Origin of the sequence: Chondromyces crocatus (assembly GCF_001189295.1) — a bacterium.
GTDB lineage: Bacteria > Myxococcota_A > Polyangia > Polyangiales > Polyangiaceae > Chondromyces > Chondromyces crocatus.
Map to the genome: position 1 here is coordinate 6,334,015 of NZ_CP012159.1, position 57,671 is coordinate 6,391,685.

The 57,671-nt window shown below is 69.0% G+C and carries 39 protein-coding genes and 1 pseudogene (2 of these 40 only partly in view); 17 read left to right on the forward strand and 23 right to left on the reverse strand.

The genetic code is table 11. The features are described 5' to 3' along the window. The 5 genes and pseudogenes from CMC5_RS23220 to CMC5_RS23240 form a co-directional block, all read left to right on the forward strand. Positions 1–349, forward strand: partial view of an AAA family ATPase gene (locus tag CMC5_RS23220; RefSeq protein WP_050432472.1) — the 3' portion only. 623 nt of this gene lie to the left of the window's left edge; only the last 349 of its 972 coding nucleotides appear in the window; its start codon lies off the left edge, out of view; it ends in the stop codon at positions 347–349. A 1,215-nt stretch (positions 350–1,564) separates the two neighbouring features. Further along, complete coding sequence (locus CMC5_RS23225) at positions 1,565–4,948, forward strand: serine/threonine-protein kinase (protein ID WP_169796630.1); 3,384 nt, start codon at positions 1,565–1,567, stop codon at positions 4,946–4,948. Beyond that, on the forward strand, positions 4,935–6,389 hold the full coding sequence (locus CMC5_RS23230; RefSeq protein ID WP_050432474.1) for a phospholipase D-like domain-containing protein: 1,455 nt from the start codon (positions 4,935–4,937) through the stop codon (positions 6,387–6,389). The genes CMC5_RS23225 and CMC5_RS23230 overlap by 14 nt, the downstream gene beginning before the upstream one ends. 216 nt (positions 6,390–6,605) lie before the next feature. Further along, positions 6,606–6,911, forward strand: a pseudogene (locus CMC5_RS23235) (dipeptidase); the annotation flags it as partial. A 345-nt stretch (positions 6,912–7,256) separates the two neighbouring features. Next, positions 7,257–7,841 (forward strand): hypothetical protein, encoded by a 585-nt coding sequence (locus CMC5_RS23240; RefSeq protein ID WP_050432476.1) that lies wholly within the window; start codon positions 7,257–7,259, stop codon positions 7,839–7,841. A 65-nt stretch (positions 7,842–7,906) separates the two neighbouring features. Here the strand turns inward: CMC5_RS23240 and CMC5_RS23245 are convergent, their stop codons facing one another. Then, positions 7,907–9,166 carry a PucR family transcriptional regulator gene (locus CMC5_RS23245; protein ID WP_218920041.1) on the reverse strand — a complete coding sequence of 420 codons (1,260 nt, stop codon included), beginning with the start codon at positions 9,164–9,166 and terminating at the stop codon, positions 7,907–7,909. A gap of 139 nt (positions 9,167–9,305) precedes the next feature. On the opposite strand from CMC5_RS23245, the gene CMC5_RS23250 reads away from it, so the two are divergent. The 3 genes from CMC5_RS23250 to CMC5_RS23260 all read left to right on the forward strand — a co-directional run bounded on the left by CMC5_RS23250 (position 9,306) and on the right by CMC5_RS23260 (position 12,756). Further along, entirely contained in the window at positions 9,306–10,904 is a 1,599-nt protein-coding gene (locus CMC5_RS23250; protein WP_050436078.1) for a flavin-containing monooxygenase, read from the forward strand. 155 nt (positions 10,905–11,059) lie between these two features. Beyond that, positions 11,060–12,091, forward strand: coding sequence for a pyridoxamine 5'-phosphate oxidase family protein (locus tag CMC5_RS23255; protein WP_050436079.1), 1,032 nt, complete (start codon positions 11,060–11,062; stop codon positions 12,089–12,091). A gap of 308 nt (positions 12,092–12,399) precedes the next feature. Beyond that, on the forward strand, positions 12,400–12,756 hold the full coding sequence (locus CMC5_RS23260; protein WP_156338815.1) for a hypothetical protein: 357 nt from the start codon (positions 12,400–12,402) through the stop codon (positions 12,754–12,756). 21 nt (positions 12,757–12,777) lie between these two features. Here CMC5_RS23260 and CMC5_RS23265 read toward each other — a convergent pair whose 3' ends face one another. The 7 genes from CMC5_RS23265 to CMC5_RS23295 form a co-directional block, all read right to left on the reverse strand. Next, complete coding sequence (locus CMC5_RS23265) at positions 12,778–14,394, reverse strand: acyl-CoA synthetase (protein WP_050432478.1); 1,617 nt, start codon at positions 14,392–14,394, stop codon at positions 12,778–12,780. Between the two features lie 102 nt (positions 14,395–14,496). Beyond that, positions 14,497–15,207 carry a hypothetical protein gene (locus CMC5_RS23270; protein ID WP_050432479.1) on the reverse strand — a complete coding sequence of 237 codons (711 nt, stop codon included), beginning with the start codon at positions 15,205–15,207 and terminating at the stop codon, positions 14,497–14,499. Next, complete coding sequence (locus CMC5_RS23275) at positions 15,204–16,388, reverse strand: methanobactin export MATE transporter MbnM (RefSeq protein WP_169796829.1); 1,185 nt, start codon at positions 16,386–16,388, stop codon at positions 15,204–15,206. Before CMC5_RS23275 ends, CMC5_RS23270 begins: the two co-directional genes overlap by 4 nt. Positions 16,389–16,454: 66 nt before the next feature. Beyond that, positions 16,455–17,444 (reverse strand): MbnP family copper-binding protein, encoded by a 990-nt coding sequence (locus tag CMC5_RS23280; RefSeq protein WP_082362719.1) that lies wholly within the window; start codon positions 17,442–17,444, stop codon positions 16,455–16,457. 87 nt (positions 17,445–17,531) lie between these two features. Next, positions 17,532–19,121 carry a hypothetical protein gene (locus tag CMC5_RS23285; protein WP_156338816.1) on the reverse strand — a complete coding sequence of 530 codons (1,590 nt, stop codon included), beginning with the start codon at positions 19,119–19,121 and terminating at the stop codon, positions 17,532–17,534. Positions 19,122–19,180: 59 nt separating this feature from the next. After that, on the reverse strand, positions 19,181–19,423 hold the full coding sequence (locus CMC5_RS44855) for a tetratricopeptide repeat protein (protein WP_156338817.1): 243 nt from the start codon (positions 19,421–19,423) through the stop codon (positions 19,181–19,183). A 650-nt stretch (positions 19,424–20,073) separates the two neighbouring features. Continuing rightward, on the reverse strand, positions 20,074–20,676 hold the full coding sequence (locus tag CMC5_RS23295; protein ID WP_245677708.1) for an RNA polymerase sigma factor: 603 nt from the start codon (positions 20,674–20,676) through the stop codon (positions 20,074–20,076). Between the two features lie 559 nt (positions 20,677–21,235). Here CMC5_RS23295 and CMC5_RS23300 point away from each other — a divergent pair. Further along, entirely contained in the window at positions 21,236–22,609 is a 1,374-nt protein-coding gene (locus CMC5_RS23300) for a monooxygenase (protein ID WP_050432483.1), read from the forward strand. A gap of 156 nt (positions 22,610–22,765) precedes the next feature. Continuing rightward, positions 22,766–24,079 (forward strand): HEAT repeat domain-containing protein, encoded by a 1,314-nt coding sequence (locus CMC5_RS23305; protein WP_050432484.1) that lies wholly within the window; start codon positions 22,766–22,768, stop codon positions 24,077–24,079. Between the two features lie 134 nt (positions 24,080–24,213). On the opposite strand, the gene CMC5_RS23310 is transcribed toward CMC5_RS23305, so the two are convergent. Beyond that, complete coding sequence (locus CMC5_RS23310; protein ID WP_050432485.1) at positions 24,214–25,461, reverse strand: hypothetical protein; 1,248 nt, start codon at positions 25,459–25,461, stop codon at positions 24,214–24,216. 95 nt (positions 25,462–25,556) lie between these two features. Between CMC5_RS23310 and CMC5_RS23315 the strand changes: the two genes are divergently transcribed. Continuing rightward, complete coding sequence (locus tag CMC5_RS23315) at positions 25,557–26,066, forward strand: hypothetical protein (RefSeq protein WP_156338818.1); 510 nt, start codon at positions 25,557–25,559, stop codon at positions 26,064–26,066. Beyond that, positions 26,063–27,397, forward strand: coding sequence for a KGGVGR-motif variant AAA ATPase (locus tag CMC5_RS23320; RefSeq protein ID WP_050432487.1), 1,335 nt, complete (start codon positions 26,063–26,065; stop codon positions 27,395–27,397). Before CMC5_RS23315 ends, CMC5_RS23320 begins: the two co-directional genes overlap by 4 nt. 142 nt (positions 27,398–27,539) lie before the next feature. Here CMC5_RS23320 and CMC5_RS47010 read toward each other — a convergent pair whose 3' ends face one another. The 3 genes from CMC5_RS47010 to pdxR form a co-directional block, all read right to left on the reverse strand. Beyond that, a complete protein-coding gene (locus CMC5_RS47010; protein WP_218920043.1) occupies positions 27,540–27,881 on the reverse strand; it encodes a hypothetical protein in 342 nt (113 codons plus the stop codon). 366 nt (positions 27,882–28,247) lie between these two features. Continuing rightward, a complete protein-coding gene (locus tag CMC5_RS23330; RefSeq protein ID WP_050436082.1) occupies positions 28,248–28,706 on the reverse strand; it encodes a carboxymuconolactone decarboxylase family protein in 459 nt (152 codons plus the stop codon). Between the two features lie 171 nt (positions 28,707–28,877). Next, positions 28,878–30,566: a MocR-like pyridoxine biosynthesis transcription factor PdxR gene (pdxR, locus tag CMC5_RS23335; protein WP_050432489.1), complete on the reverse strand. Its 1,689-nt coding sequence runs from the start codon at positions 30,564–30,566 to the stop codon at positions 28,878–28,880. Positions 30,567–30,737: 171 nt separating this feature from the next. Here pdxR and CMC5_RS47015 point away from each other — a divergent pair, with 171 nt between their 5' ends. Further along, entirely contained in the window at positions 30,738–31,223 is a 486-nt protein-coding gene (locus CMC5_RS47015) for a cupin domain-containing protein (protein WP_050432490.1), read from the forward strand. 12 nt (positions 31,224–31,235) lie between these two features. Here the strand turns inward: CMC5_RS47015 and CMC5_RS23345 are convergent, their stop codons facing one another. Both CMC5_RS23345 and CMC5_RS23350 read right to left on the reverse strand, forming a co-directional pair. Continuing rightward, positions 31,236–32,006 carry a hypothetical protein gene (locus CMC5_RS23345; RefSeq protein WP_245677709.1) on the reverse strand — a complete coding sequence of 257 codons (771 nt, stop codon included), beginning with the start codon at positions 32,004–32,006 and terminating at the stop codon, positions 31,236–31,238. A gap of 265 nt (positions 32,007–32,271) precedes the next feature. Then, entirely contained in the window at positions 32,272–33,213 is a 942-nt protein-coding gene (locus CMC5_RS23350; RefSeq protein WP_218920045.1) for a cation diffusion facilitator family transporter, read from the reverse strand. 177 nt (positions 33,214–33,390) lie between these two features. Here CMC5_RS23350 and CMC5_RS23355 point away from each other — a divergent pair, with 177 nt between their 5' ends. Then, positions 33,391–34,029: a P-loop nucleotide/nucleoside kinase family protein gene (locus CMC5_RS23355; protein WP_218920047.1), complete on the forward strand. Its 639-nt coding sequence runs from the start codon at positions 33,391–33,393 to the stop codon at positions 34,027–34,029. A 171-nt stretch (positions 34,030–34,200) separates the two neighbouring features. On the opposite strand, the gene CMC5_RS23360 is transcribed toward CMC5_RS23355, so the two are convergent. The 4 genes from CMC5_RS23360 to CMC5_RS23375 form a co-directional block, all read right to left on the reverse strand. Continuing rightward, on the reverse strand, positions 34,201–34,560 hold the full coding sequence (locus tag CMC5_RS23360) for a BPSL0067 family protein (protein WP_050432492.1): 360 nt from the start codon (positions 34,558–34,560) through the stop codon (positions 34,201–34,203). A gap of 479 nt (positions 34,561–35,039) precedes the next feature. Further along, positions 35,040–39,542: a Kelch repeat-containing protein gene (locus tag CMC5_RS23365; RefSeq protein ID WP_050432493.1), complete on the reverse strand. Its 4,503-nt coding sequence runs from the start codon at positions 39,540–39,542 to the stop codon at positions 35,040–35,042. A gap of 81 nt (positions 39,543–39,623) precedes the next feature. After that, positions 39,624–44,246 (reverse strand): Kelch repeat-containing protein, encoded by a 4,623-nt coding sequence (locus CMC5_RS23370; RefSeq protein WP_169796631.1) that lies wholly within the window; start codon positions 44,244–44,246, stop codon positions 39,624–39,626. A gap of 333 nt (positions 44,247–44,579) precedes the next feature. Continuing rightward, on the reverse strand, positions 44,580–45,515 hold the full coding sequence (locus CMC5_RS23375; RefSeq protein WP_050432495.1) for an NAD-dependent epimerase/dehydratase family protein: 936 nt from the start codon (positions 45,513–45,515) through the stop codon (positions 44,580–44,582). A gap of 210 nt (positions 45,516–45,725) precedes the next feature. On the opposite strand from CMC5_RS23375, the gene CMC5_RS23380 reads away from it, so the two are divergent. Continuing rightward, positions 45,726–46,580 carry a hypothetical protein gene (locus CMC5_RS23380; RefSeq protein ID WP_156338819.1) on the forward strand — a complete coding sequence of 285 codons (855 nt, stop codon included), beginning with the start codon at positions 45,726–45,728 and terminating at the stop codon, positions 46,578–46,580. A gap of 1,425 nt (positions 46,581–48,005) precedes the next feature. Beyond that, a complete protein-coding gene (locus CMC5_RS23390; RefSeq protein ID WP_050432498.1) occupies positions 48,006–50,357 on the forward strand; it encodes a heavy metal translocating P-type ATPase in 2,352 nt (783 codons plus the stop codon). Between the two features lie 10 nt (positions 50,358–50,367). Here the strand turns inward: CMC5_RS23390 and CMC5_RS23395 are convergent, their stop codons facing one another. Continuing rightward, positions 50,368–51,129 carry a CmcI family methyltransferase gene (locus CMC5_RS23395; RefSeq protein WP_050432499.1) on the reverse strand — a complete coding sequence of 254 codons (762 nt, stop codon included), beginning with the start codon at positions 51,127–51,129 and terminating at the stop codon, positions 50,368–50,370. A gap of 12 nt (positions 51,130–51,141) precedes the next feature. Then, complete coding sequence (locus CMC5_RS23400; RefSeq protein ID WP_050432500.1) at positions 51,142–52,002, reverse strand: cupin-like domain-containing protein; 861 nt, start codon at positions 52,000–52,002, stop codon at positions 51,142–51,144. Positions 52,003–52,295: 293 nt separating this feature from the next. Between CMC5_RS23400 and CMC5_RS23405 the strand changes: the two genes are divergently transcribed. Further along, entirely contained in the window at positions 52,296–53,774 is a 1,479-nt protein-coding gene (locus CMC5_RS23405; RefSeq protein ID WP_050432501.1) for a bifunctional metallophosphatase/5'-nucleotidase, read from the forward strand. Positions 53,775–53,865: 91 nt separating this feature from the next. Here the strand turns inward: CMC5_RS23405 and CMC5_RS23410 are convergent, their stop codons facing one another. The 3 genes from CMC5_RS23410 to CMC5_RS23420 form a co-directional block, all read right to left on the reverse strand. After that, positions 53,866–54,744 (reverse strand): PEP/pyruvate-binding domain-containing protein, encoded by an 879-nt coding sequence (locus CMC5_RS23410; RefSeq protein ID WP_050432502.1) that lies wholly within the window; start codon positions 54,742–54,744, stop codon positions 53,866–53,868. 20 nt (positions 54,745–54,764) lie between these two features. Continuing rightward, positions 54,765–56,360 carry a tyrosine 2,3-aminomutase gene (gene cmdF, locus CMC5_RS23415; RefSeq protein WP_050432503.1) on the reverse strand — a complete coding sequence of 532 codons (1,596 nt, stop codon included), beginning with the start codon at positions 56,358–56,360 and terminating at the stop codon, positions 54,765–54,767. 151 nt (positions 56,361–56,511) lie between these two features. After that, positions 56,512–57,671 carry the 3' portion of an NAD(P)/FAD-dependent oxidoreductase gene (locus CMC5_RS23420; protein WP_050432504.1) on the reverse strand. It continues 409 nt past the right edge of the window, so the window shows 1,160 of its 1,569 coding nt (coding positions 410–1,569); the start codon falls outside the window, past its right edge; it ends in the stop codon at positions 56,512–56,514.

The following is a 57,671-nucleotide window of genomic DNA, read 5'->3' on the forward strand; positions in this document are numbered from 1 at the left end:
GCGCCTCCGCGCGGAGCACCACGGGGCACCGCCGGTCGGACTCCGGATCCGCATCCGCCACGAGGACGGGCGCATGACCGCCGAGGAGGGCGCGGGTACCCGGACCGCGGCCAACACGCGCGACGACTTGGACGCCCATATCGTCGCCGCCGTCGCGGGCTGTCCGGGGGTCACGGCGCGCGAGCTCCCCGAGACAGTAGGGGCCCGTGGGCAGGAGGTGCGACGCCGGGCCAAGGCGCTCGCGGACGGCGGGCGGCTTCGCGTCGAGGCGGGGCCGCGGGGCGCGCAGCGCTACTACCCGCCTGCGGCCTCTGTCTGTGTCCCGCGTCCCACCGTGTCCGGGGAGTAGGACACAACCACAGCCCCCGCGCGTCCCGTGTATCCCCCTTTTTATGAGGGGAACACGGACACGGACACGAGCCGGGAGCGGGGCCGGGGGCTGTGACGGCACGCCCCACCGGGACACGCTCGGACGCGGGACACGCGGCGGGGGGAGTTCGGGTGGCCCGACGCGGCCGGATACGCCAGCACCGCTCGCGGTGAGCCGCGCCCCGCGACTGGGAGCGCGCCCTCTCCCCGGAGGGCGGTCCGCCTTCCTCCGGTCGCTCTCGGGCGCTCCAGCGAGCCCCGGCGCCCTCCGGTAACGGCCCGGTGGGGGCTCGCCGGTACTCCCCGGGCCTCCGCCCGGCGACTGAGCCCTCGGCGGCCCCAGTCCGGGCTGGTAGCATCCAGCCCCTCTGGAGCGCGGAGACGTGAGCGACGAGCACGAGCCCCCGCCGTCTGCGAACCCCGGGAAGAAGGCCCCAAAGCCGAGGGCCAGGTACAACCGCGCCCTGTACGACCTCCTGGTAGAATCGCACCGCTTAGCACCAGCCAACCACCACCACCGTTGGGGCGAGTGGGGCAGGCTCTGCCACCGCATCGACGCCGCTGGAGGCCCCAGTGGCGAAGCGGCACGCCGCCCTGTGCGCCGTGGTATAGGCCGCGGGGACTCGCGGTCGACCACTGCGGCCGGGAGGGGTGCGATGTCGGGGCCGCCGACCGTCCCGCGACGCCGGGCCTCGACGCGGACGCATGGGCCCGCGTCAGGCCCGTCGGCTTGTGCGTCTGCACGCGCGACGGCTGCACGCCGAACGTAGCGCTCCTCGCGCAGGCAGACCGCGAGGTCCACAGCTCGCCCTCTGGTCGCCGGTCATGGCCGGGTCCTGGGTCTGGCCGCCTACCGCGCAGGTCGGCCTCCGCGAGCCCTTGCGCTTCCCAGGGCGTTGCCCGCGCACCAGCACGCGCCTTCGAACGCCAACGAGGCCGAGGCCCACGCCGGAGAAGGCAAAGGCCGCCCCATAGGCAGGCTCCCGCGGTACGCAAGGCCCTGAGCGTGAGAGAGGACGCTGTGGGCCGTGCACCTCTCAGGTGCCGTCGCTTCTGCCCCGAAAGTCGCATCGACGCCAGGCCGAGAGTGACGACGGGCCGCGTTGGAAAAGCGGAGCCGTCTTGGTACGCTGCTCGAATGACGATCGTCGGAGGTCGCTTCGCTCTGGCAGCGGGGGAGCCACGCGCAGGGGGCATGGCGGAGATCCGCAAAGGCGCCGACGTGCAGGACGGGCTTAAGACCGTCGCAGTGAAGTTCGTGAAGAGCAGCCGCGTCCGCGACGACAGGATCGTGCGAGAGGCTTTCGCCCGCGAGCTCGCCGCCCTCCAAGCGTTGGAGCACCCCAACATCGTCAAGATCATCGACTTCGACCCGCACCACGACCCGCCGTACATGGTCCTTGAGTGGCTCGAAAACGACTTTTCAGGCTGGCTCGCCACCACGCCACCGCGCGACTGGGGCGAGTTCTATGAGCGCATCGGTCGACCCCTGCTCGATGCGCTCCTCTACGCGCTGACCAAAGGCATCGTCCATCGGGACTTCAAGCCGGGGAACATCCTGTTCGACGACCAGGGTGCGCCGAAGATCACGGACTTCGGGATCGCGAAGTTCCTGGCGACGCCTCCGGCTCCAGGCGCGCCAACGCTCGCGCAGTACAAGTCGGAGCCGTACGCGCCGTTCGATGAGGGGAACGCCCAGGCCGCGCGCGACGCCTACTCGTTCGCGGTCCTGGCGCTGCGGTGTCTCAGCGGCACCGACTTCACGGCGCATGAGCACGTCGGCAAGGCGCTCGAGGGGTTCGCGGGACCGGCTGAAGTCCGAGACGTCCTGCGCCGCGCCCTCGCCGCCAACCCGGCCGATCGGTTCCGGGACGTCGTCGAGCTGCAAACCGCGCTCGACGCCGTCCGCACTCGAGAGCGCGCGGCAGAAGGCAGCACGCTTGCCTGCTACGTCTCGGCGCTACCGCAGGCGGTTGCAAAGCTCTGCGAGCGGCTGGATCAGAGCGATGAGCGCCGCGGCAGGGCGTTGCTCGCGCGGGACGTCTGCGAGTCCCTGGTACTGTTCTTCTGGCGTGAACGAGAGACTGGGCGGAAAGTCCCGCACCAGTTCCTAGGTCGCACGGCTCAGTTCAAGCTCCACCTTGGTATCGATAGCCGGTTGGGCGATCACCTCGTCGTCCTGAGCGCTTGGCCGGACGAATCCGTCGAAGGCGAGGCGCACAGCGAGTACGGGTTTCGCCCGCCCTTCCCGTTCGCGTTCGACCGCGTACCAGCGGGCGTCGACGGCGTCGCCATGGTCCGCTGGCTGGTGGACGCGCTCGAGCAGCACGAGATCGACGACGCTGACGCGCGCCGCGACCGCAAGGGGGAGGAACTGCTGAAGGAGTGGTCCAACACGCTCAGGTTTCGTCAGACCGTCGAGGACGGGCGCTACGCGCCCATCCCCTACAGCTCCTACCGAGTCGAGGGAAATCGGATCTACTTCGCCGTGACCTCGCTGCCGGACACCGTCGTCATCGAGCAGCCACGAATAGTTCGCCGAGACCAACGGACGCTCGCGTCCGGCGTCGTCGACGAGTTCACCCCATCAATGGTCGCCCTCTGGGTCGAGCGGGGCGTGTCCGACTCGCTCCCCGATCAGGGGCAAATAGTCTTCGACAACCGGGCGAGCCGCATCGCGCTCGACCGGCAAAAGGGCGCCCTTGACGCGGTTCGCTACGGGCGCTCCGTGCGCCCCGCGCTCCGCGACGTCATCCTCGACCCGTCGCGAGCCCGGCCTCCGAATGTCGGAGGGGACCTAAAGTGGGAGCAGAGCGACTTCGACGACGACAAGAAGACGGCCGTCAAGATGGCCCTGGCGGCGGTCGACGTCCTCGTCGTCCAGGGCCCGCCTGGGACCGGGAAGACGCGCTTCATCACCGAGCTTGTGGTGCAGCTCTTGCGACAGTCGCCCGAGTGCAAAGTGCTGCTCACCTCGCAAACGCATGTCGCGCTCGACAACGCCCTCGAGCGCCTGCACGTGCTCGAGCCGAGCGCGCGGATCCTGCGCGTCGCGCAGCGCGATGATGATCGCGTCTCACCCAAGATCCGCGACCTGACCATCGACCACGTGGCGACGCGATGGCGCGAGGACGTTGCGAAGGCGTCCGAGGCGTTCCTCTCCGCAATCGCCAAGGAGTTGGGCGTCAACCGGCAAGACATCGCGATGGGGATGTCCGCGGGACGCCTACGGGTCGAGTCCGCGGAGTTCGATCGTGTCAAAGCGCGGCTCGCCGAGTGCGAGCGGCGTATTGACGAACTCGAGCGGGGCGTGAAGGTTGCCCAAGCTGGTCACGTGGCCGACGGCTACCACGAGACGACGGAGGCGCTTGAGGAGGTCCGCGACGAGGTACGCAACCTGCTCGAGCAGCGGAAGACAGTCGGCGCGCGCCGGCGGGATGCGGCCCGACGGCTCGCGGCCATTGGGGAGCTAGGCCGCCAGCTCGCGGAGGCGACGACGGTGGATCTCGCGGAGTGGGAGCGGGGGCTCCTCGCGGGGAGCGACGCGGACCGCAAGGTGCACGCCCTGATCCGCCTCGCTGAGGAGTGGCAGCTGCGGTTCTCGTCTTCTCGCGAGTTCTACGCGGCGATGGTGGCGACTTCGTCGGTGGTCGCGGGCACCTGCCTCGGCTTCGCCCGCGTCCCTGGCATTCTTTCCGCCGAGTTCGACGTGTGCATCGTCGACGAGGCGTCGAAGGCCACCGCCACCGAGCTGCTCGTGCCGCTGTCGCGCGCCAAGCGGTGGATCCTCGTCGGAGACACGCAGCAGCTGCCCCCGTTCGTCGAGGACCTTCTGGAGGATCCGAAGCTGCTCGACGAGTACGGGTTGGACCGCGAGTCGTTCCAGACGACGCTGCTGGACCGGTTCGTAGCGTCCCTCCCGCCCGCCTGCGTAGCGTCGCTCACGACGCAGCACCGGATGGTCCGCCCGATCGGCAACCTGATCAGCACCTGCTTCTATGACGGGAAGCTCAAGAGCGTGCGCGAGGATGACGGGCGCACGCTCGCGGCCGCGCTCCCAAGCCCGGTCACGTGGTTCACCACCGCGAAGCTGCCGGGCCGCCACGAGACGGCGTCGAACGGCTCGATCAAGAACCTGGCCGAGGCCCGCTTCATCGGCCAGTGGCTCCGGCGTCTGAACTTCATCGCGAAAGCGGCGAGCAGGCAGCTGCGCGTCGCCGTCATCACAGGCTACGCCGGCCAGTGCATCGAGCTGGAGCGGGCGCTCGCGCACCTTCAGAAGGACGTCACTGCCCTCTCGCTTGAGTGGAACACCGTCGACGCTTTCCAGGGCCGCGAGGCAGACATCTGCGTCTACTCGGTGACGCGGTCGAACGACCGCGGGCAGATCGGCTTCCTCCGCGATGCGCGGCGAATGAACGTTGCGCTCTCCCGGGGGCGCCAGGGCCTCGTAATCGTCGGCGATCACGTATTCTGCCGGTCGGCGCGGAGCCCGAACCCCCTCCGTAACGTGCTCGAGTACATCGACGCCCATCCGGCGGATTGCTCGATCGAGGAGGCTCATTATGAGGGCCGATGAGATAGCCAAGCGGCTCGACGTCCGGGCCGGATACGAGCTCGTGACCTATCGCGAGGTCGGCCTCCCGATCTTCAGCGTCCACGCCATGGCGCTCGTCCAAGAGCGGCAGGAGCGAAGCTGTATCGAGGAGTTCGTGCTGCGCGCGCTGGTCGCGGGCCTGGAGACGGTGGCGCAAATCGAGGGCATCCTCGGCTTGCCCCGTCGAATCGTTGCGACGACGCTGGCCGATCTTGTGCGCCAAGAGGCGATTCGGACGAGCGCCGGCAGCGACCGCCTCTCTGTCACCGACCGCGGGCACGAGCTTCTGAGCGAGCGAGAACTCGTTTCGCCCGTGGAGCAGACCGTGTGGTTCCCGTACGACGGCCTGCTGCGGCGGCCGAAGTGGTTCGGGGACACGCAACTCCTTCGCCCAAGTGACCTCAAGGAGCAAGGGATCGTAGCCATTCGCGCCATCCCTGCGCGCCCGCCAGAGGCCGACGACCTAGGGGCAGCCGAGGTCTCGGAGGTCGTGCGTTTGGCGGCGAGCGCGGCCCGCTCGGAGCGACAGGTCCTGCGCATCCAGACCGTCGAGAAGCGCTACCGCATGTACCTGCCCGCGCTCGCGCTCTTCTACCGCAGCATCGAGGGAGGCGAGATTCAGGTCGGCTTCGCGATCGAGGGCCGCCTCTCACAGGAGCACGAACTCGCGTTCGCGCGCGGCAGCGGCCCGGAGCGGCAGGCCATGTTCGACGGGTTTCGAGACAGGTCCAGCATGCCTCGGCTCGACGGTCCCCTCGCGGGGCGCGCGGCCGAGCTGCTCGAGGCCGCGAGCACGCTGCGCAGGGACGTGGCGCAGATCACGTCGACACGGTCAGCCGTCGACAAGGCCGCCGTCGCCCATGCGTCGGCGGGGACGGACGAGGCCAGAGCGGAGGCAGCGAAGAAAGAGGAGAGGGCGCGGAGCACGCTCTCGGCAGCGGAGGCAGGCCTCAAAAAGGCCCTCATTCGGCCGCTCCCGGTCTATGAACACCCAGGAATCCTCGAGGCCGCGGTCAGGGACACCAAGCAGCGGCTAGTCATCCTCTCGCCCTGGATCAGTCATGCTGTCGTGACCGACGCGTTCCTTCGGGGGCTTCACAAGGCGTGCGAACGCGGGGTGCGCGTCTCGATCGGCTTTGGGCTCGGGGACGTGGACGAAGGCGAGAAGCCGTGGGACGCCGACGCGCGCCGGGCGTTGGAGCAGGCCGCCAAGGACCTTCCGAACCTAGTCGTGCGGCGGCTAGGGAACACCCACGCGAAGGTCCTCATCCAAGACAGCGACCTGATGGTGCTCACCAGCTTCAACTGGCTCTCGTACCGGGGCGACGCGTCGAGGCCATTCCGTGAGGAGTGGGGCACGCTCATACGCGACCCGCATGTCATCGAGGAGTTCTACTCCGAGGTCATCAAGCGCTTCGCGTAGTGCGGGCCGGAGCGTCGGTGGCCTGCGGCCACCCGTGTGCTCTCCGCTGGGGCTCCAAGTGTTCCGCGACGGCGGGGCCCACTCGCCCCCCGCCTGTCTGCGGTGCCCTGGTGTGCGGTAGGCGGAGCCCTCGGCGACCGGAGAGCCGGACGCTGAGACTGCCAATCATGCGGGGGGGCCGAGATCGCCAATCACGACTGCCGCTGTACACAGACCGTCGAGCCGATGATCGTCGGTCAGCCTTTCGTCGCGGCGACCAAGGGGCCTGCCCACGATGCGATGGTCGCCTCGCTGAGCGCAGCCTACGACAAGGACGTCGTCTCCTTGGGCCAAGGCGCTTCGATTCCGCTGTGTAACGTCTTCCAGACGACGTTCCCCAAGGCGGAGATCATGCTGCTCGGCGTGGAGGAGCCCAAGGCGCTGATCCACGCGCCGAACGAGAGCGTGGACCCCAGCGAGATCGAGAACATGTCTCTCTCCCTTGCGCTCTTCCTGCAGAAGTTCGCCGCCGCCCGGTCTTGAGCCGACGGGGCACCACGTTGGGCCCGGCGGTGCCGTATCTCAGCGTCGTCGGGCAGAGAAGTCCGGCATCGACGCACCCTCGAAGCAGGAGCGCCGCTCTTTGGCCTCTGGAAGGCCCTGAAGATGGCGGCCGGTTGGTGGCCGAGTCCCCCCTGCCCGGAGGGAATCGTTGTGTTGTCGTTATCCTCACGAGCGAGCTACGGCAACCATCTCGCGCCATGAGCAAGTCCTTCCTCCACCTCTTCCAGGAGATGGTGTCCGTGCTGCGCAGCCCCCCCAAGGTGGTGGTGTACGACGTGACGGTGCCTGGACCTCACCGCCGCGGAGAGGGCGCTGAGGCGGCCCATGCCAGACGATCTGCGCGCCTTCTACCGAGCACACGACGGCGTGTTCCTGTCCTGGGGACTCGAGGGGCGTGATGTCACGGAGCCGCTCGAACCCTTTGGTTTTCCCGAGTACGGAGCACCGCCAGGAGTGGTCAACCTCTTGCCCATGGCGAAGGCCTTCTCGACGAACTGGGTTCATCGCGATCTGATCAACTGGCCTTCGGAGGCGCATCGGGAGATCTACGGCGTCGAGGCACAGGACGACGAAGAGGACGACGACGGCCCGGAGCGCCTTCGCGCCGCACTGCTGGACCACTACTCCAGATACCAACACACCAGCTTGGTGTTCGGGCCACCAGACCAGCCGGCGTGGACCCTGATCGCTCACGATCACGGCGCCGACATGCTGTCGTCATCGCTTTCGACGTTCACCACGTACCTGGAGGTAACGCTGGCGAGGTGGGGGACGAACCGCATGCCTGTCTACAGACCCGTCCGGACCCGCGGAACCGCAACGCCTGGTGTGCCGATGATTGATGGGCCGATGAAGCACCCATCGCTCGACGAGATCGTGGAGGATCTGGCGAAGAGCGCTGCAAGCTGAGCAGAAGCGGAGAGCGGCTTCCGGTGGAGAGCATGAGGCACTGCCACCCTCATACCGCCAATCCCCTACGCGCCGCTCGATTGCCAGCGGAGCACCTCCAGCGCGACGGCGACGTGGACGCGACTGTGCTCGAGCGGCCGCGGCAGGAGATCTTCTGCCCGGGCGAGCCGACGAAGCAAGGTGTTGCGGTGCGTGTGGAGGCGCGCCGCAGCGCGGGATGCGTTGCACCCTTCGTCGAGGAAGGTCCGCAGGGCATCCTTGATTTCCGGACTGGCCGACTCGAGTGTCCCCAGGGTGTGCTTGATGAACTGGTCTGCGCCCTCTGGGTTGTGGGTGACCAGGGAGACGAGACGGACCTCATCGAAACGGACGATGCGTTGCTCGGAGCCGAGACGTGCGACCATGCGCTGCGTGGTGAGAGCGTCCAGGTGGCCACGTCGGAAGCCCTGAAGGCCCTGCCCTCTCGATCCGATGGCGATCCGGATGCCCTCGAGCTGTCGGAGCACCAGGCTCAGGCGCTCGACGTCTGGCTCGGCCCCTCCCGGCACCCATACCCACAGCGTCGCTGCACTGGCGATGATGATGAGAGGGCGTGGGGCCCCAGAGGCACGGCTGAGGGCGTCGGCCACACTCTCCAGCGCGCTGAGGTCTGGCTCGATGTGATCGCTCCAGACGACGGCAGCTCGGTGAGCCTGGTCGAGTTCGTAGCCGAGCCGCCGTGAAGCGTCCCCCGGGCCGAGCGGAGCGCCGTCCAGGAGGAGCGCGACGACCTCGCGTCGCTCGGCGTGGGTGCCCCGGGTCAACTCGTCGCGTTCCGCTTTCATCTGCGCGGAGATGTCCGCGATCGTCGCGTCGATGAACGACGAGATGGATCGTGCCGACACCTCGAGAAGCTCACGCAGCTCGTCCGGCCGGGAAGTCAGCTCGAAGGCAATCGACATCCACCGCAGCCAGGCCGCGTTCTGCCCTGTCCGGTAAGCGTTCAGCGCCGACTCGCTCACCCCGCGTCGCACGAGGTCGCGTGCAATGCCGAGGGGCTCGGCGCCAAGGTTGGGTGCCACGGGCGCCGCCGGATCACGAAGATTGGACGCCGCCCAGTGAAACAGGTTCGCGCGATTCGTCCTGCGGGTGGCCGCTGCGAGCACCGGGTCGTCAGCGATGGCCTTCATGTTCTCGACCGAGAGCGTCGCCCTGTCGATCTCCTCGATCCACGCCGGCGGTGCATTCAGGACCATCTCGGCCCCGCGCCGCATCAACTCGCGCACACGCTTCGATGGACGCGGCCACGGCCACTCGCCTGGCTGCTCCTGTCGCTGGTGCATCATGCACCAGGGTTAACGAATTTTGGTGCAGCATGCACCTTGCTCTCCACGCTCACTTTATCCATTGTTCGTCTCGTCGCCACGCACACGCGGACCGACCCACCCAGCCCACGAGCCCGGCCGAGCCATGGAGACCCCCACCATGCCCACGACGCGAACCACCTCCCCCCGCGAGCACATCGACGTGTTGATCGTCGGCGCCGGCATCTCGGGTATCGGAGCAGCTTACTACCTCCAGCGGGAGCTCCCTTCGACGTCGTACGCCATTCTGGAGGCACGGGGCTCCATTGGCGGCACCTGGGATCTCTTTCGCTATCCCGGCATCCGCTCCGACTCGGACCTGTACACCTTCGGCTATGCGTTCAAGCCCTGGAGGAGCGACAAAGCCATTGCCAGCGCGGACGCCATCCTCGCCTACCTCCGTGAGACCGCGACCGAGAATGGCATCGAGCGCAAGATTCGATTCCACCACAAAGTGATCACCGCCGCCTGGTCCACCGAGGACGCGCAATGGGTCGTCGACCTCGAGCGCACCGACACCGGGGAGCGTCTGGTCATCACGTGCCGATGGCTGTTCTGCGCCGGTGGCTACTACCGCTACGACGAGGGATTCACGCCTCGGTTCGAAGGCACGGAGCGCTTCCAGGGGCAAATCGTCCATCCGCAGCACTGGCCTGGCGATCTCGACTACGCGGGCAAGCGTGTCGTCGTGATCGGGAGCGGCGCCACGGCCGTCACCCTCGTGCCAGCCATGGCCGACACGGCCGCGCACGTGACGATGCTCCAGCGCACGCCCACGTACATCCTGTCCATCCCCTCCGAAGACGCGATCGCCAACTTCTTGCGGAAAATCCTCCCCCAAGAGCAGGCCCACGAGCTCACACGGCGGAAGAACATCACCATGCAGCGTGCGGTCTGGCGCCTCTGTCAGCGCTACCCGCGCATGGCGCGACGCCTGATCCGGCACAGCAATGCCAAGCAGCTCCCGAAGTCGTATCCCGTCGATGAGCATTTCAACCCACCGTACGACCCCTGGGATCAGCGGCTGTGCATGGTTCCCGATGGGGATCTCTTCAAGGCCATCCGCGAAGGCCGCGCGTCCGTGGTCACCGACCACATCACGACCTTCACCGAGCGGGGCGTCGCGCTGAAGTCGGGTCAGGAGCTCGAAGCCGACATCATCGTCACCGCCACGGGATTGAACCTCCAGGCGTTCGGGGGCATCACCCTGACCGTGGACGGTGCGCCCGTGCACCTTCCCGACAAGGTGGCCTTCAAGGGCATGATGCTCGATGGCGTCCCGAATTTCGCCTTTGCCGTCGGCTACACCAACGCTTCCTGGACGCTCAAAATCGGACTGCTGTGCGAGCATCTCTGCCGGTTGCTCGCGTACATGGATGCCCAGGGGCACACCATCTGTCGCCCCGAGCTGAGTGAGCCGACCATGGAGCGGCTGCCGCTGCTCGACTTTGCCGCTGGTTACGTGAAGCGGACCATCGACCTGTGGCCTCGCCAGGGCGACCGCGCCCCCTGGCGGATGTCCGTCGACTATCAGGCCGATACCAAGCTGCTGCGAGAGGACTCGGTGGAAGATCGGGACCTGCGATTCTCTTCGCATGTCCGCCCTGCCCGCGCGGCGGGACCTGGAGACCGCAGTGAGCGCGGTGGTGGGCCGACCTCCCCTCCCGAGGATGACGCCACCAGGGTCTGCGAGAGCCCTTCCGCTGGCCCTGCGATGTGACCGTCACGCCCCTGGCACCCGCTCCGCCATCCCAGCGGGTGCCGTCCGCGACCTTCCACCCGCGGGCGCTATCGACACCGCAGCCACGGCGACCTCCGCCGCAGTAGTTGATATTGACATTCAAATCTGCCATGCCACCCTGACGGGTGACGGCGATGACGCTCGTACGAACGGTCGAGGAGCTGGAGCAGGTCGTGGGCTCACGCCCTCTCGGCTCCCTGATGAAGTCCGTGGACCAGCTCGACGAGCATTGCCTGCGGATGCTCGCGCTCTCACCCTTCGCGGTCGCTGGCTTCGCCGACGAGGACGGGCGCGCTCGCATGACGACGGTGGGAGGGACGCCAGGGTTCGCGCGGGTCGTCGGCGCCACCGTCCAGATCGACCTCCACGAGTCGGTGGCGCTCGCATCCAGCGTCGGCTGTGGGCTCCTTTTTTTCATCCCTGGCCTCGGCGAGACCCTTCGTGTGAACGGCAAGGGGGTCGTCGAAGGCAACACCCTCGTCGTCACGGTCGAGGAAGCGTTTGCCCACTGCGCCAAGGCCTTCCTGCGCTCCTCGTTCTGGGAACCGCCCGTGAAGGTGCAGCCAGTGTCGATGGTGCCCACGCCGACGGGCCTCCTTGCCGAGAGCGACGTGCTCACCTGGCTCTCCCGCGCCCCCTTCATCGTGCTCACCTCATGGGACGCAGCAGGCCACGCCGATGCGAGTCCCAAGGGCGATCCGCCCGGTTTCCTTCGGCTGGATCAAGGGCGTGTCGCCATTCCGGATCGGCCAGGGAACCGTCGGACCGACACCTTCCACAATGTGGTCGAACAGCGGCGCGTCGCCTTGCTGGCGTTCATCCCCGGCGAAGACAGCGTCCTCGAGGTTTCGGGAGACGCTTCCCTGACGACTGAACCCGCCTTGCTCTCATCCATGGCGGTGGCCGGCAAGACCCCGAAGATTGCTCTCCTGCTCGATCCCAGGGACACACGCCTGACCCCCTCCACCGCGCTCGCGAAGGCGAAGCTCTGGGATGCATCGCGTCATGTCCCCGAAGCCGAGCGACCGAACATGGCGCACGTATTCATCGACCACGTGAAGCAGAACCGTCAACGCGGCGTTGCGGCGACTGCGGTGCGGGCCATCGCGTCGAAGCGGATGATGAGCTGGGCGCTTTCGCACGACTACGAAAAGAACCGGTACTGACTGCGCGCAAGCGCCATTCGGACCTTCCAGAGAACACCCGCGCGACGCTGTACGAGCCCTGGATGGCTGCCCTCGTCCGATGCGCTCCTCGACGACCGGAGTCGCGACATGCTGACGGCATGGTCGACCCGTGGTGCATGGCCTTCTCGATCGACGTCTCGTGAGCTATTTGCACGCACTGCGACCGTTTGTATGTTCGGCGCCCAACCCCGTGGCTGCAGGGCGGCCGTGGGAGGCATGTCGAACCGCATGGGGGACTAGCTGCAATGGAGCTCGATGTGCATCGGTGGGCTGTCGTTGGTGATCTGATGATCAGTGTGACCCTTCCAGGGTCGAGCATCGACGCGCTCTGGCAATCCTTCGCGAACGACCTCCTCGCTCTCGACGTGACCCGGTACCTCGGCGTGGCGTTCAAGGGCGCCGAAGTGACCAGCGTGCGGCGTCGTATCCTCGCGGATGCACTGCTCCACAAGAACATCCGCTTGAGCGCGGTCACCGAGGACAAGGTGACGAACGGCTTCGCCACGGCGATGTCGTGGCTGGGCGTCGACGTCGGTGCGTTCACCTTGTCGGAGCTGGATCGAGCCATCGCGCATCTCGACGTGCCGGATGACCGCATTCAGCGCGTGAAAGCCGAGCTCGAACGACTCAGCCGGGCGTACTGAACGCGTCGAGCGCAGGGGAGTTCATTCGCTCTTCGCGCGCTCCCGGAGCACGAACTTCTGCACCTTGCCCGTCGAGGTCCGGGGCAGCGGTCCCAGAACGACGTGCCTCGGGGCCTTGAAGTGTGCCATCCGCTCCCTGCAGAACGCCTGAAGCTCCTGCGGCGTCGCGTCGTGCCCGTCTTTGAGTTCCACGAAGGCACAGGGGGTCTCGCCCCACTTCTCGTCGGGCTTCGCCACGACCGCCGCGGCGAGGACGGCGGGGTGACGGTGGAGGACGTCCTCCACCTCGAGCGAGGAGATGTTCTCACCGCCGGAGATGATCACGTCCTTCGAGCGATCCTTGATCTTCACATAGCCATCCGGCTCCACCACACCGAGATCGCCCGTGTGGAACCACCCCCCGCGGAGCGCTTCCGATGTGGCGACCTCGTTCTTGAGGTAGCCCTTCATGGTGATGTTGCCTCGGAACATCAGCTCGCCCAGCGTCTCGCCATCGGCAGCGACGGGGATGAGGGTCTCGGGGTCGAGCACGGCCATGTCCTCCTGGAGGAGGTAAGCGCCCCCCTGGCGGCCATTCATTCGCGCGCGCTCTTCCAGCGGCAGCGCCGCCCACGCCGTCTGCTTCGTGCAGGCAGCCGCAGGCCCGTAGGTCTCGGTGAGGCCGTAGACGTGGGTCAACGCGAAGCCCATCCGCTCCATGCCCTCGATGACGGAGGGGGGCGGCGCTGCACCCGCGACCAGACAAGCGATCTTGCCGAGCCCCTGCTTCAGCGCTTCGGGAGCGTTGATGAGCATCGCGTGGACGATGGGGGCACCGCAGTAGTGGGTGACCTGGTGCTCACGCATGAGCGCGAAGATGAGCGCAGGGTCCACCTTGCGCAGGCAGATGTGGGTGCCTGCCATGGCCGTCACCGTCCACACGAAGCACCAGCCATTGCAGTGAAACATGGGCAGCGTCCACAGATAGACGGCATGGCGCGGCATCCCCCACTCCAGCGCATTCCCCACCGCATTCAGTGCGGCGCCGCGGTGGTGATAGACGACCCCCTTCGGGTTGCCGGTCGTGCCCGAGGTATAGTTGAGCGCGATGGCGTCCCACTCGTCGTCCGGCAGGCTCCAGACGAATGCTGGATCCCCCTCGGCGAGGAGCGCTTCGTACTCGAGCGCTCCGATCGGCGTGCCCTCGGGTCCGAGCACGTCGTCCACGTCGACCACGAGAGGCTTCCGGGCCAGGTGATCGAGCGCCTTTGCCGCGGTGGCAGCGAACTCGCGGTCGACGAAGAGCACCTTGGCCTCGGCGTGTTCCAGCATGAAGGCCAGCGCTTCGGCGTCGAGCCGGGTGTTGAGCGTGTTCAGCACCGCCCCGATCATGGCGGGACCGAAATGCAGCTCGACCATGGCCGGCACGTTGGGCAAGAGGGCGGCCACGGTGTCCCCGCGCTGGATGCCGCGCCTTCGGAGCGCCGAGGCGAGCTGGCGCGTGCGGGTGTCGACCTCGCCCCAGGTGAGTCTCCTTTCGCCATGGATGATGGCGATCCGGTGCGGGAACGTGCGGGCCGCCTTGGTGAGGTAGGAGAGCGGTGAAAGGGGCGCGTGGTTGGCCTGGGTCCTGGGGAACGCGTCGTAGGCGGTGGTCATGGGTGGATGGGACCTGGAGCGTGAGTGTCCAGGCCCGAGCCGAGCATAGCCGGCCCCGAGAGCGGTTACCTAGTGCGGGCCGAACTGGGACGGCGGCCTCCCTCAGGGCTCGACGGTGAACGTGCTCGGCTCCCCCGCGAACGGCCCTGCGCCTTCTCCAATCTCGTTGTTCTCGAACACGGCGTTCGTGATCACGGCCGTCAGCGGCTGCTCGGCGATGCGAAGCCTCTCCCACTCCTCTTCGCTCGGCGGAAATGCGAGCGCGGCGGTGAATACCCGCAGCACGGGCTCGCCCTTGGCCGACGACACCACCAGGTAGTACCCCCGCCCGTTCAGCGGCGCTCCGTGAGCGATCGCCGCCCGCTCCGGTCCAAACAGCACCCCCAGCGCACCCCAGCCCATCCGAGCAGCTTCCGTCGGGGCGCTCCCTTTTGCCCGTCCGTACGTCTCGTTCGAGCCGGCACGCCCCTCTGGACGACCTGGACCCCGCAGCGACCCGAGCGCATCCCGCACGTGCCACCGGAACACGAGCCCTGCCTCCACCGTGAGCGTCGCACCATCCGCCGGCACATCCAGCACGACGGCCTGTGCCGCCACGTCCTCGGGCTCCTTGGCGAGCAGCGCCTCCAGCGCCTCGTCGGTCGCGCCGCCCCGGTAAACGACGCCTTCCAGTGGGTCGACCTCCCCGGGAGGCACCTCCGGCGTGTGCGAATCCTCGGATGAATCGGAGGCACACGCGCCTGCGTACAGGGCGCCGGACACCGCCACGACCGAGAGCCCCACGCTCACCACCCGTCGCTTCCAGCGCTTCATGGCGTCTCCACCCAGGGATCCGACAGGCGCGGATCGGTCAGCAGCGCATCGTCCGTCAACGACTCGAGGAACGCCTTCACGTCCTGCCGCTCTTGCGGCGTCAGCGTGAACCCGACCAGCAGCTCGCTCTTGTAGGGGTTCTCGTTCCCCACCCCTGCATGGGGCCCGCTGGCGATGGTCCGCCCACCCGACCCGTAGTGGTCGAGCGCCTCGTCCAGCGTCGTCACGCTCCCGTCGTGCATGTAGGGGGCCGTCACGGCGATGTTGCGCAAGGTCGGCGCCCTGAACCGGCCCATGTCCATCGCGAGACCCGTGATCTCGCGCAGACCGGTGTTCCCCTCCGGGTAAGCGCCGGTGCCCCCGATGTTGTAGAGGCCCGTGTTGTGGAACATCAGCTCGGTGAACGTGCTGCCGTCGTGCATCACCGAGTCCGAGAAATTGAACCCGCCGTGACAGTGGAAGCACTCCATCTGCTCCGAGAAGAACAGATCTTTCCCGCGCAGTGCCGACGTCGACATGGCCGTGGGATCGCCGCCGTAGGTGTACCTGTCGAACGGTGACCTGTAGGAAAGGATCGACCGCTGGAAGGCGGCCAGCGCGCGCGTGAGGTTCTTCAGCTGGAGGGGCTCGTCCTCGCCCGGGAAGGCCGCCGGGAACAGTTCCTGGTAGAGCGGCTCCGCCCCCAACCGTTCCATCAGCTCCACTTCCTTGCCGGCGAGCCCGAGCTCGACCGGATCCTCGCCGAACATCGGCACCAGGGCCTGCTTCTCCAGGCTGTCGAGGAGTGGGTTCGCCCAGGTGAGTGCCGAAAGGAACCCCGTGTTCACCAGGCTCATCGAGCCACGGGGATGGACCTCGCCGGTCGAACCCACCGACCGCGCGAGACCGTCGGTGAAGGCCAGCTCTTGTCGGTGACACGAGGCGCACGAGAAGTCACCCGTGCCGGAGAGGCGCGGGTCGTAGAACAACCTCCGCCCCAGCTCCACCTTCACGACGGACATCGGGTTGTCCTCGGGCACCTTCGGTCGTGGGAACCCGGGGGGCAGCCCCCAGTCGAAGGGTCGCGCCTCGGCGCCCCCTTCCCCGCCCTGGCCCCCGGCGCCGCCGGTGCCGTCACCAGCGCCGCTCCCTCCCGTGCCCGAGGTCGTCGCAGAAGGGTCCTCTCCGTCGCTGCAGCCCATGGTCGACCAGCCCAGCGAGAGCACCAGCACCAGCAAAGGCACCCGCATCGTCATGACGAACTCCGATCACTCCACGCGAAAGAGTTGCTGTGTCGGGAGCATTCCACCGCTCTCGATGTCGATCCCGAGCCGGGCGAAGATCGGTCCGCAGTCGGGATCCAGGGGGCCCGACATGCATCCCGGGGCTCCGCCGGCATTGACGGACAGATCGCTGTCCGCGACGGCCGCCGCATAGTCCACGAGGATGGGCGTGGTCAGGGGGTCGAAGCCTTCCAGCACCACCTCCACCACGTTGGGGCGTGCGCAGGTGACCGCTTCCCCCGAAGCGGCATCCCCCGCACACCCCGTGCTCCCGAGGTGCAGGTTGAACGCTGCGTCCGCGCCTGCCGGAACGCTGTCCACCCGCAGGAACTTGTAGCCAGCCTGCCAGCTCCAGAACATCGCCGTCAGGTTGAGCGGCGAAGGTGCCGTCGACGCATCGGCATGGTTGAGCGCCGCGGGAACGCCGAGCTTGAACGAGAGGCCAACATACTTTCCTGCCGGCGCAGTCCCCTGCACGAGCCGGTTCGTCTCCACCGTGCCGTTCGAGCACGCCCCCGAGCGATCCTCGAAGTCGAGCAGCGCCAGATCCTGGTGCTGCCACAGCCCATCCTGGGTGAGGGTCAGCGGCACGGCGAGCCCTTCTTCAGAGAGCAGCCGCACGTCATGCACGTACAACCGGAAATCGGTGAACGAGACCTCCGTGGCGGCCGTCCCGAGGCCGGCGAAGGGGGTCGCGCAATCGAAGGCTTTCTCTCCCACCCGCCCTTCGAAGCGCAGCGTGACGTCCGTCGTCGTGCCGCCAGCGTCGCCTCCAGCGCCAGCGTCGCCTCCAGCGCCCCCTGCACCGCCGGCGCCCCCTGCACCACCATCGCCTCCGCCACTCCCGCTCGGAGCGCTGGAGCTGCTGGAAACGTCGGGATCGACGGGGGCCTCTCCACTGCACGCACTGCAGAGCGACGCGCAGAGGACGATGCACGAGGGGGCCGAGACGAGCTTCGAGAGCACACGCTTCATGACCTGTCTCCTCAACCAGGAAACCAGCCTCCTGGTTCTCTACTGCGCGGCTTCACGCCGCGGGATGCGGTGAATTTTCGCAGTCCGTCAGAGCCCCTGGACGCCGAGCGTCAGCCCGGGCCACAAGGACCTCAAGGCGAAGCCGGCCACGCCTTCATGGAGCCTCGCTCCGCCGAGCAGCCCCAGGCTGCTCGCGTCGACGTCGTCCGAGAAGATCTGGTTCAGTTCGGGGCCGCCGAAGAGGGCCAGGCCACGCGTGAGCTGGACGCCCAGCACGGCGCGGAGCTGCAGCATCAGCGAGAACTGCGCGCCCGACGAGTGGAGCATCGGGTAGCCGATCATGTCGACGTCCACGAAGAGGCGCGGTGACGCCTGGATGTGCCCACCCAGCCCGAACGCCGCCACGCCACGGACGCCTTCGCGCTCGGGGCGGAGCCCGACCCCGTAGATGTTGTGGAATCCGTTTCCGCCGTGCTTCAGCCCGGCCATGAAGATTCCCGCGTCCGTCGCCCACAGGTCGAGGTGCAGGCGCCCGTCGGGTACGATCGACAGCAGGCCCAGGGACAGCGTGGAGCGCCGTGCGACGTTCACCAGGCCGACCTGGACCCCCTCCATGCCGCCAGCCGCGACGTTCACCCCACCGAACTGCACCCCCTGCGCTTCCCCGGTGGCGACGTTCACGGCGCCGAGCTGAAGTCCCCGCGCGTTCCCGCGCGCGAAGTTCAGCCCCCCCGTGACCTGCACACCCGCGACATCGTGGCTCAGGTTGCCGACAATCGCCGTCTGCCAGCCCGCCACGGTACCGGTCACGAGGTTGGCGCCTCCCGCGAGCTGCACCCCGCAGGCGCCTTCTCGGGCGAAGCTGGCCCCGAGGGACAGCTCGAAGCCCACCGGGCCCTTCGAGAGTCCCAGGGTCGCGTTGAGGGCGACATGGCGCTTCACCTCCACGCCGGTGAACGACGAGGTCCCCACGTGGGGGGCCAGATCGAACCCGAACGGGCTGACGACCGTGCCTGCCGTTCCGCAAAATGAGCTCGCCGTGCGTGCCGGAACAGGGGCTTCCGTGGTGGCTGCCTTCGACCTGACCTCCTTGGCCGATGGCTCGTACGTCGGCGCACCGGAGGCTTCGGCTGTCGCCGGCGGAGCCCCATCGGCTCCGGTCGGCGCGCTCGTGGAAGGCGCATGCCGCCCGAGAAGCGCGCTCAGCTCTGCGGCCTCGTCACGGACCAGGTTGCCAGCGAGCAGCGCAAGCACCTCCACGGCTTGCTTCGCATGCTTCGGCAGCTCCACGGCGCGCTCCACGATGCGGCCATCGGCCGCACGGAACGTCATCACGGCGCGAGATTCGGCCTCTCCACGAAGGACCAGCGCGTCGGTGCCAGCGCGACCGGCGCCCGACGCGAGCGTCACGGTGGCGCCGAGCTCGTGTTCGATGGCAGCGCGCAGGGACTCGGCCTCTACCCCGAGCGGCCGCCCTTCGAGCACCAGCACCAGCCCTCGCCCCACGGCCTGACCCGACGTCCCGGCGTGCCCCTCGGCGGGCTGCGCAGCGAGCGCTGCACCAGCGCCTCCGAGCAGCGCTCCAGACAGCACGCCGACCAGCCCGGCGACGGCGAACACCTGTCGGCCGCGTCTTCCGCTGTCCGTGCGCGTCTCCTCCATCGCTCTGACCACCACCGGCGCCATCTGCCCTGAGTGCCCGCGCCTTGCCCGTTCGTTCAACGCCTGCTCGCGAATCAGGGAGCGGGAGGCGCCGCATGCTCCAGCGCATCCAGCAGCTTCTGGGCATCGGCTTGCCGGTAGCCTCCGAAAGCGCCCCGCGCGAAGGACTCGAGCGCGCTCCTGGCCTCTCCCGCGCGCCCGAGCCGAACCAGGCAGAGCGCCCGGTTGTAACGTGCTTCCGTGGCGAATCGCCCGCGCGGATCCTCGCGCAGGTACGCATCCCATGCACCGAGCGCCGCGGCAGGATTGCGCTCCACGAAATGGATCCTGTGCGCCTCCTTGTAAAGCGCGTGCTCCCTCGAGATCACATCACCCTCCGGCGCGACCTCGGCGCCTGCCCTTGGTGGCGACGCGCTGGAAGGCACCGCCCTCGGTGCTCCCGTCTGCGTCACCTCGCGGGGCGCAGCGGCGATCGACGAGGACGAAGCCACGTCTGGACGAGCGCGGCCTGATGCGACGCTCCTCGTCTCATGACCGGGTTGGGCCACGGTCTCCGGCGCAGACTCCGACGATCGCTCTGCAGATGGGCCCCCTTCGGTTGACGAAGGCTGCGCAGAGGGAGCCCCCGCAGCCCGGGATCCATCGCTCGTATCGGGGATCTCTTCGCCGTCCGACGGCGCTCCGGGCGAGGCCTTCGTGGACGCAGGTGGCGTTCCGGTCGGCTCGGCGTCATCGAGGATCGAGGTTACCGCCGTCCACAGCGCCGGGAGTCCACCAGGGCCCGCCCACGCCAGCGAGCCCACGACCACTGCGGCGAGCGGGACCACCGTCCTGAGGAGCACCACACGCCGCGTCCGCTGCTTGCGCATGGTCGCCAGGATGCGTGCCCGGGTGGCATCGGGGTTCGCCGCCGCTCCGTCCGACTGCTCGCGCAAGGCGCGGGCGGCTTCCGCTAGCACATCACGCTTCATCGGATCCCCTGCTGCTCGAGGAGCGCTCGGAGCTTCTGCCGTGCATGGAACACCCGGGTCCGGACCGTGGCCTCCGGCACCCCCATGATCTCCGCCGCTTCCCGCGACGTGTACTCGTCCACCTCGAAGAGCACGAACGCCACCCGCTGCTCCATCGGCAGCGCGTCCAGCGCCCCTGCCAGCGCGCGGGCGAGGGAGGCCCGGTGCGCGAGGTGCTCCGGATCCTGGACCGAGGCCTCCGGCTCCCGCGCGTACCGCGCCATGGCGGCCCGGTTGCGGGTCGCCGAGCGGACATGGTGCCGTGCGTGGTTCACCGCGATCGAGATCAGGAACGTCCGCAGCGACGAGTTGCCTTCGAAGCGCCGCATCGCGTTCGGCAAGTTCACGAACACCTCGTGCACCAGATCCTCGGCCGCTGCCTCGTCCCCGAGGAGTCGCCGCGCGAACGCCCTCACCGCCGCGTGGTGCTGATCGTAGACGGCCCCGACGGCCGCAGGATCGCTGCGCCGCAGCCGCTGAACGAGGAGCGCCTCGCCCCGATCGCGACCCTCCCCTTTCTCGGGCATCACCAGCGCTCCGAAAAGCTGCATCACGCTCATCGCAGCTTCCTCGATGCACGGCCGGAGCGCCACGGAACCCAGGGCTCCTGCCGCTCCCTCCCCCTGCTCTTCGTCATGTTCTGCATGATCCGACGGCGCTGCATCCCACGAGGCGTCACGGTTCGACGAGGAAGTCCCGCGGACCCGACCTCATCCACGAGCCCACCGAACCGAGCCCGCGCCCTTCGTGCCCGCAAGCTCCCGGAACGTTCAACCCTCGAGGTCGATTTCTGGAACTGCTCGTATTCCCAGGGAAACTTCGCGCCCGTCGCTGGACTTTTTCGAAGGGGGAGACCGCTTCGACGCCGCGCGCCCCCTGACCTCCCCCGGGAGCGTCCCTGGACGTTCAGGAACTCGAAGAAGCGTGCCTCGACGCGGAGGTCCTTACCTTGGCCAGCCCCCTTCGTCGGCATCCAGTCCCGACCTCTGCTCTCTCTCTCCGCGATCCGGCTGGAGCCTCTCCTCGTCGCCGGAAGGCGTGAGCGAAAATCGAACCGACCCTTGAACGAAACGAAATCGAGCGGGCACCCATCTCCACCATTCACGAGGAGAGGCCAGCATGCCGAGTCACGTCGTCGCACCCGGTCTCGTCGCTCTGTTGCCACTGACCCTGATCATCGGCTGCAGCAGCAAGGACGAGCCCCTTCCCGAGCCCACCTTCTGGCAAGACGTCGCGCCCATCATGATGTCGAAATGCGTCACCTGTCATCAGAAGGAAGGGATCGGACACTTCCCGCTCGATGATTACGAGACAGCGCGGCAGCGTGCCGCCTCGATCGATGACGCCGTACAGAGTGGCCGCATGCCCCCCTTCCTCATCTCCCATGACGGGAGCTGTGGCGACTTCCAGGACGACAGCACCCTCACCACCGCTGAACTCGACATCATCCATCGATGGGCCTCCGGAACGCGCGCGGAGGGAACACCCGACGACAGGCTGACCCTCCCGCCCGTGCCCGTGCTCGATAATGCGACGGAGTATCGAACGCCTTCGGTCACGCCCCTCATCGATCCGACCAATCCGCTGGGCGCCAACGATGAATACCGTTGCTATGAGATGGAACCAGGAATCCCTGCGGATCGGTTCATCACGGGATACCAGATCATCCCGGGCAACCCCGCCATCGTGCACCACGTGGCCATTTACGTCGTGAAGCCCTCGGCCCCGTCCTATTTCGACGGCAGGACGAACGGCGACGTCATGGCCGAGCTCGACGCCCTCTCCCCCGATCGGCCTGGATGGGATTGCTTCGGTGCCGCCGGCGATGGCGTGGCCCACGCGGCCGTCCCCGTCACCTGGGCGCCGGGACAGAACGTCGTCGAGTACCCCCGTGACGTCGGTCTACGCATCTCCCCCGACGATCGGCTGGTCATCCAGATGCATTACAACGTCCACGAGCCTGGCGCGCGGCACAGCGGCCCGAAACCTCGCCATGGCGGCTCGGAGGCGCCCGACTCCACGCTCGTCCGGCTCCGCTATGCGGACAGCGTGAAGCGGAGCGCCATGATCATCAGCCATGATCCCTTCATCGCAAGCATGTTCGGCGAGCGCCCCGACAGCCTGCCGCCTGGCCAGAAGAACGCGAGCTACACCTGGAATGCCAGCCGCGCCGAGCTGGACATCCTCCCCTCCGACGGCACGCTCGAGGTGCTCGGCGTGATGCCCCACATGCACGAGCGCGGCCGCACCTTCGAGATGCGCTTGAACGCGCCCGGGCGTGAGGAGTGCGTCGCCCGGGTGGATGACTGGGATTTCCACTGGCAGAGCATCTACTGGTACCGCACGCCGCCGCGCATCGACCCCTCCACCTCGGTCGGCGTGACCTGCACCTTCGACACACGCGACACCACCTCCCCCGTGCTCCCTGGCTGGGGGACCGACAACGAGATGTGCCTGTCGACGTTCATGGTGGCGCCGCCCGCCACCCCTTGAGAGCGGGCTTCGAACCCCGCGGGCTCATCCAGCGCGCCACGAACTGGCGGGTCGAGGAAGCCTCGTCCGGAGAGCTTGGTAAGCTCTCCAGGGTGCCCTCCTGATGATGGAGGAATCCTTGACGCTCTGACCCCGCCACGGAACCGCCGACCCTCGATGACGTCCGAGCTGCTCGACCGCGCACAGAATCCCCTGACCCCGCTGCCCGAGCTGGGCGTCCTGGCGCGTTCGGGCGACCGCGCTGTCGTGCTTTCTGTGGCTCGAAACCCGTCGTGTCCGGCCCGCACGCTGAGATGGCTCGCCCTGCGTGGCAACGTGGAGATGCACGCAGCCCTCTGCCAGAACCCAGGGGCTCCGCTCCGCCTGCTCTTCAAGCTCGGCGTACGGAACCCCGAGGCCTTCGCCGCCAACCCGCTCACGCCTGGGCTACTGGACAGCCGTGAGCCGGTGAAGAAGCCGCTCGTGCCGTGTTCCCTGCTGGGGGCATTGCTCGCACTGCCAGCGGCCCGGATGTCGCTCTTGCCGAGCGCGGTGAGCCACCCGTACCCCTCCGTGCGGCGAGCCGCGGCGGCGAGCCCTCTGCTCCAGTCCAGCGATCGTGACCGACTCGCCCGCGATCGCGACCCCAGGGTCCGTGCGGCAGCTGCTGGACATGGCAGTCTCGAACCAGCGCTCGCGCGCCGCTTCGCCATGGACGACAAGGGGATCGTGCGAGAGGCGCTTGCGCGCAACAGGAGCACCCCCGCAGAGATCGTGCAGGAGCTCGCACGCGACGGCGATCCGTCCGTGCGGCTGGGGGTTGCCTGGAACGAGACCACGCCCTGGGAGGTCCTCATGGTGCTGATCGAGGATCCGTCCACCGCCGTACGTCGTCGGCTGGCCAAGCGGCTCACGAGGGACGAGGCCGCGTTCGTCACGCTGGCGCGCGATCCAGACGCGGACGTGCGTCGCACCCTGGCGGCGAACTCCTGGACGCCGCAGGCCGCGTTCGACGTGCTCATCCATGATCCTCTCTTCGACGTTCGTTGTCACGCCGCACGCAATCCCGCCTTGCCACCTGCGCTCGTGAAGGTGCTCTCCCGCGATGAGGATTTTCGGGTGAGGTGCGCGCTGCTCCAGCGGCCGGACATGGAGGCGTGGCTTCCCCTCCAGCTCGCGACGGACGAGTCCGAGGAGGTGCGGGTGTACGTGGCCCGAGCCTACCAACCAGCGACCCCCACCTCGGTCTGCGAGCGCCTCGCGACCGATCCCTCCTCGCGCGTCCGTGGCGCGGCCATCTCCTCGAATCGGCTCTCCGAGGCCACCCTGGCGAAGCTGGCGAAGGATCGAAGTGCCTTCATCCGTGGGGAGGTCGCAAGCTACCGTCACACCCCACGGCGCATTCTCGTGGCGCTGACCCGAGACCCCGCGTTCGCTGTGCGCTTGTGTGCGGAGGAGTCCCTCGCGAAGCGAGAGCGAGAGCGAGGCTGAACCGCTGACAGGCTCCAGGGATGAGCCATCGCGGCGGAGTGCGCCCTCGTCGGTATCCTCCGCCAGGCGGCGAGCACCGCGGGTTGCCCTGTGCCCGAAGGCGCGCGCGATGGAGGGTGTGCCCTCTCCGCCCTTCACCCGTCCGCCCTGGCCAGGGCCTGCGCCGCGGCCGCGCTGAGCGAGAGCAGCCTGTCTCGGCTGGGCACCTCCAGGTCGAGGAGCGCGAGAGCCAGTGCCTCTTCCTCTGGCAGGACGCTCCCTCGGCCATCATCGAGAGTGCGCTCGCTCGGCGCGACGACGGGCCGCGCCACGCGCTCCCTTCCAGGCTCGTCCCCCGAAATGACGCTGTCCCACGCCATGACGCTCAGCCAGGCCGGCTCGGTGAAGCGCGCGTCGAAGAACGGGTGGGCGCCGGTGAGCGCTCGATAATACAGAATGCCCACGGCGAGCAGATCGGCGGGGTGGGGTTCGCCTCGCGTCCGGGGCACCTGGACGAGGTATCTGCCACGGCTCGGGAGGATGTGGATGCTGTCCCCACTCGCGTCCAGGGGGACGGCGATGTCGTCCCAGCTCAGGCTGCGGACGAAGCTGTGCCAGTGATCGTGGAGCGTGTCACCTTCGGCGAGCGGACGGGTGATCGCGTAGGGCGGCAGCAGGGGGTACATGGTCGGACTGCACACGAACGTGAGGATGTCGCTCGTCGGCCCGGGGCTGGGAGGAGGCGGGAGGAGCAGCATGGCGCCCGGATCGATGAGGGCGAAGCGATCCTCGGTCGGCGCGACGATCACGTTGGCGTCGTGCAGATCGCCGTGCAGGCCGGCAGCGAGGGCGTCCCAGAGCGAGAGCATCATGCGTGGAAGCAGCCTCCGCTGCGTTCGCTGCGGGAGCGTGCCGAGGGGAACGCCGGGATGCCAGGGCATGAGGAGGCCGAGGGCTGGCGCCCGGTCCGGGAGGTGGCACCGTGCGAGGTCGAGGACCTGATGGTTCCAGTGCGGCTCGGTGTCGCGGATGCGCTGGGCTTCCTCGGTGAGAAGCATCTCCGCGGTCACGGTCGTGGTCTCGTGGACCTCCCCAGGCTGCGACGTCCCTTCCCTCGCGTCGCTCCCGGGTCGGCCGCCGTGGTCGACGAGCTGCAAGGCGCCCCAGGAAGACGACGCCAGGATGCCTGCGCGGGAGATCATGCTCCAGATCGTGGACACGGTGCCCACGGTGCGCGTCGCCCGGTAGGGAGGCATTCCCTGCTGGTGTTCGGCGGCGATCTTCAGCGCGAGACGGCGGCCACTGGCTTCGAGCTCGAGGACCTCGAAGCGCTCGCCCACGTGCACCCGTCGGACGACGAGCGCCTCGCCAGAGCCGTCGATCCTGCAGGTCGAACCGCGCATGCTCCGATGAAACCGCGATCCGTCTGGCCACGCCAGGGTGCATGGGGCAGGGCGACGGTTCGCGCGATCGCGCGGTGCGGTGGTAGCGTGCTCGTGTGAGTCGGGTCAGCTCGTCATCGCCCCCGCCCGAGCCCAGGGTGAACTACGGGGAAGCCGCTCGGAGACACCATCGCGATGCAGAGACGCTGTTCGCCGCGGGCCGACACGCCAACGCGGACCACCTCTATGGCATCGCGGCGGAGTGCGCCCTCCTCGGGATCCTCCGCGGCAGTCCCGCGGCCCGCAAGCTCTTCGACGCCGAGGGGACGGTGAAGGAGCCCATGCGCAGGCACGTCAACGTCCTGTGGAACCAGCTCTCCAAGGAGGCAGAAGGGCTCCGGCTGGGGAAGGCGATGGGCCGGCTGCAGCAGCATTTCTCGGTGAACCCGTTCACGGGCTGGAGTGTGCGGCAGCGCTACCTCTCCGACCAGGGGGTGCTCATCGAGGTGACCGAAGAGACGTTGCTGAAGCACCGCAAGGCTGCCGAGCTGTGCGTGCGGCTCCTCGACGACATGCGGCCGCCACGCACCGAGCGATCCGAGCACGTCGAGAGGTCGTCGCGATGACCTTCACCTCCATCGTGCGCTTCGACGAAGCCTTCGCACACGCCCGGGCGATCCTTGCAGCGCACGCGGGACGCCTCGGAGGCCGGTTCGTCCTGATCCGGGACGTGCAAGGTTGCATCTCGGTGCTGACCGACATCGCGCCGGGGGCCGATGCGACCGCTCTCGCGCAGGCGCTGTCGACGCAGCTCGGGGCCTTTGGTGGGACCCCCGAGGAGGTCTTGCTGTTCCCCGACGACTTCTTCGATGCCGAGCGGCTGTTCCGGTCACCGGATGCGCGTCCGCTGTTCCCGCCCGGCCACGATGAGGCCGTCGCCGGCCACGTGCTCTTGCTCGAGCGGGAGATCACGGGGCTCGACTGGATGCGCGCTCCCCTCCCCGTTCCGGACGCCTCCGGGAAAGAGGCGCCCCGGATGACCTTCTTCGGCGTGAAGGGAGGCGTCGGCCGCTCGACCGCGCTCACACTCGCCGCGAGGGCTCTGGCGCGCGCCGGATCGCGGGTCCTCATCGTCGATCTCGACCTCGAGTCCCCCGGGCTGGGGCCGCTCTTGTTGCCAGCAGACAGCACCCCGCGGTTCGGCATCCTCGACTACCTGGTCGAGGAAGCGGTGGGCCAGGACGACGATGCGCTCCTCTCGGACATGGTCGCGCGGAGTCCCCTGGTCGAGCCGGATCGAGGAGCGATCCTGGTCGCTCCCGCCACCGGGGTGGGAGGTCACTACCTCGCGAAGCTCGGCCGCGCCTACCAGTCCGCGGCCTCGACGGACGGAGCGCGAGAGCTGGCAGAGCGGGTCGACCGGATGATCTCGCGCCTCTCGCGACGAGAAGATGCCGATGTGGTCCTCATCGACAGCCGCGCTGGCCTCCATGACGTGGCGGCATTCGCCGTGACCCGCCTGCGGGCCCAGTCGCTCCTCTTCGGGGCCGCGGCGGAGCCCATGTTCCACGGCTACCGGCTCCTCTTCGAGGAGTGGCGGGACCATCCGAACCTCTCCGCCTTCCGCGACAAACTTCGCATGGTGGCGGCCCTCGTCCCCGAAGCCGACCGCACGGCGTACCTGGATCGGTTCCTCGCTGCGAGCCACCACCTCTTCTCGACGACGCTCTACGAAGCGGCGCCCGCCCAGGTGGCCGGAGGCGAAGCGCGTTTCCACTTCGATCTCCACGACGCGACGGCACCGCACCATCCGCTGGCGATTTCCTGGAGCCGCGCCTTGCAAGAGTTCGACCCGGTGTCGCGGCCGGGGGCAGCGCCGGACGCTCGGGTCATCGAAGCTGCGGGAGCCTTCTGCAGCCAGGTGGGAGCGCTCCTGAAGCGCGAGGTGGCGCTGTAGCAGAAGCAGCCCTGGCGGCGGCCACGCTCGTCATCCTCTGTCCGTGTCCGCGGGATCTGGAGCCATCCACGGGCTCCCGAGCGCGATGACGTCCGGTCGGTCGATGCAGCCCTCATGGCCCCAAAGAAGGGTTTGCGTCTGCTCAGGCGAGATGGCGAAGCCCCTGCCAGCGATGGTCCGGCGTTCGGCGGAAGAGTGCTGGGTACCACGGCACGGCCACGCCGATGCGGAACACGACCTTGTGGTAGAGCGTCTTTCGCCAGTGATCGAGGATGACGTCCTCTGTGCCGTTGTAGATCACGACCCCGGTCCGTCCCGCACCCACGGTGAAGCACTGCTTGCCGCGCCAGCGGACGATGACGCCCTCTCCAGTTCTCTTGGTGTCCACCCAGTGAAATTGCCCGAGCGCTTCGGAAAGCACGACATGGCGTGCACGCGGCTGGAATGCTGATCCCTCCTCGCACTGGACGTCGTGCCAGACCATCCAGCCTTGCCCTTCCCCTTCGGGTCTCCTGGACGCGAGATCGAGCTGCTCCGGCGTGGCGTTACGCAGGGTCGCTTGCGGCTCGCCCCGTGAAGCTCGGGTCCAGCGGGTGTGGATCGTCTGAACCACCGTCGTGAGGGCATCCGATCTCGGGAGCCTGTCTTGTTCTGCCATGAAGGGGGGATTCGAGCGTAATCGAGTCGTCTCGTCCGTACGTGCCCTGTCTTTCCCGAGCCCCACGTGCTCATCGACGATGTCGCCGTACGAGATTGGGGCCTCCGCGAGGTGCACCCCAACGTGGCCAGTTCGATGGACGTCGCGGCGCTCTTGCAGCGACCCGTCCCCGGGAGGTGAGCCCCGCGCGGCCTATTTCCCGGGCGGCTGGTACGCTCCCGGCACCGACCGGAAGGCGATGGCCATCCGGTTCCAGGCGTTGATCGTCGCGACCGCCAGGTTGAGCGCCACCAGCTCCTGCTCGGTGAAGTGCTCCCGGGCGCGCGCATAGAGGTCGTCGGAGACATGGTGGTCGGCGATGCGCGTCACGGCCTCCGTCCACTCCAGCGCGAGCTGCTCTCGATCCGTGAAGAACGGGGTGTCTCGCCACGCAGACAGCGCGTACAGGCGCTGCTCCGTCTCTCCTGCCGCCCTGGCGTCTTTCGAGTGCATGTCGATGCAGTACGCGCACCCGTTGATCTGCGAGGCGCGCATGTCGATGAGCACGAGCAGCTTCTTCTCCAGACCGCTCCGATGGACGTGGCCGGAGAGTGAGAGGAGCGCCTTGAAACTCTCGGGGGCGAGGCTCTTGTAGTCGAGTCGAGCTTCCACGTTGAACTCCTCCGGGGCCCTGTGGATGCCCCGTCGTTTGCCAGTGTCGTAGCGAGACCGGGCGGCCGAGACGAGGTCCACTTGTGCTCGAGTGGAAGGGGCCAGTTGTCGGGGACGCAGGCCCCGCCGGGCGGGTCGTCCAGGCAGTGGACTTGCGACGTCGGTCCCCCCTCAGCGCAGCGCCTCGCGCAGCGTGCGCACGCCCTCGACGATCTCGGCCTCTGGCACCGCGGCATAGCCGAGCACGAGCGCTCCTGGTCCCCGCGAGGCGATCCGGAACATCGAGAGTGGGAGCACCACGAGGCCGCGTGCCCAGGCCCGTGCGGCGATCTCGTCCTCGTCACGCCCAGGAGGTAGCCAGCCGAGGAGGTGCATCCCGGCAGGTTCGGGGCGGACGTCCAGTAGCCCATCGAGTTCACGCGCTGCGCACTGGAGCAGCACCTTCTGACGGCGCGCGTACAGAACCCGCATCCGCCGGATGTGCCGTGCGAAGTGCCCCTCGGTGATGAAGTCCGAGAGCACCGCTTGCTCCAGCGTCGGCGACTGCACGTCGGCGAAGGCCTTCGCCGACAGGAAGGTGGGCAAGAGAGCGCGAGGCACCACCAGGTAGGCGAGGCGCAGCGAGGACGACAGGACCTTGCTGAACGTCCCCGCGTAGATCACCCGATCCTCTGCATCCATCCCCTGGAGCGCCGGGAGCGGGCGCCCCGTGTACCGGAACTCGCTGTCGTAATCGTCCTCGAAGACCCACGCGTCGTGCTTGCGGGCCCACGTGAGCAGCGCCTCCCTCCGCGCCGCCGACAGGCTTCCCCCGAGCGGAAACTGGTGCGCCGCCGTCACCACCGCCAGCCGCGCGTCGGGGCGGGCGGCGATGCCCGCAGCCACGTCGATGCCCTCGGCGTCCACGGGCACGGGCACCAGCGACGCCGAGGCCGCCACGAGCGCGCCTCGCGCCCCCAGGTAGCCCGGGTCCTCCACCCACACCGCATCGCCAGGATCCAGCAGCACCTGCGCCGTGAGCGTCAGCGCCTGCTGCGTGCCTCCGACCAGGATCACCTGATCGACGGAGCACCGCACCCCGCGCGCGGTGGTCACATAGTCCGCGACGGCTTGCCGCAGCGGTCCGTACCCCTGCACGTCGATGCGCTCCAGCAGCGAGCGCGCCGACCGAGCCCACCGTCGAGCGAGGAGCTGGCCCCAGACGTCGATCGGGAACCTGTCGATGGCTGGCGTCCCCGGTCGGAAGGCCATCCCCAGCGACGCCGGCATGGGCGGCAGGAACGGGCTGGGGGTGGCCGTCAACCGGGTGCCTCGCGCCGACACCATGTCGCCAAGCGTCCGCGCCTCTCCGGGCGCCGCCTCCGCGCCCTCTGCTCGCCCTGCGTTGCGCTGGCCGCCGTCCCCCTCGACGCACCCCGGCGCTCCCGCCCCACTCCCTCCACCGCTCGGCCGTCCTCCTGCCGTCCTGGTGCCCCGCGCCTGCGTCGGCACAGCGCCCGGCACGTCCTCCGCCTCCACGCCGTCCTGCTTCCTGCCTGCGTCCGTGCTCCTCGTGCCGCCGCTTCGTCCGCGTGCAGGCGCTGCCCTCCCCGACACCTGGAGCGAAGGCTCTGGCAGGTCGGTGGCCACGTACGTCCCCGAACCCACGCGACCCACCAGGTAGCCTTCGGCGAGAAGCTCCTCGAAAGCGTTCATCACCGTGTTCCGTGACACGTCGAGCTGCTCGGCGAGCAACCGCGTCGAGGGCACCCGGCTACCCGGACGCCAGTTCCCGGCGAGGATCGCGTGCCTCACTGCGGCGTAGAGCTGACGGTGCAGGGGTTCGCCATGGCCCCCTTCGAGCGCGACGAAGACCGCCATCCCCCCGGCCGTCGAGCGCCTCCGGCGGCGGACCTTGGGCGCGGGGGATCGCTGCGAGGGACGAGACAAGTGGCACCCATCGATGGGACACGAGTGGCTCTTCTGGCGCGCCCCGCCGCGACTCTAGCGTGCTTCCAGAGCCAGCGGCGAGTGCCGCGGCCAAGGAGGACCGTGAAGATCTCGTCGCGCATCGCGCTCGCGCTCGCCCTCTCCCTGTCGGCCGGTTGCGCCGCCCCTTTGCCCCCTGCGGACGCAGCCTCGTCCCCCCCTGTCGCCTCGCCCCCGGCGGACGCGAAGCCCTCCACCCCTCCGGCGAACGGCACCGCCGCGAGCTCGCAGGTGCAGGTGCTCATGACCCACGCGCTCCCCGAAGGCCCGATGACGGAGGGCCGCGTGCTGGTCGTCGACTTCCCGCCTGGCGCAGAGAACCACGCCCACCACCACGAGGGCGCCGTCTTCGCCTACGTCCTCGAGGGCACGGTCGTCTCCGCCCTCGGGGACGAGCCCGAGGTGCGCTACACGCAAGGCCAGACCTGGTACGAGAATCCGCGCCAGGTCCACCGCGTCTCGAAGAACGGGAGCGCGACGGCGCGAGCCCGCCTCCTCGTCGTCTACCTGACGCAGCCGGGCGCCCCCGTGCTGGTCGTCGAACCCTAGATCACGCGGCATTCACCACCGACGAACATGCTCCGGGGCCGACCCAGGAGCCGGCGGCAGGTGTTCGAGATCGCGCTCCCACCGCACGGGCATGGGGTGCTTGTCCACGTCCCGGATCTGGAGACAGCCGTAAGAGGTCGCGAGGAGGAGCCGCCCCCGCGCATCCCAGTCGGCCCACGTCACGTCGGGCAGCGCCACCTCGCGACCTCGCCGCTCCAGGTGGTAGTCCGGCCTTCGCCCCTCGATCGCGAAGGGGCGCGCCGTGTTCAAGCCCGTATCGGTGAGCACGAGGCGCTCCGACCCACCGGGTCGCGTGCGGACGAGGACGACCTGCCTCCGCTCGTCCCACATGTCGTTCGGCCCGCGTGCTGGACAGCGCTCGTGCGCGGTCCAGCCGCGTCGATGCTCCGCGGCGTACTGGAACGGCTCGGTGCGGGCGAGGCCGTACCGGGCGCGCAAGGGCACGACGTCTCCTTCACCTGGCGGCCCGATGTCCCACGGGGGCTCGTCACGGCCTTGCCGCTCGACGAAGTGGTAGCCCCGTGTCCAGGTGCCGCTCTCTTTCCACGCCGCCAGGGCGTAGAGCCAGGGCAGCTTGCTGACGATGGAGTACGAGAGGAGGCCACCTCCCGACCCAAGGAAGCCACGGGAGGCCGTCTTGAGCAGGAAAGCGTAGAGCAACCGACCGTCCGGAGAGAGGTCGCAACGCCGCGGGTACACGGTGCCCCGGAGCCGAGCGCCAGCGGTGATCTCGTCCGTGAGCAGGTCCCAGCGAGCGATCATCCACGCCTTGCTGGGGCCGCGGCGGAACACGGCTGCCACGGGAGCCCGGGTCGCCGGGAGCACGTACAGCGACGGGGAAGTCGGCTCTTTCGGAGCGCGACCCTCGGAGGGCGTAGGCGAATCGTCGTGGCTCATCCTGACGACCCGAGCATGCCGGGTTTCCATGGCATCGGGCAGGGAGATCGACCGCGGTGGTCCCGACCAGGGAACGCACGGAGCCTCCCTGGCCCGGGAGGGAGGTACGACGCCGATCCTTTCCCGCTCCTCACGGCGACGTGCCGACGCCGCCGCCGTACAGATCCTGGTGGATCAGCACCTCCGCGCCCCCGAACGCTGCCGAGAGCCGCTTCTCCAGCCGATCGGTGATCGCGTGAGCCGCCCCGAGCGACAGGGTGCCGTCGAATTCCACGTGAAGCTGGATGAAGACCTGCGGGCCCGCCACGCGCGTGCGCAGGTCGTGGAACCCCTTCACCTCCTGCTCCTCGCCCACCAGCGCGATGATGCGCTGACGCTCGGCCTCCGGCAGCTCCCGGTCCATCAGCATGTCGACGGCGTCGACGATCAGACGCCAGGCCGTACGCCCCACGTACAGGGCGATGGCGATGGCGATCATGGGATCGGCCAGCGCCCAGCCCAGCCCGTGGCTCAGGCCCAAGGCGAGCAGCACGCCGCCGTTCACCAGGAGATCGCTCGCGTAGTGCACGGAGTCGGCCTTCACCGCCAGCGAGCGGCCCTTCGAGAGGACCCATGCCTGGTAGCGGATGAGCCCGAAGGTCGCCCCCATCGACAGCACCATGACCGCCACACCGATCCACGGGTGGGCCAGGGGCTCCGGCGCAGAGATCCTCTGGATCGCCTGAACCACGATGAAGAGCGCCGACCCGGCGATGAAGACCGCCTGCGCCAGGGCCGCCAGCGGCTCCGCCTTGCCGTGACCGAAGCGGTGCTCGGCGTCGGGGGGCGACTGCGCTTGCCGCACGGCCAGCAGCATGAACAGCGAGGCGATCGCGTCGAGCGTCGAGTCGACCATGCTGGAGAGCAGGCTGACCGAGCCCGTCAGCCAGAAGGCCAGCAGCTTGAGGAGCGCGAGCGACGCTGCGGTCGCCACCGAAGCGTACGTCGCGCGCCGGACCAGCCTGGCGCCCTGGTCGTCCAGCGCCGCCAGGAGACCCGACGCCGACCCCTCCAGCTCCGCTCCTGGCGCCATCACCGCTCACTGTACCGCGCTCGTCAGCGCACCGCAGCGGCCTGAGCCGCGGCCCTGGCCACGAAGCGTTCGACACCGTCTCGCGGGAGAGACCGCGCCAGCGCTGCTCGGCAGGATGTCTCGAGGCGCACACGCTCGGGAGCCATCGCCGCCGTCCGTCGGGCGAAAGGAGCCCTCGTGACATGGAGAGAGATGGCCATCGTCGCGAGACGGGCGCATGGTGCCCCGCGCATCGAGGAGAAGCTCATGGCCACCGTGTTCATCGTCTGTGGGTCGACCGGCGCCGGCAAGACCACGTACTCCATCGCCCTGGCGGCGCGGCAGCGCGCGGTACGTTTCTCCATCGACCCCTGGATGACGACCCTCTTCCACCCCGATCTCACCGAGTTCCGGCTCGAATGGATGCTGGAGCGCATCGCCCGCTGCGAGGCGCAGATCTGGCAAGTGGCCGACCAGCTCCTCGCACTCGGCACGGACGTCGTGCTCGATCTGGGGTTCACCACCCGGGACCACCGCGAGCAGCACCGCCGCCTCGCCGTCGCGCAGGGGGCCAGGGCCGTCGTCCACTACCTCGACGTGCCCACCGAGGAGCGGCGTGCGCGCGTCCTCCGCCGCAACGAAGAGCGCGATCCGAAGGTCTTCGCCTTCGAGGTGACGGGGCCCATGTTCGACTTCATCGAGTCCCGCTTCGAGGTGCCCAGCACAGAGGAGCTCCTGGGGGGCGAGCACATCTCCAGCGTCGACCCTGGAGACGCAGAGGCTTACCCGAGCGGCGATCGCATCACGCTCCTGCGCGTCGACGTCGGGGAGCGCTGACCGTTACCGGGCTCGGTGAACGTCCACGCGACGGCCGGCCCCGCCCCCTCAGGGGACGGAGCGGAGCACGATCCGCCGAGGATCGCACGTCGACGTGTGTCGAAGAGAGGTGTCGAAGAGGAGGGTGAAGCAGAGGCGGTGTGACGTCGAAGACCGTCCTCTCGGACGGGTTCACTCCACCACGTAGAAGGTGTCGCCGTCGTTGCTGCGGTACGGGTCCCCCTCCTGATACCGGATGGTCCGCCTCTGGACAGGCTGCCCGCGCCACTGGTCCCAGACCTCGATGCCGAAGTTGTCGTGCCGGATGTAAACCGCCGCGTGCTTGCCGTTGCGATCGGTCGGATAGTGACCGTCGACGAACGTGGCGATCACGGTGCCCGCGGGAATGTACGCAGCCCCCTGCACATGCTCGCCAGCGCGCCAGCTGGTGGTCGAGGGCATCCTGGCAAGTGTCTGCACGAACCGGACACACTCGCCGTTATCGACGACCTTGCCCTCGTACTTCTCCGCATTATCGACACGGTATGACATGGATTCGTCACCTCCACCGTGCAGTATCGCACGGGAGCAAAGCACGTCCTATGGTGATGCGCCGCGGCAGACGAGGTGCGCTGACGGCGTAGAGCGACACCGTCAGCATCCACTGCGTGCTGGCGTCGAACACCGTGGTGCTCCGGGCGCGTCGCGCGCCATCGTCGCTCCTTCGATTCGATCCGGACGCGAGCCGCACGTCCACGTACGCCGAGAGCGCTGGATCGGGCGCGGAGTGGTTGTGTATACAAGCGGACTCATGAGCGGGACGAAGCCTGATCCAAGGCCGAACAGAACCCCGGAGGAAGAAGCCGCGGGGAACCGGCGCGCGCTGATCGGGTGCGGCATTCCCCTCGTCCTCCTCCTCGTGGGGTTCATCTGGGTCATCTACGCCATGCGCATGTCGGCTGGAGGACAGGGCGAGGTCTGCGAACGGAAGTCGGATTGCAAGCCCGGTCACGAGTGCGTCGGCGATGCCTTCAAGGCCGTGAAGCCGGTGTGTCGCAAGTCGTGCGACAAGCATGACGACTGCCCGAAGGGGCGCTGTGAAGAGCTGCTTCGGGGGCGAGGCAAGGTCTGTCAGTGAGATGCGCCCCCCGGCGCAGGGAGACGATGGGCGGTGGTGAACCGGGGAGGTTCAGTTCCACGTCCGTCGTCGCTCCGTTCGGGGGCTGAACGGTTCGTCGGCGCCCTCGTCGCAAGGTCAGCAGACCCGCGAGCAAGCACCATGGCCAGGTGGTTGGCATCTCGGACGACCAGCTGATCTCGCAGAACTGAATGATCGTGTGCCCACTCGGCGAAGAGGGGGAGCCGGGGCCATCCTCGTCAGGTCCCTGCCCCCCTGCCCCCGAGCTGGAAGCACCACCCGCACCACTGGTGCTGCTGCTCGAAGCGCCGCCCGCGCCGCTGGTGCTGCTGCTCGAAGCGCCACCCGCGCCGCTGGCTCCAGCCCCGCCACTGCCGCTGACGCTCCCGCTGCCGCCCGCCCCCTGACTGGCCGCCCCCGCCCCCCCATCGCCTCCAGCGCCACCGTTGCCCCCGGCCCCACCGCTGGCTCCCGCACCTCCACTGCCCCCGGCCCCACCACTGCCGCTGGCGCCGCCGCTGCCACCGACGCCCTGGCTCACGCCCCCGGCCCCACCACTCCCCGCGCCTGGTCCTCCCACGGCGACACAGACGCTCTCGCTGCACACCCCTTCGCCCGCGAACACGCCACCGGGCACGTAGATCCACGCCTCGTTCGTGCCGCACGACGCAGCGGACGACGACGTGCACCCCCCCGCGATCAGCACACGCCCATCCGCGAGCCGCGTCGTGCTGTGGAGGTACACCCCTCGCACCAGCGGCGGATCCATGGGCCACGTGGTGCTCGTCTCGTCGTACCGCTCGACGGCCACGGGCGGCGCCGTGTCGAACCCCTCGCTGCCCATCACCAGGACCGTCCCGTCCGCGAGCAGCGCGGCGCCTTGCCCCGAGCGCTGGGTGCTCAGCGGCGTCGTGATGGTGAACGTGTTCGTGGCCGGATCGAACACCTCCGCCCTGCGGCGCGTGGTCGTCGACGTCCCCCCGCCCAGGACCAGCACCTTCCCGCTGGGAAGCCGCGTCGCCGTGGGGTTGCTGCGCGCAACGTCGGTGCTGCCCACCACCTGCCAGGTGGCGGTGACCGGATCGTAGGCCTCGTGGTTGCTCACGCTCGCCCCGAGCACCAGCACCCGCCCGTCCAGCAAGGGGACCGCCAGGATCCCGTCCGCGCGGAGCTTCGGTGTCCCGATCGTCCAGGCGTTGGTGGTCGGATCGTAGCGCTCCACCACGGTCGTGCTCGGCGTCCCTCCGGCGACCAGCACCTCGCCGCTCGAAAGCAACGTGGCCGCATGACGGCTGCGCGCCACGCTCATCGACGGGACGACGCTCCAGGTGTTGCTCACCGGATCGTACCGCTCCGCGGTCGCCGTCTGTGCCTGACCCAGACCCCCGGTGACCAGCACCGTCCCGTCGGGCAGCCGCGTCGCCGTGTGGAGACCACGCGCCGTCGTCAGCGCGCCGGCCGACGACCACGTGTCGGTCACCGGATCGTACCGCTCCGCCGAGGCCAGGTAGCTCGCGCCGGACCAGCTCCCGTTCACCGGGAAGCCTGCGCCCACGACGAGCACCGTCCCGTCCAGCAGCTCCGTGGCCGTGTGGTACACGCGCCCCTCGGAGAGCGACGCGGCGGGTAGCCAGCCGCTCGAGGTGGGATCGGCGCAAGGTGTCCCGTCCGGGCGACTCACGGCCGCCTGGCACACGCCGTTCCCTGGCGTGCACGACGCGACGAGGCAGCTCCGCTCGACCGGGCAGACCTTGGGATCCGCGCCGCTGCACTGCCCGTCCAGGCAGATGTCGGACAGCGTGCAGGCATTCCCGTCGCTGCAGCTCGCCCCGTCGTCCTTCGGTGTCTCGGAGCAGCTCCCGGTGGCCGGATTGCAGGCCGCGATCTGGCAGGTGCTGGACGGCGTGCAGGGCACCGCCGTTCCCGTGCAGACACCGCCCAGGCACCGGTCCGTGTGCGTGCAGAGGGAGCCATCGTCGCAGGCCGTCCCGCCCCCCAGGGGCGCGTGGACGCAGAGCCCCGTCGTCGGATTGCACTGCGCGAGATCGCACCCGCTGGCCGGCGTGCAGGTCACCGGGGTGCCGCCCACGCATGCGCCGCCCGTGCAGGTGTCCACCTGCGTGCACGCGTCGCCATCGTCGCAGGGCGTGCCATCCCCCACGGGCGCTCCCGTGCACACCCCGCCCGCGCACACGTCGGCCACGGTGCAGCCCGTCCCATCGTCGCAGCTCGCGCCGTCGGCCACGGGCATCCCCACACACGCGCCTGCGTCGCAGGTGTCGGCCTCCGTGCAGCCGTTGCCATCGTCGCAGCTCGGCCCCGAGATGGGCGCGCACACCCCGTTCACCGCCGCTCCCGCCGCGACCGAGCACGCCTCGCAGGGACCCTCGCAGACCGTGTCACAGCAGACCCCGTCCACGCAGGCCGCTCCGGCGCAGTCGCCCGACGATGCGCACGGCGTCCCAGGATCCACGAGCGTCATGACCTCGGCCTGGCTGGACGGGGTCAGCTGCATGGCCGGCGCGCTCGCGTAGCCGCCCGTCACGAGCACCTTCCCGCTCGCGAGCAGGGTGGCGGTGTGCATGCTGTGCGGCGCGTTCAGCACCGGACCGAGCGACCACCCGCCGGTCACCGGGTCGAAGATCTCGGTCCGGCGCAGCATGTCGTAGAAGCGCTCTGGCTGGCAGGACGCCGTGCCGCAGGGCTTGGAGACGTACTCGTGCCCGCCGCTCAGCAGGATCCTCCCATCGGGCAGCGTCACCGCGCGGCGGCCACGGATGCCGTAGGTGTTGTACGGCAAGAGGTTCCAGGAGCCGACGACGCCAGGCGCGCTGGCCCAGAGCCCCGTGCTCGGGCTGTAGATCTCCGCCTCGTTCGCGGCGCCGATCCAGACGCTGCCCACCACGAGCACCCGCCCGTCGGGGAGCAGCGCGGCCGCATGATCCTGGGTGTGGGGTCGCTGCGGCGGGCTGACGATCGCCCAGGTGTCGCTCCCCGGATCGTACCGCTCGGCGGCGGCCTGAGAGACGGAGAGCTGCCCCCCGACGATCAGGACCCTCCCGTCCGCGAGCCGCGTCGCCGAGTGCGCGCCCCGGCGGGTGTGCGTGGCGACCTCCGGACTCCAGGTGTCGGTCGTCGGATCGTAGATCTGGCTCATCGACACGGTGGGCGAGCCGCTCGTGGTGTCGCCGCCCACGACGAGCACCCGACCATCCAGGAGCACGGTGGCCGTGTGCTGTCGCCGCCCCCGCGCCATCGGCGCCGCGACCGCCCAGGCGTTCGTGGCCGGATCGTAGACCTCCGCCGAGGCGAAGAGGCTGGCACCGTTCCGCCCCCCGACGACGAGCACCCGCCCGTCCAGGAGCCGCACCGCGGTGTGCCGGGTGCGCTGCGTGCCCATCGCGGGCGCCGTCGACCAGGTGTGATCCGTGGGATGGAAGAAGCGCGCCGTCGACAGGCCCGGCGCCACGAGCGACGACTCCGCGTCCACCTGCCAGTCGGACACGATCGTCCGCTCCCCACCGGCGACGAGCACCCGCCCGTCCGGGAGCTCCGTGGCCGTGTGGTAGCTCAGCGCTTCGTCCATCGCCCCGACGACGACCCAGCTCGGATCGACCAGCACTGGCACCCCGACCGCGCCGCGCACGAACAGCTCGATGCGCTCTCCGCGTGCCGCGAGCCGCACCTCGACCGGCCGCCCACCCACCGCCACCGCCTCGGGCGCGTCCACCCGCAGCCGCGGCACCCCGAGCGCATCCAGCACCTCGACCCCTGCACCGCGCTGCCGCAGCTCGGCCCCGTCCACCTCCCAGACGGCTGCCGGGCGCCCTTCCGACACCCCGTGCTCGAAGAGCAGCCACTCCTCGACACCGCCTGCCGTCACGGCCCAGAACGAAGCGCCCCCCTCGCGCGGGTACACCACGGCGCCGCCCACGAGCGCGCCGTCTCCCGCCGCGCCGCCCTCACGGACCTGCGCATCGAATCCCGGCAGCGTGAAGCGAAGCGCGCCTTCCCCCCGCCCGGGCAAGGTCACCTGCAGCCGGCCCTCCGCCCTGCCCGCCATCGCCTCGCGGGCGATCACCTCGCCGTTCGCCTCACCCGCCGTGGGCCCTGTGCGGGACGCGCCCCCCGCCACGAACCCCTCCGGCGTCGCCGCGAACGCGATGGCCCCATCGAGGACGCGCGGCGCTTGCTCCGGGAACCGCGCCCGCAGCTCGGCCCCTCGATCCGGCCATCGCTCCGACGGCTCGGAGGACCGGCCAGCAGTGCCACAGCCACCCAGCACGAGCAGCGCCCCGAGCGACAGGAGCGCCCATGGGAAGAGCCACGCCGGGACCGAGCGACCCCCACCTCCGTCCGACCTCTGGCCGCCAGATCTGGAACCTCGTCCGAACATGCTGCCCTCCACGGCGCGCTTCTGCGCGCTCCCGCTGCACCTGCGCACGCTCCCTCTCGGAGGGTTCCCTCCCCCGTCCGTTCAGCCCGTGCCGTCCGTTCGCGTCGCCGCGCCAGCCAATGGTCCCATGAAACGTCGGGAAACGCTGCGCCCGGAGCGCGCCGAGGTCGCTTCCTGAACACCCGGCGTGCGGATCGACGGGGTGCGTTGGCGCGACCTGATGGATCGACGTCGTGGCGCCATCCGGAGCTGGCTCCTCTCGGTGCGATGCCTCCGACGGAGGGTCAGCAGCCCTGCGAGCACACACCAGGGCCAGATGCCTGCGATCCCGGAAGAACGACCGACACCGCAGAACCGGATGATCGTGTGTCCCCCCTCCGGTGAGACGGCAGCGTCTTCCTCGTCGGTCCCCTGACCCCCTGTCCCCGTGGTGGTCGCGCCGCTGCTGCTGGTCGCGCCGCCGACGCCACTCGTGCCGCTGCTGCTGGTCGCGCCACCGACGCCACTCGTGCTGCTGGTGGTCGCACCACCGACGCCACTCGTGCTGCTGGTGGTCGCACCACCGACGCCACTCGTGCTGCTGGTGGTCGCACCACCGACGCCACTCGTGCTGCTGCTGGTGGTCGCGCCACCGGTTCCACTCGTGCTCACGTCACCACCAGCTCCGCCACCCGCGGCAGTTCCTCCTGTCCCAGCTCCAGCTCCACCCCCCGTCGCGCCACTGCCTCCCCCGTCCGCACCATGGCCACCGGCGCCACCCGGACCACCGCTTCCACCAGCCCCGCCACCTGCGCCGACCCCATGGCTTCCCCCGACGCCTTCACCACCACCACTGCCCCCCGAACCACCGCTCCCCCCCGATCCAGACCCGCCCCCAGCGACGCAGACGCTCTGGCTGCACACCCCTTCCCCGGCGAACACGCTGCCCGGCTCGTAGATCCACGCCTCGTTCGTGCCGCACGACGACGTACAGCCGCCGACGATCAGCACCCGCCCATCGGCGAGTCGCGTCGTCGTGTGGCGGTAGACCCCTTTCTCCAGGGGCGCGTCCGGACGCCACTTGTTGCTCGCTTCATCGTAGCGCTCGGTGATCCTCGAGAGGGTCAGATTGGCCCCTCGCCCGCCCATCACCAGCACCGTCCCGTCCTGCAGCAGTGCAGCCCCGTGTTCGGAGCGCAGCCCGAGCATCGAAGACGTCTCGTTGAAGCCTTTCGTCACCGGATTGAGCAGCCAGCCCTCCCTGCCCCCATTGGTGATGAGATCGCTGCCCAGAACGAGGACCTTGCCGCTCGGGAGCCGTGTCGCGGTGGGCTTGGGGAGGATGCGCGCCATGCCGGTCTGAGCCCACGTGTCCGCGACCGGGTCGTAGATGTCGTACGGGGCGCGCGCCGCGTTGACCACCAGGACCCGGCCATCCAGCAGCGGGACGGCGAGGCATCCGACATCGAAGTGATTCGATGAGGCGAGCGCCCAGGTGCCCGTCACCGGATCGAACAGCTCCAGATGGCTCGTGTGCGGCTTCCCTCCGACGACGAACACCTTCTCGTTCGGCAGCAGCGTGGCGGCGTGCTGGCCGCGCGCCACGTTCATGGACGTGACGACGCTCCAGGTGTTGCTCCCCGGATCGTACCGCTCTGCCGTCGCCGTCTGCGAGGCGCCCCGGCCCCCGGCCACCAGCACCGTCCCGTCGGGCAACCGCGTGGCCGTGTGGAGCCCTCGTGCCGTCGTCAGGGTCCCGGCCGACGACCACGTGTCGGTCACGGGATCGTACCGCTCTGCCGACGCCAGGTACGTCGCGCCGGTCCACACGGTCTCGCTCACCGGGAAGCCAGCGCCCACGACCAGCACCGTCCCATCCAGAAGCTCCGTCGCCGTGTGGTACACGCGGCCCTCGGCCATCGGCGCGACGGGCACCCACCGGCTCGACGTCGGGTCGGGACAGGGCGACCCGTCAGGGCGGAAAACCGGCTGCGCGCACCCCCCGCTCGGCGAGATGCAGGGCGCGACGAGACAGCTCCTCGCCACCGGACAGACCTTCGGCTCCCCGCCGCCGCACACCCCGTCGAGGCAGGTGTCGACCAGCGTGCAGCCGTCGCCGTCGTTGCAGCTCTCGCCGTCGTCCCTCGGCGCCTCGACGCAGCCCCCCGTGCCCGGATCGCAGGTCGCGATCTGGCAGGTGCTGGACGGTGTGCAGGTCACCGCCGTCCCCGCGCAGACCCCTCCCTGGCACTCGTCCGTGTGGGTGCAGAGGACGCCATCGTCACACGGCGTCCCTCCCGCGGCGGGCACATGCATGCAAAGCCCGGTCGCAGGGTGGCACCGCGCGACGTCGCAGTCTCCGGTCGACGTGCAGACCACCGGCGCGCCGCCCACGCACGCGCCCCCCGAGCAGGTGTCCACCTGCGTACACGCATCGCCATCGTCGCAGGGCGTCCCCTCCAGGACGGGCGCCCCCGTGCACACCCCGCCTGCGCACACGTCGCCCGCCGTGCAGCTCGTCCCATCGTCGCAGGCCACCCCGTCGGCCACGGGCGCCCCCACGCACGCCCCCGCGTCGCACGTGTCGGCCTGCGTGCAGCCGTTCCCATCGTCGCAAGGGGGGCCGGAGATCGGCGCGCACACCCCATCGATCATGGCCCCTGCTGCGACCGAGCACGCCTCGCAGGGCCCGGCACAGGTCGTGTCGCAGCAGACCCCATCCACACAGGCGGCGCCCGCGCAATCACTCGCCGCCGCGCAGGGCGTACCCGGATCGACGAGCGCCAGGAGCTCGACCCGGTTGGAGGGGATGAGCCGCAGGTTCGGCGCGCTCGAGTAGCCTCCCGTCACGAGCACCTTCCCGCTCGCGAGCAAGGTGGCGGTGTGCATGCCGTGCGGCGCGCTCATCGCCGGACCGAGCGACCACCCCAGGGTCGCCGGATCGAAGACCTCGGTCCGGCTCAGCCTGTCGTAGAAGGTGGTTTTTTCGCACGACGCCGTGCCGCAGTTCCTGAAGACGTACTCTTGCCCGCCGGTCAGCAGGAGCTTCCCGCCGGGCAAGGTCACCGCAGGGCGGCCGCGGATGCCGTACGTGGTGAAGCCTGAAGCGAGGTTCCAGGAACCGACGGAGCCAGGGGCATCGGTCCAGGTCCCCGCGACCGGATCGTAGATCTCCGCCTCGCTCCAGCTCGGGTCCCAGTAACGGTCGCCGCCCACCACGAGCACCCGACCATCGGGAAGCAGCGTTGCGGAGTGGCCCCCTTCGTGAGAACGCTGCGGCCTGCTGACGACCGTCCAGGTGTCGCCCGCAGGGTCGTAGACCTCGGCGGAGGCGGCGAAGACGCCGACGTATCCCCCGACGACCAGGACCTTCCCGTCCGCGAGCCGCGTCGCCGTGTGAGCGTGTCGATACGTGTTCGCAGCGGTCTCGGGGCTCCAGGTGTCGGTCGACGGATCGTAGACCTGGCTGCTCGTGTTGAGGGGTCTGTTGAGCCAGTTCGACCCCCCCGCCACGAGCACCCGTCCATCCTGGAGCAAGGTGGCGGAGTGGTGACGTCTCGTCGACGCCATGGGGGCAACGACCTTCCAGGCATTCGTGGCCGGATCGTAGATCTCCGCCGAGGCATAGAAGCGGTCACCGCTCCGCCCACCCACCACGAGCACCCGACCATCCAGGAGCAAGGTGGCGGTATGCCGGGTGCGCTGCGTGCTCATCGAAGGCGCAGCCGACCACCCCTGGTCCTCGGGATGGAAGAAGCGCACCGTCGACAGGCCTGCCGTCCGGTCCTCCGTGAACTCGGAATTCGGATGGCCATTCTGGATCGTCTGCTGCTCTCCGCCGGCGACGAGCACCCGCCCGTCCGGGAGCTCCGTGGCCGTGTGGAAGGCTCGCGCCTGGTCCATCGCCCCGACGACGACCCAGCTCGGATCGACCAGCACCGGCACCCCGGCCGCGCCGCGCACGAACAGCTCGATGCGCTCCCCGCGCGCCGCGAGCCGCACGTCGACCGGCCGCCCTCCCACGGCCACCGCTTCGGGCGCATCCACCCTCAGCCGAGGTGCTCCGAGCGCGTCCAGCACCTCGATCCCTGCGCCACGCTGCCGCAGCGAGGCCCCCTCCACCTCCCAGACCGCCGCCGGGGTCCCTTCCTTCACCCCTTGCTCGAAGAGCAGCCACTCCTCGACGCCTCCTGCCGTCACGGCCCAGAACGACGCGCCCCCTTCGCGCGGGTACACCACGGCGCTGCCCACGAGTGCGCCCTCTCCCGTCGCTCCGACCTCGCGGACCTTCGCCTCGAAGGCTGGCAGCGTGAAGCGAAGCGCCCCTTCTCCACGCCCGGGTAACGTCACCCGTAGCCCTTCTCTCGCGCCGTCCGCCATCCCCTCGATCCCTGGCACCTCCCCCGCCGCGTCACGCCCGGTGGTCACCGCCAAGGGCGCGTTCCAGGTCACGAACCCTTCCGGCGACACACTGAACGCGGCGGCAGCGTCCAGGATGCGCGGTGCGTGCTCCGGGAACCGTGCCCGCAGATCGGCGCCTCGATCAGGTCCTCGATCCGAGCCTCGTTCGGACGGCTCGCGCTGCGGCTCGGACGTGCCGCACCCACCCAGCGCGAGCAGCGCTCCGAGCATCAGCCGCGCATACGGGGCGATCCGTGGCGTGACCGAGCGATCGTACCCTCCGTCCGCCCCGTCACTGCCTGGCCTGCAACGCCGACCCATCATGCTGACCTCCACGGCACGCGGTGACTCGCCACCAGGGCGCTGTGCACGCTCCCGGACCTCTGGTGCGCGCCACCGCCCGTTCATTCACCGGGGCGGGACGCACCTCCTGGTCGTGCGTCGCCGGTCCGCGCTCGGTGGCCTCCTCGTCGCGCCTGGCGCAGCGCGTAACCCGGCGGCCCCACGCCGTCCGCATCGCTGGACGGGTTCACCGTGGCGCGGAGGGATCCGAAGCTGCCTCGGATCCGACCGATCCCGCCAGGGGCTTGTGCGTGTTCGGCGCGTCCTGCACGCTCTCCAACGACAGGCCGGTTCGAACCATGCCGGGCGCGAGGTTCATCCTCTGCGTCCATGGTGCATGGTGCCGAGCTGCCGGCATGGTCCTCTGAAGGCTTCGATGAGCTTCGCCAGCCCCGCCTCGATCGACACCTGGGCTTCCCAGCCGAGGATCTCCTTCGCTCGCTGCGGGGAGCCGTGAAAGTGCGATACGTCGAAGTCGCGGGGCGCCGCCTCGACCACCTCGGCCCCCGTCCCGGCGAGGGTCACGGCGAGCCTGGCCAGCGCGCCGAGCGTCGTGGGGATGCCCGTGACCAGGTGCACCGGCGGGAGCTTGCCCTCTCCCCCCTCCAGCGCCGCGACGAGGCCCACGAGCCCGCGCACCGTATCGCTCAGATGCGTGAAGTCGAACGTGTTGCCGGCGCCGTCCACGCGCAGTTGCCCACGGAGGAGCGCCGCGCGTGCGAACGCCGGGACGACCCGATCGGGGTGATCTTCGGGGCTCCCGTAGACGTTGGAGAGGCGGACCACGGCCGTGCGCAGTCCGGCTTCCCTGACCTCCTCGAGCAGGCGCTCCCCCATGACCTTCGAGCGGCCGTAGACGTTCAACGGGGCGAGCGGTGCGTCCTCGGAGACCGGCACGTCGCGGGGTTGCCCGTAGACTTCTCGGCTGCTCGCGAACAGCACCCAGGGTCGATGCTGGGCCCCGAGGGCGGCGGTGAGCACGTTCCCCGTGCCACCCACGTTCGTCTCCCAGCACCCCTGCGGATCCTGCTCGCCCCAGATCACCCGCGACACGGCGGCGAGATGCACGACCCCCACGCAGTCCCTCATCCGTTCCCGGACGGTCTCCAGCACGCGGACATCGCCCTGTCCGATTCCTGCTCTCGCCCGGAGGTCGAGCCCGCGGATCTCGAAGCCAGACGCGACGAGCGACTGCCCCAGCGCGCGGCCGATCAGTCCTTCGGAACCCGTGATGAGGAGAGGCCGACCCACGCCTCACCGCTACCACACGAACCCGGCGCCACGCAGTGGCCGCGCTCACGCCGCGTGGAGAGCGTGCTGGGACGCGGCTCCCTCGTGTATGCGGCGAGAACTTTGGCTAGTGTTCAATCGGGGAGTCGCGCGCCCTCGCATCGAAGTCGGATCGATCCCGCGCGCGTTCCCTGCGCACCCATTCAACCTCAAGCGACCCGTCAAAGGACCATGCGCTCCAAATCCCTTTCTTTCGTGGCAGCAGCAGCGTTGCTCTTCACCGTTTCGTGCAGCACCGTCCGGGAGACTCGCCCCCTTGCTTATGGGGGCGAGGACGGTGCCTTCACCATCGCTCCGATCGAGAACATCCTGATCCAGCGTGGCTACACGCCCTCCTGTCGCGCGCGGGAGTGGTGCAAGTTTTCCCAGAACGCCGACGTGACCATCCACTTCAAGGTGAAGGGCACCAAGGTCGTGCTGGCGGTCGACGTCTCGAAGAAGCTCCCCGAAGCCAAGCGTGCGGAGCTGAACGACGCCGGCATGAAGCTCGGCCAGGAGATCTTCGAGGAAGCGAACGCCAAGGCCATGGCCTCGGAGCAGGCCAAGGCGGACGCGAAGAAGGCAGAGGACGCGCGCGCGGCGCAGAACAAGCCGGCCCCCTCCGAAGACAAGGGGGGCGGGTTCCTCGGAGCGCTGTCCTCGGCGCTGAACTCTGGCGTGAGCGTGAGCGGTGGTGCATCCGGCGGCTCCGGGATGCCGAGCATGCCGAGCATGCCGACGATGCCGAGCATGCCGACCGTGGGAGGAGCGCAAAGCTCTTCTGGAGCCAGAGCGGGAAATGCGGGGGGCGGGTCCAGCTCCGGCTCCAGCTCCGGGTCCAGCTCGGCCTCGTGCTGCATCAACAAGGCCTTCTACGAGTGCCCCTCGGTCGCCGCCGTGAACAAGTGCTCGGGCAATTTCATGGCGTGCATGTCGAAGTGTGGCTTCGGCGGCGATTTCAGCTGCGCGGAGGCATGCCAGAAGGATCACCCGATGGATCCGTCGGACTGCCGCCGGGACACGTCCCGCGACGGCACCTGCGGCTGAAGCGCAGACACGAACCAGGGACGGATGGTGACGGAGGGCCTCTGTGCGACGCCACGAGTTCGGCCCTCACTCCTTCCCCATCTCGACGGCGCATGCCTTCTCGACGATGCATGAGAGCGACAGCCTGGAGGCTCAGGCGCGCGCTCTCCCTTCACCGTATGCGCGTGGACGGATCGAGCCTGGATTTCAGGCGCCCGCGGACCTCTGAGCGCCCAAAATCGCACATGACGAGCGCGTTATATAAAGTGTTCGTTATATAGTGCGGCCGTTAAACTCGCAGACGCCGCTTCGCAGTCCCTGTCGTCTCGCCTCTGAGACGCACACCAGAACCGAACCGCTTTCATGGGTCCGGCTGAGCGAGAGAGGGTGGGATGACAGCAACCCAGGTCCCGCCTCGTGCAGGGGCGCTGCGCCAACGCGGTTGGCCCATCATCTGGTTGTTTGGCAAACAATTGTTCATGCTTCCCCCAGCACGAGGTCGTGCTTCCCCCAGCACGAGGTCGTGCTTCCCCAAGCACGTGGACGTGCTTCCCCAAGCACGTGGACGTGCTTCCCCAAGCACGAGGACGTGCTTCCCCAAGCACGAGGACGTGCTTCCCCCAGCACGAGGTCGTGCTTCCCCAAGCACGAGGTCGTGCTTCCCCCAGCACGAGGTCGTGCTTCCCCCAGCACGAGGTCGTGCTTCCCCAAGCACGAGGTCGTGCTTCCCCAAGCACGAGGTCGTGCTTCCCCCAGCACGAGGTCGTGCTTCCCCAAGCACGAGGTCGTGCTTCCCCCAGCACGAGGTCGTGCTTCCCCCAGCACGAGGTCGTGCTTCCCCCAGCACGAGGTCGTGCTTCCCCCAGCACGAAGGCGTGCTTCCCCAAACACGAGGTCGTGCTTCCCCCAGCACGAGGTCGTGCTTCCCCCAGCACGTGGACGTGCTTCCCCAGCACGTGGACGTGCTTCCCCCAGCACGTGGACGTGCTTCCCCGAGCACGAAGGCGTGCTTCCCCCAGCACGTGGACGTGCTTCCCCGAGCACGAAGGCGTGCTTCCCCCAGCACGAAGGCGTGCTTCCCCCAGCACGTGGACGTGCTTCCCCCAGCACGAAGGCGTGCTTCCCCGAGCACGTGGACGTGCTTCCCCGAGCACGAAGGCGTGCTTCCCCCAGCACGTGGACGTGCTTCCCCCAGCACGAAGGCGCACTTCCCCGAGCACATCGACGTGCTCGAGGAAGCACGCCCTCGACGGCTCGACCTCGACGCTGGGGCCCTGTGACTGGACAGTGTCGCGCGCCCGCTGCTAGCCTTCCTCCCGATGAGTAGCCACCCACGCTCCACCGGGTTTTGCCGAGCGTTCGGGTGAAGAAGACGCCTTCGGGGGGCAGGTCTGCGCTGGCGGCGCGCTGTACGGATGGCGACCGGTCCAAGCCTGGGATTTGACGATGATCTCGTTCCGTTTCCTGATCGACGCAGGTCGCGCCGCGGTCGACGAGCTGGACCAGCTCGCCGACCAGGTGGTGGTCCTCAGCGACACGCGCTTGAAGCCGCTCCGAAAGGGCGCGGTGGCGGCGGGGAGCGTCGCCGTCGCCGAAGCCGAAGCGCCCGTGAATGGCAGGAGCGCCGCGCCGGTGAACGGCAAGACAACGGTGATCGAGCAGCTCGACGGGTTTGCCGACCACCTGGTGTTCCTCCACCAGCAGCACGTGACCCCCGTGCTCGACCGCACCGTCGAGGCCACCGGGCAGACGGTGGACGAGGTCCGGGAGACCTTGCACCAGAAGGCATCCGAGATCGACGAGCGCTACCAGCGGTTCATGCGCGACCGCTTCGACCCCCTCTTCGGGCGCTCGCGCAGCGAGCAGCTCGACGAGATGGCCTCGGAGGGGGTCACCATCAGCCCCCGCGAGCGCTGGCTGAACCGGCGCATCGCGTTCTCCACGGCGACCCTCGGCGCGGTGATCGTGGGGACCACGGTCTTCCCCCCGTCCCTGGTCGTCACCATTCCCCTCGCCTTCAGCCTCATGTTCCCGATCTACGGGATCGCCGTCCGCGCGTTGAAGGAGCGGAAGGTCAACTACCACGTCCTCAGCGCGGTCAACGTGACCGGCATCTGGCTCGGCGGGTTCTATGCGCCGGCGACGCTCTCGGCGCTGCTCTATTACCTGGGCGAGAAGCTCCTGGTGATCACCCAGGATCGCTCGCACAAGGGGCTGATCCAGGTCTTCTCCAAGCAGCCGCTCTCGGTGTGGCTACTGGTGGACGACGACGAGATCGAGGTCCCCTTCGACCAGATCCTGCCCGGGGACGTGATCGTCGTCGGCGCTGGACAGTTCATGCCGGTGGACGGCGAGGTGCTCGAAGGCGTGGCGTCGATCGATCAGCAGATGCTGACCGGCGAGGCGCAGCCGATCGAGAAGACCGTGGGCTCGCTGGTGTACGCCTCGACGGTGGTGCTGTCGGGCAAGGTCCACGTGCGCGTGGACAAGGCGGGCCGGGACACGGTGGCCGCCAACATCGGCGAGGTGCTGAACCGGACGGCCAGCTACCAGGCCTCCCTCCAGTCCAAGGGGACGATGCTGGCGCATGCGTGCGCGCCGCCGACGCTGGCCCTGGGGGGCCTCGCCTGGGCGGTGTTCGGCGGGGAGAGCGCGCTGGCGGTGCTGAACTCGTCGTTCGGCGTCAACGTGCGCATCACGGCGCCGATCGCGATGCTGAACCTGCTCAACATCGCGTCCCGCAACGCGATCCTGGTGAAGGACGGGCGCTCGCTGGAGCTGCTCCACGACGTGGACACGGTCGTGTTCGACAAGACGGGGACGCTCACTACTGGCGAGCCGAGCGTCGCCGCGATCCGCGGTCTGAACGGGCTCGGCGAGAACGAGCTGCTCACCCTGGCGGCAGCCGCGGAGCACCGGCAGAGCCACCCCATCGCGCGCGCGATCGTGGCCGAAGCCGCCGCGCGCGGGCTCTCTCTGCCGCAGATCGAGGACGCCCACTACGAGCTGGGCTACGGCATCAAGGTCACGATCGGGGAGAAGCTCGTGCGGGTGGGCAGCGACCGCTTCATGGGCCTGGAGGGCATCGAGGTGCCCCCCGAGGTCCAGGCGCGTCAGGAAGCGTCGCACCAGCACGGTCACTCGATGGTTCTGGTGGCCGTGGACGGGCAGCTCGCGGGCACGATCGAGCTCCAGCCGACGATCCGGCCCGAGGCCGCGTCGGTGATCCGGGCCTTGCACGCGCGCGGCCTCCAGGTGTCGATCATCTCCGGCGATCAGGAGGAGCCGACGCGCCGGCTGGCCGAGCAGCTCGGGCTCGATCGCTACTTTGCCAACGTGCTGCCGGAGGGCAAGGCGGACCTCGTGGAGCAGCTCCAGGCGGAAGGGCGCGCGGTGTGCTTCGTCGGCGATGGGATCAACGACTCCATCGCGCTGAAGAAGGCGAACGTGTCGGTCTCCTTGCGCGGTGCCACGACGGTGGCGACCGACACGGCGCAGGTGGTGTTGATGGATCAGAGCCTGGAGAAGCTGACGAAGCTCTTCGAGCTGGCCGAGGAGATGGACAAGGTCTTGAAGGCGGGGTTCGTGGTGGGGGTCGTGCCCGGCGTGATCAACATCGCCGGGGTCTTCCTCCTGCACTGGGGGCTCTACCAGGCGATCCTGTTCGCCCCCATCGGGCTCCTGGCAAGCCTCGGCGTCGGCGCCTACCCGCTGCTGAAGCACCGGAACGAGCTGCGCGCGACCGATGGGGCCCAGAAGGCGCCGCTTCCTCCGGAGCCGAGCGGTCCGCACGCCTGAGCCGCTGGGATCAGCCCATCTTGCGCAGCCAGCCGTTGGGCGCGCAGGTCAGGTTGTAGCCGAAGTTGTCGGTGTAGCTGGTGTCGACGAGGTAGTTCAAAGCGTCCACCGTCTGGCCGATCTCCTCGTACCGCTCGCTCTTGAAGTCCGAGGTGATGTCCTCGATGACGTAGTAGTCGCCCTCCTTCGCGAAACCGTCGAGGTAGCGGAGGACATTGCAGACGTTGGCGTGGGCGTCGTCGACGACGAGCCACGGGTGCGGGAGGCGCTCGAAGAGGCTCGCGTCGAGGGACGTGAGATCGTTGAGATCGGCGCGATGGAACGTGAGGGACGGGTGCTCGGCGCGGGGGCTGACCAGCTCGGCGAAGCGCTCGAAGGAGTGGACGACCCCGCCGTGGTGGAGGAGCGAGAGCTGGTCGGCGAACCAGAGGGCGCTGCCGCCGTGGAACGAGCCGAGCTCGATGATCGTCCTCGGCTTCAGCTCCCAGAGGAGCAGCGAGTAGAGGTGGAGGTCGAACGGCGTCTTGCAGTTGAAGATGCCCTTGTAGTGGTGCCCGGCGCGGTACGTGCCGGTGAGGGTGACCGACCAGACGTCGGAAGGGTGGCAGCGGCGTTCGCGATCGAGGTAGCGGACGAAGCGTGACGGTGCGGCGTCGGCGGCGTCGGCGGCGTCGTGGATGTTCTTGAGGTGCTGCACCCACCCGCGCTCGCCCAGGGGGTGCTCGCGGAGGGCCTCGAAGAACTCGCGGTGGTAGAGGTGGTCTCTGGCCATGGCTCGGGCCGCCTAGAGGCGCGCCATCCCTTTCATGAGGTTGCTCCAGGCGCCGCCCCAGCTGCGACTCCGCAGCCACAGGTCCAGCGCCGCCACGTTCTTGCCGTAGGAGGCGAGGGTTCGCCCTTCGAAGCCGGCCTTGCGGAAGCGGATGGCCATCCCGCACGACGGCTCGGTGTACTCCACGAGGTGCCAGTACCGGGCGGGCATGTAGAGGACCTCGCCGGCGACGAGGCGGCACTGGTGGCCTTCCAGCCGTTGCAGGCGAGGAAACTGCTCGAAGTCCGGCTGATCCAGGGCGACGGAGGCCTGGGGTCGCATCGGGTACTTGTAGAGGTTGCGCGACTGGGCCGGGGCGAAGAGGCGGATCTCGCGGGCGCCGTGGGCCTGGACGAGGAAGATGTGCGCGAAGTCGACGTCGAAGTGGAGCGGGACCACGCCCCCCGAGGCGCTGGCGAAGAACAGGCTGCGGGACTGCTCGAGCGACGGGGGGCGGATGGCGTCGAGGCCGAGCCGCTGGCAGATGTCGTCCCGGCCTTCGAGCTGCGCGAGCGAGGCGCCCATGATCCGCATCGCCTGACCGGCGGTGAAGTGGCGGCCGAAGTACTCGGCGATGGAGACCTCGTGAAGCCAGCCCATCGGGTCGTGGTCGGAGGCGCCCTCGTGGTTGCAGATCCGGACGCGGTTCTCCCCCCAGCGCGAGACGATGCTCTCCGGCGTCCACGCGGCGAGATCGAGGTCGAGGCCGGTCAAGATCACCGGCTCCTTGCGCTCGAACCACCGGACGAAGTGGCGTGTCTCCTTGGCGGGCAGGCGCTCGATGTCCCGCACCTTGACCCAGCTGCCCGCGCTCGCCGATGTCGCCGTTTCCACCCGCGCACTCCCCGGGCACCCCGGTCCGGCGAGGGTCCTCCTCGCCATGGCGCCCGCGCGGCGGGAGGGTAGTCGACCGTTTCCTGGCGTACGAAGAAAATCAAAACGCCGCTCACCAGGCCACCGCACCTCCTGGCGTCTCGAGCGTCGTGATCACGGCATCGCGTCACGGCAATTCCTGTGGGGTGGCATCCAGTACGTCTGTACTCTGGGTCACCCCAGACCAGGGGGTTCGGGGGTTCGTGTAGCGTCTGGGTGAGAACGCTCACCCGACCGAGAGGAGGCGAGCGACCATGACGCAGCAAGCAGCACCAGCGGATGCCATCACGCTTCTCGTCGTCGATTCGGAGGAAGAGGTCCGCGGCGCAGGCGTGGATCACGTCGTCGATTTCACGGTGATCCAGCTCAATGACGTCTACGAGGCGGCGCCGGTGGAGGGGGGTCGCTACGGCGGCCTCGCGCGTGTGGCGACGCTGCGCAAGCAGCTCGAAGCGGAGAACCCCAACCTGCTGATGGTGATGGTCGGGGACTTTCTGGCGCCTTCGGTCATCTCGGCGACGACCGGCGACGCCGGGCAGCACATGATCGAGGCGCTGAACGCCGCGGGGCTCACCCATGCGGCGGTGGGGAACCACGAGTTCGATCTGACCGAGGACGACTTCCTGCTTCGGGTCGAGGAGAGCCGGTTCAGGTGGGTGGTCTCCAACGTCAAGAATGCAGCGGGGCAGCCGTACGCGAACGTCCACGAGCACGACGTGGTGAAGTTCACGAACGCGAGCGGGGAAGCGGTGCGGGTGGCCCTGCTCGGGGTGTGCATCGACATGGTGAAGAAGCCGTGGGTCCAGTACCAGGACCCCATCGAGACGGCGCGCGCGAAGGTGAACGCGCTCGCGAACCAGGCGGACGTGTTCCTGGCGCTGACCCACCTGACCCTCGATCACGACAAGCAGCTCGGGATCGAGGTGCCGCGCCTCGACGTGCTCCTCGGGGGCCACGAGCACGAGGCCGCGAAGGCCATCGTGGGGGCCGATGCGACCCCGATCTACAAGGCCGACTCGAACGCCCGCAGCGCGTTCGTCCACCACTTCCGGTTCGATACGCAGACGCGCGTGACCAAGCTGTTCTCGCGGCTGGTGCACATCGACGCGAGCTTCGCAGACGAGCCGGAGACGGCAGCGGCGGTCGATCGGTGGGTGAACATCACGCTCGATACGCTCCGCGCGCAGGGGTACGACCCGGACGAGGTGGTGGGGTACGCGCCCGAGCCGCTCATCGGCTACGAGGCCGACGTGCGGAGCCGGGTGACCAACCTGACGAAGCTGATCATCGAGACGTTCCTCGCCGAGGTGCCCCAGGCCGACGTGGCGATCTTGCCTTCGGGCCTGGTGCGCATCGACGGGATCATCCCGGAAGGCGACATCACCTACTTCGACGTGGTGCGGATCTTTCCGATCGGGGGCCGGTTGAGCTTCCTCAACATGCCCGGGCCGATGCTGCGCACCTTGCTCCAGGTGGGCGATGGGGCCGCGGGGACGGGGGCCCATCAGCTCCGAGCCAACATCGATCCCGATGGGAACGGGGGCTGGTGGATCAAGGGGGAGCCGTTCGACGAGAACAGGACGTACAAGGTGGTGTTCTCGGAGGTCCCGGCGTCGGCGTTCGCGTACGCGCCGTTCAAGGGGACGGGGACGACGAAGATCTACGACACGCGCGAGATGCGGGCGGTCCTGGCGGATCGCTTGCGCCAGGATCTGCGCAAGGACCGCGCGTGAGCAGAGGGCCCCGGGGCGGGTGACGGAGGCCTCATGCCGCTCGATACCGCCGCTTCCACGCGCGGTGGGCGGACATCGAGGCCTTCTCGGCTCAGGACCGGGGGCGCTGGCCTTCGGCTCGGAGGGTGGTGATCGGGCGGCACTGGAGCAGGTAGAGCTGCCCGTCCCGGTAAGCGCACTCGATGTCGACCGGCTTGCCCGCCGCTTCTTCGAGGCGGAGGGCGAGCTGGGCGAGCTGCTGGACGAGGGGCTCGTCGAGGCTCGGCCGGGTGCGCAAGGTCCGCGGGACAGGGACCTCGCGCGTGCCGCCCTCGCAGAGGACGGTCATGTTCTGCTTCTCGCCGGTGTGGGCCCGGAGGAGCGACAGGTCGGGCTTGCGCAGGATCCAGGTGTCCGGGGTGGTCGAGCCACCGACGATGCTCTCGCCGAGGCCGAAGCTCGCGTTGATCACGATCTCGTCGGTGGCGCCCGAGGTGGGGTTCGCGGAGAACACGACCGCGGCGGTGTCGGCAGGGATGAGCTGCTGGACGAGCACGGCGATGCCTGCGCCGGTCAGGCCGCGCTGGGTACGGTATGCGGCCACGCGCGGGTCGGCGGCAGCAGCGTGGCAGCGGGCGATGGCATCGAGGATGGCGTCGAGGCCGCGCACGTTGAGGAAGGTGGTGTAGATGCCCGCAAAGGAGGCGCCGGCACCGTCCTCGTCGACCGCGGAGGAGCGGACGGCGACGTTGGGCTCGGGGGTGCCGCAGCGCGCGCCGAGGGCGGCGTAGGCGTCGGCGACGAGCCCTCGAAGGGCTTCGGGGAAGGGCTCGGCCGCGATCTCGGGGAAATGGGCCAGGGCCTCTGCGGTCACGCAGAAGCCCGGTGGGACCTGGTGATGGGCCGTCCACCGGCCGAGGCCCGAGGCCTTGCCTCCGACGAGCGCCGGATCGTCGCATCCGGGCTCGTCCAGCCAGAGGATCGCACGCATCGGCCCTTCCCCTGCCCGGCTCAGGATGACGCGGTCGTCGCCGCGAGGTCGAGATGCGTGACGAGGTGGGCGCGGAACCCGTCGCCGCCGACGAACGCGCGCACCGTCTGGAAGAGCTCGAAGATGGGCGAGTCGTCCTGGTACAGCGGCACCGAGCGGGACAGCTCGCCGTGCAGCTCGCGGATGGGGGGGCTGAAGCGCTCGTTGCCGAGGATGTGGCCGGCCTGGTTGCACGCGGCGATCAGGGTCGAGACGATGGTGCCGACGTTCTCGCAGAGGCGCAGGCTCTTGCGGGCGCTCGTCGTGCCCATGCTCACGACGTCCTGGTTCGAGCCGTTGGACGGGAGCGACTTGATCGACGAGGGGGCCGCGAGGTCGAGGTTCTCCGAGGCGATGCTGGTCGCCAGGTACTGGCCCCCCTCGAAGCCGCACAGGAGGCCGCTGTGGGCCGAGGCGAGGAAGGGCGGGAGCTTGCCGTTGATGTTGGGATCGACGAGGCGGTTGAGCTGGCGCTCGGCGAGCACGCCGATCTCGGTCACGGCGATGTTCAGGTAGTCGCAGGCCATGGCGACGTACTGGCCGTGGAAGTTGGCGCCGTGGAACGTCTGCTCCGGCACGTCGAAGATGAGGGGGTTGTCGTTGGTGGAGTTCAGCTCCTCCTCGATGAGCTTGCGGGCGAAGTCGAGGGTGTCGAGGACCGGGCCGAGGATCTGGGGCACGGCGCGCAGCGTGTAGGCGTCCTGCAGGTAGACCCCGGTGTCGACGACGTCGTTGCCGACGCCGCTCCGGGCGACCATCTCCTTCATGAGGTCCTGGTGGTCGCTGGTGAGCTGGCTGCCGGCGAGGAGCTTGCGGATCTCGCGGGCGACGATCACCTGGCCGCTGTGGTTCTTGGGGAGGTGCCCGCGCTCCTCGAAGGGCCCCGTGGAGCCGCCGAGGCACTGGACGAAGTCCGCGGTCGCGAGGAGCGCGAGGCGGAAGAGGTGGTACGCGCGGCCGAGGGCGACGCACGCGGCGCCCGTCATGGCCGAGGTGCCGTTGATCAGGGTGAGCCCACCCTTGAAGCCGAGCTCCAGGGGCTTGAGGCCCTCTTCCCGCAGGACGTCGCCGGTCTTCCTGACCTGGCCCTTGAACGAGACGGTGCCTTCGCCGATGAGGGCCAGGGCGATGTGAGAGAGGGGCGAGAGGTCGCCGCTGGCGCCGAGGGAGCCTTGCTGCGGGATGACCGGGTGGATGCCGCGGTTGATGAACTCGGCGAGGAGCTTCACCGTCTCCACGCTGGCGCCCGAGTAGCCTTTCATGAGGCAGTTGAGGCGGGCGAGCATGATGGCGCGGACGACATCGTCGGCGAAGGGTTCGCCGCCGCCGGCCGCGTGGCTGCGGATCAGGTTCTCCTGCAGCTCGCGCTTGTGCTGCCTGGGGATCATGACGGGCACGAGTTCACCGAAGCCGGTGTTCACGCCGTAGATCGGGTGCTGGGCCTCTCCCCAGGCCTGCGTGCGCTCGTGCGCGACCGCCACCCGCTCGAGCTGGGACGGGTCCAGTTCGACCGTCGCGCGTTTCATGCAGACGTCAGCGACGTCGTAGATGGACAGGTTGGAGCCAGTGATTTTCATGCAGTACTTCTCTCGCCCGTGTCAGCTCAGTCGTTCTCGGATCAATCCTGGCGCGCGTCCAGGGAGAGGCTCCCGGGACATGCGCGCCTCGCGCCGCGATCGGTGATGAGGAGCGTCTCCCCCCTCGCTCCCGCTCACGGCGAGCCTCATCTCAGACCTCGGCCACCGCAGGAGGCGGCGCCGCCGGGGCTGGCGCTTCGGTCGCCGCCTCTGCGCGTTCCTCGACCACCTTTCGCAAGAGGCCGAGCCGCGGTTCGGTGGTCACGTAGAGCCCACCCACGGCGCCGTCGGCGTCGAGGCCCATGGAGAAGGTCTCGGTGCCTCCGGCCTTGTAGCGCTGCATCGCTGCCCGCGAGTCGCGGTTCTTGACGCGATCCAGGTACTCGAAGATGCGTTGCTTGCTCTTCTGCAGCAGCGCCGTCACGTCCTCCTCGCGGCCGTCGTCGTCGAGGTACTGGTGGACGCGCTCCGCGCCCTTCTGCAAGCGTCCGGCGTTCTGGGCGTCACCGAGATCGACCACGCCCGAGACCATGGTCGCGAACACATCCTTCATGTCCGCTTGCGACATGTTGAAGACGCCGAGTTCCTCGTGCGCGAGCTGCTGGGCCGTCCAGAAGTAGGTCTCCTTGCGAGCGTTCACCTCGTAGAAGGAGGCGACGATCAGGGCCCAGCGGAGGAAGTGGCCTTGATAGCAGCGCTGGTAGAACTCGGTCGCGCTGGCCATGTCGACCTCGCCGGCGATGATGCTCTTCACGCTCGCGGCGGCGAGGAGGGCGCTGTGCATCGCCAGGTGGACGCCGCTGCTGAGGAGCGGATCGATGAACGCGCCGGAGTCGCCGACGAGGAAGAAGCCGGGTCCCGCCAAGGTCCGCGAGATGTACGAGTAATCCGTCTCGGTGCGGATCTGGGGTTCGAGGGTGGCGCCCTTGAGGACGACGTCCTGGAAGAGCGGCGAGGCCTTGAGGCCCTCGTGGTAGATCTCCTCGACGGACTGGGTCGCGCGCTTCTCCTTGAACAGCTCCTGGTGGATGACGAGGCCGACGCTCATCGTCTGGTCCCGCAGGGGGATGCCCCAGATCCAGCCGTAGGGGATCGAGCCGACGGTGATCGGTCCCTCGACCTCGACCTCGGGGATGGTGGCCCCCTTCCAGTAGCCCCACGTGGCGACGTTCTGGAATGCCTTCATGAACATGCGCGACCGGAGGTATTGCGTCGCCATCAAGCCGGCGCGGCCCGATGCGTCGAGCAGGAACTCGAACTGAATCGTGCCGGATTCACCGGTGCTCGACTTCGACCATTTCGCAGCGACCG

Bases quoted from the DNA above. Each gene is read 5' to 3' on its own strand.
- CMC5_RS47010 (WP_218920043.1), bottom strand. From the start codon at position 27,881: ATGGTCTGGCACGACGTCCAGTGCGAGGAGGGATCAGCATTCCAGCCG.
- CMC5_RS23270 (WP_050432479.1), bottom strand. From the start codon at position 15,207: ATGAAGCGCTGGAAGCGACGGGTGGTGAGCGTGGGGCTCTCGGTCGTG.
- CMC5_RS23370 (WP_169796631.1), bottom strand. From the start codon at position 44,246: ATGATGGGTCGGCGTTGCAGGCCAGGCAGTGACGGGGCGGACGGAGGG.
- CMC5_RS23240 (WP_050432476.1), top strand. From the start codon at position 7,257: ATGCCAGACGATCTGCGCGCCTTCTACCGAGCACACGACGGCGTGTTC.
- CMC5_RS23345 (WP_245677709.1), bottom strand. From the start codon at position 32,006: ATGATCGCTCGCTGGGACCTGCTCACGGACGAGATCACCGCTGGCGCT.
- CMC5_RS23320 (WP_050432487.1), top strand. From the start codon at position 26,063: ATGACCTTCACCTCCATCGTGCGCTTCGACGAAGCCTTCGCACACGCC.
- CMC5_RS23410 (WP_050432502.1), bottom strand. From the start codon at position 54,744: ATGCGTGCGATCCTCTGGCTGGACGAGCCCGGATGCGACGATCCGGCG.
- CMC5_RS23280 (WP_082362719.1), bottom strand. From the start codon at position 17,444: ATGAAGCGTGTGCTCTCGAAGCTCGTCTCGGCCCCCTCGTGCATCGTC.
- CMC5_RS23300 (WP_050432483.1), top strand. From the start codon at position 21,236: ATGCCGAGTCACGTCGTCGCACCCGGTCTCGTCGCTCTGTTGCCACTG.
- CMC5_RS23395 (WP_050432499.1), bottom strand. From the start codon at position 51,129: ATGGCCAGAGACCACCTCTACCACCGCGAGTTCTTCGAGGCCCTCCGC.
- CMC5_RS23255 (WP_050436079.1), top strand. From the start codon at position 11,060: ATGACGCTCGTACGAACGGTCGAGGAGCTGGAGCAGGTCGTGGGCTCA.
- CMC5_RS23275 (WP_169796829.1), bottom strand. From the start codon at position 16,388: ATGGGCTGCAGCGACGGAGAGGACCCTTCTGCGACGACCTCGGGCACG.
- CMC5_RS23305 (WP_050432484.1), top strand. From the start codon at position 22,766: ATGACGTCCGAGCTGCTCGACCGCGCACAGAATCCCCTGACCCCGCTG.
- CMC5_RS23230 (WP_050432474.1), top strand. From the start codon at position 4,935: ATGAGGGCCGATGAGATAGCCAAGCGGCTCGACGTCCGGGCCGGATAC.
- CMC5_RS23260 (WP_156338815.1), top strand. From the start codon at position 12,400: ATGATCAGTGTGACCCTTCCAGGGTCGAGCATCGACGCGCTCTGGCAA.
- pdxR (WP_050432489.1), bottom strand. From the start codon at position 30,566: ATGGCGGTCTTCGTCGCGCTCGAAGGGGGCCATGGCGAACCCCTGCAC.
- CMC5_RS23405 (WP_050432501.1), top strand. From the start codon at position 52,296: ATGACGCAGCAAGCAGCACCAGCGGATGCCATCACGCTTCTCGTCGTC.
- CMC5_RS23365 (WP_050432493.1), bottom strand. From the start codon at position 39,542: ATGTTCGGACGAGGTTCCAGATCTGGCGGCCAGAGGTCGGACGGAGGT.
- CMC5_RS23225 (WP_169796630.1), top strand. From the start codon at position 1,565: ATGGCGGAGATCCGCAAAGGCGCCGACGTGCAGGACGGGCTTAAGACC.
- CMC5_RS23245 (WP_218920041.1), bottom strand. From the start codon at position 9,166: ATGATGCACCAGCGACAGGAGCAGCCAGGCGAGTGGCCGTGGCCGCGT.
- CMC5_RS23250 (WP_050436078.1), top strand. From the start codon at position 9,306: ATGCCCACGACGCGAACCACCTCCCCCCGCGAGCACATCGACGTGTTG.
- CMC5_RS23295 (WP_245677708.1), bottom strand. From the start codon at position 20,676: ATGAGCGTGATGCAGCTTTTCGGAGCGCTGGTGATGCCCGAGAAAGGG.
- CMC5_RS23360 (WP_050432492.1), bottom strand. From the start codon at position 34,560: ATGTCATACCGTGTCGATAATGCGGAGAAGTACGAGGGCAAGGTCGTC.
- cmdF (WP_050432503.1), bottom strand. From the start codon at position 56,360: ATGAAAATCACTGGCTCCAACCTGTCCATCTACGACGTCGCTGACGTC.
- CMC5_RS23310 (WP_050432485.1), bottom strand. From the start codon at position 25,461: ATGCGCGGTTCGACCTGCAGGATCGACGGCTCTGGCGAGGCGCTCGTC.
- CMC5_RS23265 (WP_050432478.1), bottom strand. From the start codon at position 14,394: ATGACCACCGCCTACGACGCGTTCCCCAGGACCCAGGCCAACCACGCG.
- CMC5_RS23380 (WP_156338819.1), top strand. From the start codon at position 45,726: ATGCGCTCCAAATCCCTTTCTTTCGTGGCAGCAGCAGCGTTGCTCTTC.
- CMC5_RS23350 (WP_218920045.1), bottom strand. From the start codon at position 33,213: ATGGCGCCAGGAGCGGAGCTGGAGGGGTCGGCGTCGGGTCTCCTGGCG.
- CMC5_RS23390 (WP_050432498.1), top strand. From the start codon at position 48,006: ATGATCTCGTTCCGTTTCCTGATCGACGCAGGTCGCGCCGCGGTCGAC.